General features: G+C 53.3%; 52 protein-coding genes and 1 tRNA gene (1 of these 53 only partly in view). 24 read left to right on the top strand and 29 right to left on the bottom strand.

The window, feature by feature from the left end; translation table 11 throughout:
• Positions 1–182, top strand: partial view of a glycoside hydrolase family protein gene (locus BXP70_RS20045; protein ID WP_086595905.1) — the final stretch only. It extends 859 nt beyond the left edge of the window; the window shows 182 of its 1,041 coding nt (coding positions 860–1,041); its start codon lies beyond the left edge, outside the window; its stop codon occupies positions 180–182.
• A gap of 84 nt (positions 183–266) precedes the next feature.
• Here the strand turns inward: BXP70_RS20045 and BXP70_RS20040 are convergent, their stop codons facing one another.
• Complete coding sequence (locus tag BXP70_RS20040) at positions 267–983, bottom strand: 3-ketoacyl-ACP reductase (protein WP_086595904.1); 717 nt, start codon at positions 981–983, stop codon at positions 267–269.
• Between the two features lie 75 nt (positions 984–1,058).
• Entirely contained in the window at positions 1,059–2,828 is a 1,770-nt protein-coding gene (locus BXP70_RS20035; RefSeq protein WP_086595903.1) for a thiamine pyrophosphate-requiring protein, read from the bottom strand.
• A 230-nt stretch (positions 2,829–3,058) separates the two neighbouring features.
• On the opposite strand from BXP70_RS20035, the gene BXP70_RS20030 reads away from it, so the two are divergent.
• Positions 3,059–3,745 (top strand): HAD family hydrolase, encoded by a 687-nt coding sequence (locus BXP70_RS20030; RefSeq protein ID WP_179197762.1) that lies wholly within the window; start codon positions 3,059–3,061, stop codon positions 3,743–3,745.
• Positions 3,746–3,750: 5 nt separating this feature from the next.
• Positions 3,751–4,629 (top strand): urease accessory protein UreD, encoded by an 879-nt coding sequence (locus BXP70_RS20025; protein ID WP_086595901.1) that lies wholly within the window; start codon positions 3,751–3,753, stop codon positions 4,627–4,629.
• Positions 4,630–4,689: 60 nt separating this feature from the next.
• Here the strand turns inward: BXP70_RS20025 and BXP70_RS20020 are convergent, their stop codons facing one another.
• The 8 genes from BXP70_RS20020 to BXP70_RS19990 all read right to left on the bottom strand — a co-directional run bounded on the left by BXP70_RS20020 (position 4,690) and on the right by BXP70_RS19990 (position 11,889).
• Positions 4,690–5,442 (bottom strand): GAF domain-containing protein, encoded by a 753-nt coding sequence (locus BXP70_RS20020; protein ID WP_086595900.1) that lies wholly within the window; start codon positions 5,440–5,442, stop codon positions 4,690–4,692.
• A gap of 241 nt (positions 5,443–5,683) precedes the next feature.
• Entirely contained in the window at positions 5,684–6,436 is a 753-nt protein-coding gene (ureG, locus tag BXP70_RS20015) for an urease accessory protein UreG (RefSeq protein WP_086595899.1), read from the bottom strand.
• A gap of 153 nt (positions 6,437–6,589) precedes the next feature.
• Positions 6,590–7,270, bottom strand: coding sequence for an urease accessory protein UreF (locus BXP70_RS20010; RefSeq protein ID WP_086595898.1), 681 nt, complete (start codon positions 7,268–7,270; stop codon positions 6,590–6,592).
• 123 nt (positions 7,271–7,393) lie between these two features.
• Positions 7,394–9,109, bottom strand: a complete 1,716-nt coding sequence (gene ureC / locus BXP70_RS20005; protein ID WP_086595897.1) for an urease subunit alpha — start codon at positions 9,107–9,109, stop codon at positions 7,394–7,396.
• A gap of 40 nt (positions 9,110–9,149) precedes the next feature.
• Positions 9,150–9,662 (bottom strand): hypothetical protein, encoded by a 513-nt coding sequence (locus tag BXP70_RS29540; protein WP_143436592.1) that lies wholly within the window; start codon positions 9,660–9,662, stop codon positions 9,150–9,152.
• Positions 9,663–9,762: 100 nt separating this feature from the next.
• Positions 9,763–10,314: a hypothetical protein gene (locus BXP70_RS20000; RefSeq protein WP_086595896.1), complete on the bottom strand. Its 552-nt coding sequence runs from the start codon at positions 10,312–10,314 to the stop codon at positions 9,763–9,765.
• A gap of 21 nt (positions 10,315–10,335) precedes the next feature.
• Complete coding sequence (locus BXP70_RS19995) at positions 10,336–11,064, bottom strand: urease subunit beta (RefSeq protein ID WP_086595895.1); 729 nt, start codon at positions 11,062–11,064, stop codon at positions 10,336–10,338.
• Between the two features lie 219 nt (positions 11,065–11,283).
• The gene (locus BXP70_RS19990) at positions 11,284–11,889 is read right to left on the bottom strand and encodes a hypothetical protein (RefSeq protein ID WP_086595894.1); all 606 of its coding nucleotides are present in this window, start codon (positions 11,887–11,889) and stop codon (positions 11,284–11,286) included.
• A 993-nt stretch (positions 11,890–12,882) separates the two neighbouring features.
• Here BXP70_RS19990 and ilvD point away from each other — a divergent pair.
• The 9 genes from ilvD (at position 12,883) to BXP70_RS19940 (ending at position 24,550) form a co-directional block, all read left to right on the top strand.
• Positions 12,883–14,604, top strand: coding sequence for a dihydroxy-acid dehydratase (gene ilvD, locus BXP70_RS19980; RefSeq protein ID WP_086595892.1), 1,722 nt, complete (start codon positions 12,883–12,885; stop codon positions 14,602–14,604).
• A complete protein-coding gene (gene ilvB, locus BXP70_RS19975) occupies positions 14,567–16,303 on the top strand; it encodes a biosynthetic-type acetolactate synthase large subunit (protein WP_086595891.1) in 1,737 nt (578 codons plus the stop codon). The genes ilvD and ilvB overlap by 38 nt, the downstream gene beginning before the upstream one ends.
• Before the next feature lie 135 nt (positions 16,304–16,438).
• Entirely contained in the window at positions 16,439–17,044 is a 606-nt protein-coding gene (gene ilvN / locus BXP70_RS19970; RefSeq protein ID WP_086595890.1) for an acetolactate synthase small subunit, read from the top strand.
• A 136-nt stretch (positions 17,045–17,180) separates the two neighbouring features.
• A complete protein-coding gene (gene ilvC / locus BXP70_RS19965; RefSeq protein ID WP_086595889.1) occupies positions 17,181–18,239 on the top strand; it encodes a ketol-acid reductoisomerase in 1,059 nt (352 codons plus the stop codon).
• Between the two features lie 63 nt (positions 18,240–18,302).
• Positions 18,303–19,574 carry a threonine ammonia-lyase IlvA gene (ilvA, locus tag BXP70_RS19960; protein WP_086595888.1) on the top strand — a complete coding sequence of 424 codons (1,272 nt, stop codon included), beginning with the start codon at positions 18,303–18,305 and terminating at the stop codon, positions 19,572–19,574.
• A gap of 266 nt (positions 19,575–19,840) precedes the next feature.
• Positions 19,841–21,673, top strand: coding sequence for a DUF885 domain-containing protein (locus tag BXP70_RS19955; protein WP_086595887.1), 1,833 nt, complete (start codon positions 19,841–19,843; stop codon positions 21,671–21,673).
• Positions 21,674–21,804: 131 nt separating this feature from the next.
• On the top strand, positions 21,805–23,391 hold the full coding sequence (locus tag BXP70_RS19950) for a serine hydrolase (protein WP_086595886.1): 1,587 nt from the start codon (positions 21,805–21,807) through the stop codon (positions 23,389–23,391).
• A gap of 178 nt (positions 23,392–23,569) precedes the next feature.
• Positions 23,570–24,127: a DUF4126 domain-containing protein gene (locus BXP70_RS19945; protein ID WP_179197761.1), complete on the top strand. Its 558-nt coding sequence runs from the start codon at positions 23,570–23,572 to the stop codon at positions 24,125–24,127.
• A 15-nt stretch (positions 24,128–24,142) separates the two neighbouring features.
• Entirely contained in the window at positions 24,143–24,550 is a 408-nt protein-coding gene (locus tag BXP70_RS19940) for a DoxX family protein (protein ID WP_086595885.1), read from the top strand.
• Between the two features lie 83 nt (positions 24,551–24,633).
• On the opposite strand, the gene BXP70_RS19935 is transcribed toward BXP70_RS19940, so the two are convergent.
• Positions 24,634–25,017: a hypothetical protein gene (locus tag BXP70_RS19935; protein ID WP_143436591.1), complete on the bottom strand. Its 384-nt coding sequence runs from the start codon at positions 25,015–25,017 to the stop codon at positions 24,634–24,636.
• Positions 25,018–25,256: 239 nt separating this feature from the next.
• Between BXP70_RS19935 and BXP70_RS19930 the strand changes: the two genes are divergently transcribed.
• Positions 25,257–26,726 (top strand): sulfatase family protein, encoded by a 1,470-nt coding sequence (locus BXP70_RS19930; protein ID WP_245849695.1) that lies wholly within the window; start codon positions 25,257–25,259, stop codon positions 26,724–26,726.
• A gap of 37 nt (positions 26,727–26,763) precedes the next feature.
• Here the strand turns inward: BXP70_RS19930 and BXP70_RS19925 are convergent, their stop codons facing one another.
• The 10 genes from BXP70_RS19925 to BXP70_RS30340 all read right to left on the bottom strand — a co-directional run bounded on the left by BXP70_RS19925 (position 26,764) and on the right by BXP70_RS30340 (position 37,591).
• The gene (locus tag BXP70_RS19925) at positions 26,764–27,630 is read right to left on the bottom strand and encodes a phosphatase PAP2 family protein (protein WP_245849694.1); all 867 of its coding nucleotides are present in this window, start codon (positions 27,628–27,630) and stop codon (positions 26,764–26,766) included.
• A 77-nt stretch (positions 27,631–27,707) separates the two neighbouring features.
• A complete protein-coding gene (locus tag BXP70_RS19920) occupies positions 27,708–28,967 on the bottom strand; it encodes a sensor histidine kinase (protein WP_179197760.1) in 1,260 nt (419 codons plus the stop codon).
• A 117-nt stretch (positions 28,968–29,084) separates the two neighbouring features.
• The gene (locus tag BXP70_RS19915) at positions 29,085–29,762 is read right to left on the bottom strand and encodes a response regulator transcription factor (protein ID WP_086595882.1); all 678 of its coding nucleotides are present in this window, start codon (positions 29,760–29,762) and stop codon (positions 29,085–29,087) included.
• 93 nt (positions 29,763–29,855) lie between these two features.
• Entirely contained in the window at positions 29,856–30,275 is a 420-nt protein-coding gene (locus BXP70_RS19910) for an EamA family transporter (protein WP_086595881.1), read from the bottom strand.
• A gap of 95 nt (positions 30,276–30,370) precedes the next feature.
• Positions 30,371–31,186: a phosphatase PAP2 family protein gene (locus tag BXP70_RS19905; protein WP_086595880.1), complete on the bottom strand. Its 816-nt coding sequence runs from the start codon at positions 31,184–31,186 to the stop codon at positions 30,371–30,373.
• Between the two features lie 252 nt (positions 31,187–31,438).
• The gene (locus BXP70_RS19900) at positions 31,439–33,625 is read right to left on the bottom strand and encodes a TonB-dependent receptor (protein ID WP_086595879.1); all 2,187 of its coding nucleotides are present in this window, start codon (positions 33,623–33,625) and stop codon (positions 31,439–31,441) included.
• A 156-nt stretch (positions 33,626–33,781) separates the two neighbouring features.
• Positions 33,782–34,759: an MBL fold metallo-hydrolase gene (locus tag BXP70_RS19895; RefSeq protein WP_086595878.1), complete on the bottom strand. Its 978-nt coding sequence runs from the start codon at positions 34,757–34,759 to the stop codon at positions 33,782–33,784.
• Positions 34,760–34,912: 153 nt separating this feature from the next.
• Positions 34,913–36,448, bottom strand: a complete 1,536-nt coding sequence (locus BXP70_RS19890) for a hypothetical protein (RefSeq protein WP_086595877.1) — start codon at positions 36,446–36,448, stop codon at positions 34,913–34,915.
• Positions 36,449–36,570: 122 nt separating this feature from the next.
• Positions 36,571–37,098, bottom strand: coding sequence for a hypothetical protein (locus tag BXP70_RS29975; protein WP_179197759.1), 528 nt, complete (start codon positions 37,096–37,098; stop codon positions 36,571–36,573).
• 235 nt (positions 37,099–37,333) lie between these two features.
• Positions 37,334–37,591 (bottom strand): hypothetical protein, encoded by a 258-nt coding sequence (locus BXP70_RS30340; RefSeq protein WP_218779830.1) that lies wholly within the window; start codon positions 37,589–37,591, stop codon positions 37,334–37,336.
• On the opposite strand from BXP70_RS30340, the gene BXP70_RS30335 reads away from it, so the two are divergent.
• Entirely contained in the window at positions 37,590–37,772 is a 183-nt protein-coding gene (locus BXP70_RS30335; RefSeq protein ID WP_218779829.1) for a hypothetical protein, read from the top strand. The two genes, BXP70_RS30340 and BXP70_RS30335, sit on opposite strands and share 2 nt — an antisense overlap.
• A gap of 196 nt (positions 37,773–37,968) precedes the next feature.
• On the opposite strand, the gene BXP70_RS19875 is transcribed toward BXP70_RS30335, so the two are convergent.
• Positions 37,969–38,556, bottom strand: a complete 588-nt coding sequence (locus BXP70_RS19875; protein WP_179197757.1) for a hypothetical protein — start codon at positions 38,554–38,556, stop codon at positions 37,969–37,971.
• A 358-nt stretch (positions 38,557–38,914) separates the two neighbouring features.
• Here BXP70_RS19875 and BXP70_RS19870 point away from each other — a divergent pair, with 358 nt between their 5' ends.
• Positions 38,915–39,322, top strand: coding sequence for a thiol-disulfide oxidoreductase DCC family protein (locus tag BXP70_RS19870; RefSeq protein ID WP_086595875.1), 408 nt, complete (start codon positions 38,915–38,917; stop codon positions 39,320–39,322).
• Between the two features lie 45 nt (positions 39,323–39,367).
• Here BXP70_RS19870 and BXP70_RS19865 read toward each other — a convergent pair whose 3' ends face one another.
• Complete coding sequence (locus tag BXP70_RS19865; RefSeq protein ID WP_086595874.1) at positions 39,368–39,850, bottom strand: MarR family winged helix-turn-helix transcriptional regulator; 483 nt, start codon at positions 39,848–39,850, stop codon at positions 39,368–39,370.
• A 297-nt stretch (positions 39,851–40,147) separates the two neighbouring features.
• Between BXP70_RS19865 and BXP70_RS19860 the strand changes: the two genes are divergently transcribed.
• Together BXP70_RS19860 and BXP70_RS19855 are read left to right on the top strand one after the other, a co-directional pair.
• Positions 40,148–41,152, top strand: coding sequence for a zinc-binding dehydrogenase (locus BXP70_RS19860; RefSeq protein ID WP_086595873.1), 1,005 nt, complete (start codon positions 40,148–40,150; stop codon positions 41,150–41,152).
• A gap of 105 nt (positions 41,153–41,257) precedes the next feature.
• Positions 41,258–41,509, top strand: a complete 252-nt coding sequence (locus BXP70_RS19855) for a hypothetical protein (protein WP_086595872.1) — start codon at positions 41,258–41,260, stop codon at positions 41,507–41,509.
• A gap of 120 nt (positions 41,510–41,629) precedes the next feature.
• On the opposite strand, the gene BXP70_RS19850 is transcribed toward BXP70_RS19855, so the two are convergent.
• Positions 41,630–43,345, bottom strand: coding sequence for a CotH kinase family protein (locus BXP70_RS19850; protein ID WP_086595871.1), 1,716 nt, complete (start codon positions 43,343–43,345; stop codon positions 41,630–41,632).
• 424 nt (positions 43,346–43,769) lie between these two features.
• Between BXP70_RS19850 and BXP70_RS19845 the strand changes: the two genes are divergently transcribed.
• Entirely contained in the window at positions 43,770–44,849 is a 1,080-nt protein-coding gene (locus tag BXP70_RS19845) for a metallophosphoesterase (RefSeq protein WP_179197756.1), read from the top strand.
• Positions 44,850–44,971: 122 nt separating this feature from the next.
• Here BXP70_RS19845 and rfaD read toward each other — a convergent pair whose 3' ends face one another.
• Complete coding sequence (rfaD, locus tag BXP70_RS19840; RefSeq protein WP_086595869.1) at positions 44,972–45,937, bottom strand: ADP-glyceromanno-heptose 6-epimerase; 966 nt, start codon at positions 45,935–45,937, stop codon at positions 44,972–44,974.
• A gap of 245 nt (positions 45,938–46,182) precedes the next feature.
• Here rfaD and BXP70_RS19835 point away from each other — a divergent pair, with 245 nt between their 5' ends.
• Positions 46,183–46,599 (top strand): 6-pyruvoyl trahydropterin synthase family protein, encoded by a 417-nt coding sequence (locus BXP70_RS19835; protein WP_086595868.1) that lies wholly within the window; start codon positions 46,183–46,185, stop codon positions 46,597–46,599.
• Between the two features lie 108 nt (positions 46,600–46,707).
• Entirely contained in the window at positions 46,708–47,817 is a 1,110-nt protein-coding gene (lpxB, locus tag BXP70_RS19830; protein WP_086595867.1) for a lipid-A-disaccharide synthase, read from the top strand.
• A gap of 71 nt (positions 47,818–47,888) precedes the next feature.
• Here lpxB and clpX read toward each other — a convergent pair whose 3' ends face one another.
• From clpX to BXP70_RS19810, 4 genes are all read right to left on the bottom strand, one after another.
• Positions 47,889–49,112, bottom strand: a complete 1,224-nt coding sequence (clpX, locus tag BXP70_RS19825) for an ATP-dependent Clp protease ATP-binding subunit ClpX (protein ID WP_086595866.1) — start codon at positions 49,110–49,112, stop codon at positions 47,889–47,891.
• A gap of 219 nt (positions 49,113–49,331) precedes the next feature.
• On the bottom strand, positions 49,332–50,042 hold the full coding sequence (locus BXP70_RS19820) for a ClpP family protease (protein ID WP_086595865.1): 711 nt from the start codon (positions 50,040–50,042) through the stop codon (positions 49,332–49,334).
• A gap of 107 nt (positions 50,043–50,149) precedes the next feature.
• Positions 50,150–51,478: a trigger factor gene (tig, locus tag BXP70_RS19815; RefSeq protein ID WP_086595864.1), complete on the bottom strand. Its 1,329-nt coding sequence runs from the start codon at positions 51,476–51,478 to the stop codon at positions 50,150–50,152.
• 156 nt (positions 51,479–51,634) lie between these two features.
• Positions 51,635–51,716 (bottom strand) — tRNA-Leu (locus tag BXP70_RS19810).
• A gap of 302 nt (positions 51,717–52,018) precedes the next feature.
• Here BXP70_RS19810 and BXP70_RS19805 point away from each other — a divergent pair.
• From BXP70_RS19805 to BXP70_RS19790, 4 genes are all read left to right on the top strand, one after another.
• Positions 52,019–54,226, top strand: a complete 2,208-nt coding sequence (locus BXP70_RS19805; RefSeq protein WP_086595972.1) for a RelA/SpoT family protein — start codon at positions 52,019–52,021, stop codon at positions 54,224–54,226.
• Between the two features lie 106 nt (positions 54,227–54,332).
• Positions 54,333–54,809 (top strand): Fur family transcriptional regulator, encoded by a 477-nt coding sequence (locus BXP70_RS19800; RefSeq protein ID WP_086595863.1) that lies wholly within the window; start codon positions 54,333–54,335, stop codon positions 54,807–54,809.
• Positions 54,799–55,146 carry an STAS domain-containing protein gene (locus tag BXP70_RS19795; protein ID WP_086595862.1) on the top strand — a complete coding sequence of 116 codons (348 nt, stop codon included), beginning with the start codon at positions 54,799–54,801 and terminating at the stop codon, positions 55,144–55,146. The genes BXP70_RS19800 and BXP70_RS19795 overlap by 11 nt, the downstream gene beginning before the upstream one ends.
• Positions 55,146–56,417 carry an adenylosuccinate synthase gene (locus BXP70_RS19790; RefSeq protein ID WP_086595861.1) on the top strand — a complete coding sequence of 424 codons (1,272 nt, stop codon included), beginning with the start codon at positions 55,146–55,148 and terminating at the stop codon, positions 56,415–56,417. Before BXP70_RS19795 ends, BXP70_RS19790 begins: the two co-directional genes overlap by 1 nt.
• The last annotated feature ends 166 nt before the right edge of the window (positions 56,418–56,583 follow it).

Genomic DNA, 56,583 nt, shown 5'->3' with positions numbered 1-56,583 from the left:
ACTACTTCACGCACCCTGGTCGCGCCAAAGCCGCCCCCGCGCCGGAGAATAGCACGGCCGCCAAACGAAGCGTGATTCAGGTGGTAGAGTTACGCTACCAGCGGGGCAAAATCTACTGCGACCGAAACGCGCCCACCTACGTGAAGCTGAAACGCCCCGGAGAGCAGGTCAGCAATTATTAGCAGCACAAATCAAAAAAGCTAGGTCCGTTCTCCCTCGAGAACGGACCTAGCTTTTTTAATGAACTAGTGAGCAAAGCGCAACGGCTACGGGTTCGTCGACCACATGCCGGCTTCTTTGATGAAGATGCGACGGTTGAGCTTGAGTTGGGCAATAATGAACTCGGCGAGGTCTTCTGGTTGCATCACCTTGTCGGGGTTGCCGTCGGTGAGCTTGTTGCTGATAGCTAGCTCCGTGGCTACGGTGCTCGGCGTGAGGGCACTCACGCGGATGTTGTGCTTGCGCACCTCCTGCATCAGCGACTCCGTTAGGCCCATTACACCGAACTTAGATGCGCTGTAGGCACTCGTGACGGCGGCGCCGCGCTGGCCAGCGGTGGAAGAGATATTGATAATATCGCCGGTTTGGCGCTCAATCATCTCGGGCAACACGGCACGCGTGGTGTAGTACACGCCCATGAGGTTCACCTGAATAATCTGCTCCCATTCTGCTGGCTCCATCTCCAGGAACTTACCGAAGGTGCCAATACCAGCGTTGTTGATCAGGATATCAATGGGGCCTAGCTCCTGTTTTACCTGCTCAACGGCTTGATTGACGGCAGCCATATTCGCTACGTCGGCTGTGGCGGTAGCGGCTTTCACGCCTAGCTTGCGCACTTCGTCGGCTACTTCAGTCAGCTGGCTTTCGGTGCGGGCCAGCAGGGCCACGTTGGCGCCTTCCGCGGCTAACGCGAGGGCGACTGCCCGGCCAATGCCTTTACCAGCACCAGTTACTAGTGCATTCTTGCCTTTCAGGGATTCCATATACTCGTTTGGGTAAGTCTTAAAACAGGCTCTAGAACCTGATTTGCGAACGAAAGTTTTTCAACAAAGTACACTCTACAGCCCGACGGCGGCGCGCAGGGTGTCACCTAGGTGTTCGGCCGCGCCCGTGTCGCCGTGCACAATGGCAGAGGCCAAGTTAGGCGCGTACTTCATGGCTACTTTAGCATTGAATACCAGCACTTCGGGGTCGGTAATAGCTTCTATCACCACGGGGCGCTTAGCTTCCAGTGCTTTTTTCCAAGCGTCCTCCACTTGGTCAGGGCTGTCGATGGTAATGCCAATCAGGCCCAAGGACTCGGCGTACTCGGCGTATTTGAAATCGGGCAAGTCTTGCGACTCATGAAACTTGGGTTCGCCCTGCATCAGGCGCTGTTCCCAGCTCACAAAGTTCAAGTCTTTGTTGTTGAGCACCAGCACAATCAGGCGCGGATCGGCCCAAGTGCGCCAGTAGCGCTGAATCGTAATCAGTTCTTCGTTGCCGTTCATTTGCATAGCTCCATCTCCGGCGAAGGCAATAGCTAGCTTGTCGGGGTGCGCAAACTTGGCTGCAATGGCGTACGGCACCGCGCAGCCCATCGTCGCGAGCGTACCCGATACCGAAAATTGCATCCCTTCCCGAATGCGGATGTGCTGAGCCATCCAACTAGAGCTAGAGCCGGAGTCGGCCGCCATAATGACGTTGTCGGGCAACAAAGGCGAAAGCTTCTCAAACACCAACCTAGGGTTGAGCGGGTCGGCTTCTTCGTGGGCTGCTTCCCCAACCTGCTGCCACCACGCCTTCACATTCTCCTCAATTTTCTCCCGCCACGAGCGGTCCTCCTTGCGCTGAAGCAGCGGGAGTAAGGCCCGCAGGGTTTCGGCGCTGTCGCCGGTGAGGGGCACCTCCATAGGGTAGCGAATACTCAGCATCCGGCCGTCGAGGTCAATTTGCACGCCACGCGCTTGGCCTTCTTTCGGCAAAAACTCAGCATATGGAAAGCCCGAGCCGATCATAAACAGCGTATCGCAGTGCTGCATCATTTCGTGCGAGGCATTGGTGCCGAATAAGCCAATGGCGCCCGTCACGAAGGGTAACTCATCGGGCAACACCGCTTTACCTAGGTAAGCCTTTGCCACACCAGCCCCGAGCACATCGGCTAGTTGTATCACTTCCTGCGCAGCATTTTTGGCGCCCACCCCGATCAGGATGGCTACTTTCTTGCCCGCATTCAACACCTCAGCCGCCCGGTGCAAGTCAGCGTCTTGAGGTAGCACGCGGGGCGTGAGGTAGCCGATACCGGAGTGAATGGTTTGGTGTTCGTGCTTCGGCTCTTGGTAATCAAGCTCCTGCAAATCATTGGGTACGATAACGCACGTCACGGTGCGCTCGGCCTGGGCAATGCGCACGGCCCGGTCGACGAGGTGGCGCACTTGGCTAGGTTCCGTGGCCATCTGAATGTACTCACTGGCTACGTCTTTAAACAGCGACATCAGGTCCACTTCCTGCTGGTCGTTGCCGCCGAGTGAGGTACGGGCTTTTTGGCCTACAATGGCAACTACGGGTTGGTGGTCAAGCTTAGCATCATAAAGGCCGTTGAGCAGGTGAATGGCGCCGGGCCCCGACGTAGCCATGCACACGCCCACTTCCCCCGTAAATTTGGCGTGGGCGCAAGCCATGAGCGAGGCCATTTCCTCGTGCCGTACCTGGATAAACTCCATATGGTCTTTGGCTTTGCGCAAAGCCCCCATCAGCCCGTTGATTCCGTCGCCCGGATAGCCAAAAATTCGTTTTATACCCCAGGCTGACAACCGTTGGATTAGGAACTCGCTTACCGTTTGTGACATGAGAAAGATTTCTTAGAAGGTGACGCTAGGTCGGGCGCTTGCCCGCAAGACCAGCTGTGCTGACCGTGGCAAACAGCCGCAGGGAAGTCGTACGCACTTGGTCGTCAAGGGTTAGTAAATAACCTTCTGCGCCTGCAAGCGCCCGCCCAGAAAGCTAGCTCGGGTGCAGGGCACTCGCCCGGATGGCAGCGAAGCTGCGGCAGATTACCACGGCTGCCTTACCTTCGCTTATGGCTTATTCTCTTTTGCTGTTTGATTACGATGGTACGCTGTGCGACTCGCGCCAAGCCATTCGATACAGTTTGCAACAATTTTTTCAAACGTATAACCTCCCCGCACCACCCGAAGCAGATGTGCAGCGCACCATCGAATTGGGCTTATCGGCGCCCGTAACGCTGCAAGTGCTTCAGCCAACGGCCACGCCCGAACAGATTACGGAGTGGGTGCCGCTCTATCGCGGCATCTACGCCGAGCAGGGGGAGCCGTTGGTGCAGCCGTTTCCCGGCGCCTACGAAGTGGTAGCGCAAGCGGCCGCGCAGGGCCTCATGCCGGTGGTTATTAGCAACAAGGGAAGTCGCGTGCTAGAAGCGTCGCTGGCGCGGTTTGAGCTGTTGCCGTTCTTTTCACTACTCATCGGCGACGGGAGCTTTCCCGACAAACAGTTGGCGCTGAAACCTAGCCCCATGATCTTTCAACAGATAATTCAACCGCATTTCCCGGCCGTGCCGCTGGAAGAAATCCTAATGATCGGGGATACGGAAGCGGACTTGCTGTTTGCGCGCAACTGCGGTATTGATGCGTGCTGGGCAAGCTACGGCATGGGCGATGCGGAAGCGTGCCGGGCGCTAGAGCCGCGCTACGAACTTGGCGCCTTGGCTGATTTGGCCACCGTGCTGCAAAGTAAGTCAGTGGTCTAGCGCTAATGAACAACCAAGAGTCGGCCACGCTGCCTGTGCCGGAGTGGAGCGAGATAGAGGTAGCTAGCGTACGCGAAAAATCGGCGCTGATTACCTGCAAAAACATCCAGCCGCTGAAGATTCTGAATCCTGGGTCGCCGGCCGTGGGGTGCCACGTGGTACTTTCTAGCTACGGTGGAGGCATGGTGGCCGGCGACCAGATCTGGCTGCGGGTGCGTTGCCACGCGGGTACCCGGCTCTTGCTGAGCACGCAAGCCAACACCAAGATCTTCCGGTCGGTCGATGGGGCCGTAGCCGAGCAGGTAATAGAAGGCGAATTAGCCGAAGGCGGCCTAGCTGTTGTATTTCCTGATCCGGTGGTGTTGCAGGAAAAAAGCCGTTACCGACAACTACAACACTGGAACCTAGCTCCCGGCGCGCTGCTGCTCGTGGCCGACTGGCTCCACTCGGGGCGCATGGATAGCGGGGAAAAGTTCTTATTCGACTCTTTCTACTCAGAGTTGAAAGTATGCCGCGCAGGGCGCCCCGTGGTGCTTGACCGCTTTGTGTTCAACCCTGCTGAACATATTGCTACGTCGCCGGCTAATTTTGAGCAGTACCAGACGGTACTTTCGCTGTACTTGGTAGGCGACCCCGCTGATGCGCGCTTTGGCTTATTAAGTCAGGCGCTGATGGCGCTCAAGATGCCCGAAAGCACCGAGCTGCACTTTCAGATGACCGCTAAAGACTATTTGGTAACTGTGTCGAAAGTGAAAGAGGGCGTGTACCTAGCTCGCGCTTTGGCAAAGAGTCGGTTGGAGCTGCAACCGCTCATCAATGAGGTAATGCAGGCACTAGCTGCCCCCGCTTTTTTTGGGTATAACCCTCTGAAGAGAAAGTATTAAACGCTACAGCTAGCTTACCTAGGTGTGCTACCACGCAGCAAGGCTAATTAGGTGGGCTTTTTAGGCTACTCCTTTCCGCACGTCGCCGGTTGAAAGGCGGGCAAAAGCGATGCTTATTTCCCGATCAATTTCTTGCATTATGAGCAGGCGCTCTTCGTGCATGGACGTGCGGTAGGAGCGAGCTGCCGGAGTATCCGACGACGTTTCCCACTGCGCCAGGGCCGTTAGGGTGCCGATGCGCTGGATAGATAAGGCAATTCGGTGATTAATGGCTTTCCAAACGGCGGGCCCTTGCTCTGGGTCGTGCTCCAGAGCCAACTGCAGATCTAGTATGCGCATGGCCACTGCCGCAATTCGTTGAAGCTCTAGTTGATCTTCCGCCGAAAAGGCCCTTGAGTTCTGATCAATCAGGCACAACATACCAATAGGCTGACCCGCAATCGTTTTGATCGGATGCCCTGCGTACGCCCGAACGCCCCGCTCCGTCAGCAATTTGGGCTGTACCCAAGTGCAGGGAAAAAGCTGTAAATCTGGGAAAACAGTAGTGCCGGGCTGGTACACAGCGGTGGCGCAGATGCATTCCTCACGTGGCAGGGACGCAGCTAGGTTAGGCAACCCAAACGCGCCCGCGTGCAAGACCTGATTTTCATCCACTAGCGAGAGCAGTACGGTTGGCGTCAGGAAGATCTTGGCCGTTAGGTGGGTAATTTCCTGGTACACCTGCTGGCAGCTATGGATCATGATCTGGTAAGGCCGTAGTGCGCCCAGGCGTTGCTTCTCGTCGCTTGGTAGGGGAGATCCTTGCAATAGCATATGCAGTATATAGTGCAGATTTGTTATTAAAAGGTGAAAACCTTTAAACAGCTAAGCTCGTATACCATGCCGCCATTTCAGGACTTGTAGCTCACAAACTTCGGGCCTGCTATACTTGTATGGAAGAGGTAAGTGCCTAGTATAGTGGCAGGTGTATATTTTTTTGGCCTAAAATAATTCTACCAGGGCCCTTAATAGGGCCACTTTTATGGCCCGTTTTGGGACAAGTAATTCGGATTACCTACCGCCGGTCTTCACGTACTGATTGCAAAGCCAGCTCTTTCGCCGCTTTGATATGGTCGATAATGACGTCAAGATTGAAGCCGTGCAGGGCACGTGCGAATACAAAAGGCCCATCACCACGCATCTTTTTTGAGTCTCGTTCCATCACACCTAGGTCGGCGTGAACCATCTCAGCTAGGTCTATTTTATTGATAACCAGTAAATCAGATTGCGTGATGCCGGGTCCGCCCTTGCGTGGTACCTTGTCGCCACCCGACACATCGATGACGTAGATAGAGTAGTCGACCAACTCGCGGCTAAAGTGGGCCGCGAGGTTGTCGCCGCCACTTTCCACAAATAGGAAATCAATTCTATAATTGAACCGCTGCATCAAGCCTTCCAGCGCATCCATATTCAAAGAAATATCTTCGCGAATGGCTGCGTGCGGGCAGCCGCCCGTCTCCACACCCACGATGCGGTCTTCACTCAGGGCGCTGTTTCGAATTAAAAACTCGGCGTCTTCGCGAGTAAAGATGTCGTTGGTGACAACCCCTAGCTCGTAGTCATTCCGCAGCCGTTCGCATAATGCTTTGAGCAAAGCTGTCTTGCCCGTGCCCACCGGCCCGCCGATGCCCACGGTGAAAGCCCGCTTGCGAAAGTTGCGGTAGGAGGGAAGCCGGCGCGTTTCGCGCTGGTTGTAGTCGCCGGGCGACTCTAGGACTTCGTGGGAGTGGCCGTGCAGGAGCAACGCTAGCTTGTCAACAAAAGCCATCGATTTGAATTTTTGAGTGTTGAGTTTTGAATGTTGAATTAGGCTCGTGTTCTATTGGGCAACCCCTAGGTACTTAGTAGAACATTGCGCCTTCTACGCCTCTTCTGCGGTTTCCTGGGAAATCCTCGCTAACGCGCCAGGATACACTAGGCGTTAGTTTTGAAAGAGCTTGGAGTAAATGTCTTCGTGGAAAACCTGCGCCGTGTCCAGCAAAAAAGCCGAACGCGAAGCTTCTTGATATTCCTTCGCGGCGTGGCTGGCCAGCAACTCTTCAAAAATAGCGTAGAAATCGTGCTGCAACTGGTGCCCCGCCATCGGCCCGACAAACCCCAGGCGGATGGCTGCGCTGAGCTGGTCGCGCAGGGCCATATGCAAGTACATCGTTTGTAGATCAGCCACGGCAAAGCCGGCGCGGGTGAGCGCCAGGGCAAACACCAGCGTAAAATGCAGCGGCAGCTCCTCGGCCGCAAACCAGGCACCTAGGTCTTGCATTCGGGCCGCCGGGTAAAACGATTCGAGCAGCTTCAGCCAATTCTTGCCTTGCACCAGGCTCGCCCGGTGGATGGTCGGCACGAGCAGCATGGCGTCGTACGCTTCCACAATGTCGCGCAACTCGGGGCCTGGGCCGGTTGAGGCTAGCTTGCCACAGGAGTTGATGAACGGCAGTTCCATGCTGGCTACCTGTTGTAGGTAGGAGTACAGGTAGTTGCGCAGCCCAAACGGCGTCTTGAGCAGGCCAAAAGTAATGCTACTCTCCAGCCCGTACGAATACGCGAACGAACCCGTCGGAATGGCCGAGTCAACGAGGTGTAAGAGGCGGGCAAATTGAGTCATGAACGGGTTTCAGAATCGTTGTCATGCTGAGCTTGCCGAAGCATCTCTCTCGCTTCGTCCTCACGTTAGGAGTTAGTAGTGCGGTAGAGATGCTTCGACAAGCTCAGCATGACGGCCAACTGTTTAAAACAGATTATACAGCTGCCCGAGCGGCAGCTTGGTGGCCGGCTCGCAGGTTAGGTGCACGCCGTCGACGGTTACTTTGTAGGTTTCTGGGTCGACTTGAATGTTGGGCAAATAGTCATTCAAGGCCATATCCTTCTTCGACACGCTACGGCAGTTTTTTACCCCTACCACCTGCTTCTGCAAGCCGTAGTGCTGCTGCACGTGTGCCACCGATGCCTGCGACACAAAGATCATCGAGGTCTTGCCAATAGCTGGCCCGAACGAGCCGAACATGGGCCGCGAGAAGTACGGTTGGGGCGTCGGGATGGAGGCGTTGGCGTCGCCCATTTGCGACTGCACGATGATGCCGCCCTTGATAATCATCTCGGGGCGCGAGCCGAAAAAATGCGGTTTCCACAGCACCAAATCGGCTAGCTTACCTAGCTCTACGGAGCCGATTTCGTCGGCGAAACCGTGGGCGCGGGCCGGGTTGATGGTATACTTCGCCACGTAGCGTTTCACCCGGAAGTTGTCGGCTTGGCCGTGGGCGTCTTCGGGGAGCAGGCCGCGCTGCTGGCGCATTTTGTGGGCCGTCTGCCAAGTGCGCGTCAGCACTTCGCCAACGCGGCCCATGGCCTGCGAATCGGAGGAAATGATGCTGAGAGCACCTAGGTCGTGCAGAATATCTTCGGCGGCAATCGTCTCGCCCCGGATGCGACTTTCGGCGAAGGCCACGTCTTCGGGGATGTTGTTGTCGAGGTGGTGACACACCATGAGCATGTCGAGGTGCTCGTCGATGGTGTTCACCGTGAAGGGCCGCGTCGGGTTCGTGGACGATGGAATAACGTTCGGCTCCCCGCAGATTTTGATAATGTCGGGGGCGTGGCCGCCGCCCGCGCCTTCGGTATGGTAGGCGTGAATCGTGCGACCTTTGAACGCGGCGGTAGACGTTTCCACGAAACCGCTTTCGTTCAACGTGTCGGTGTGGATGCACACCTGCACGTCGTACTGGTCGGCGATGGTGAGGCACTGGTCGATGGCCGCGGGCGTGGTGCCCCAGTCTTCGTGCAACTTGAACCCTAGAGCGCCGGCTTCTACCTGCTCAATTAGGCCTTCGGGCTTCGAGGAGTTGCCTTTGCCCAGGAAACCAAAGTTCAGCGGGTAGGCTTCCGTGGCCTTCATCATCATCTCGATGTAGAACGCCCCCGGCGTGCACGTGGTGGCTGTGGTGCCCGCCGCCGGCCCAGTGCCGCCGCCCACCATCGTCGTGACGCCGGAAGCTAGGGCCTCGTTGATCTGCTGCGGACTAATGAAGTGGATGTGGCAGTCGATGCCGCCGGCCGTCAGGATCTGGCCTTCGCCGGCTACCACTTCGGTCGTCACGCCCACCACCATGCCGGGCGTCACGCCGGGCATAATGTGTGGGTTACCGCCTTTCCCAATCCCGCTGATACGGCCGTTTTTGATGCCAATATCGGCTTTGTAAATACCAGTGTAGTCAATTACCAACGCATTCGTGATGAGCATATCCAGCGCATCGGCCTGCGATACCCCGGCCGCCTGGCCCATGCCGTCGCGCAGGGTTTTGCCACCCCCAAACTTGCACTCCTCCCCGTAGATGCAGTAGTCTTTTTCGACTTCCACGATCAGGTCGGTGTCGCCGAGGCGCACTTTGTCGCCCACCGTGGGGCCGTACATATCGGCGTAAGCGCGCCGGTCAAGGGGGAGAGACATAGGCTATTTAGTTTCGGTATTAGACCTGCTATGAGGAAAGTCAGAAGTCGAAAGTCAAAAAATAATCTTTGTTGCGTTTTTCATCACGCCATAAATACCAGCGTAGAGCACCTTGGCTTCTGCTATAAGGTTTAACCTGCTCTGTTAGCTTCTTGTCCCACCAGGCATAATTAGTTGAGAAACCACCCGAGCTAAATGCTACAATAGCAGTGTCGGGCTGCAATTGTAGCTGCTGAATTATAGCTTGGTGGGTGGATGGACTGCATTCAAATGTAAAAGTGAAAGAAGCATCAATGCCTAGCCGATCAGAAGCACAGTAAATATTTTTAACGTCAGGTGTTGGAGTAATTCCTAAGAAATCTCTAAAGCGCCGACGGTTACTCTCTGTATCAGCTTGTGTAGCATCAAAGCCTGGGAATATTCTGTCCTTTTTATTGAAAACGAATTGGCGTACACGCTGTGTTAGCCGGTGTTTGCGATTTCTAAGTCTATCGCAACCGCTATTGCTACCGATTGCGAAGACTAAAAAGATTAAGATAACTATTCTGTTCATCAACGTCGAGCTTTGTATATCGGCATAAGTGCGCCGGTCGATGTTGAAGCTTATAATAATTAAGTACCGGTGCTAAGTACCGGTGCGACGTGTGAGCTTATTAAAAATTTTGCATTAAGTCTGCAATAAGCTTTGCAGAATCGGCACTCAGACGTCGGTAGTGGCCTTGTAGAGGTATAGCGGATATTTTACCGTCGGTACCAATAGCAAGAGCTTTTTCTTGCCCGATTTTAGGACCAAGTCGAAGCTGGCTCACAGTTTCTGCTGAAAGATTGCAGTCAAACCGGATACGGGTGCCGCTGCCGGTAGCAGCATGGTCAACGCAGGTGCGAGGAACTTGATGTCCAAGCATCGGCTGCTGCTTAAGCAGCTTCGGTGCAGATGTGTCCCACATAGTATCCACCGTGTTGATGTTGTGCACTTGTAAATAAGCCTCTGCTTCAGTGATATGCGTCACTTGTAGGCATCCGAGGATGTATAATTGGCCTTCTTTCACCATTACGGGATAAATCAAGTCATCTGCCGCAACTTTACCGAGGGACGGAACGGAAGTGTGAGGACCGCCATAGAGGACTTGCAAGGGCCCATTGTCCCCGGCTTGTAGCAGTCGTTTGCACCAGTCATTTGGCCAAAGGACGAAGTATGCATTCATGGTTAGATAGCAGTATGGCGACTACAACTTGCTAAGGGCCTGTTGCTTATTCTCCTCATCTAACTTCCCATCAATCAACCCATTCCCTCCATACACAATCCTTTCCCCAGCTAGCGCCACCAGCGTCACGCGCTTTCGTTCGCCGGGCTCGAAGCGCACGGCCGTGCCCGCCGGAATATTGAGCCGGAAGCCATACGCCTTTTCGCGGTCGAATTGCAGGGCTAGGTTCGTTTCGAAGAAGGGATAGTGCGAACCGACTTGCACTGGCCGGTCGCCCATGTTGACGACTTCTAGCTCCACGGTGGCCCGGCCTTCGTTCAGGATGATATCGTCGGCAGCGAGCAGGTACTCGCCGGGGGCGGCGTTGATGAAGTTGTCGGGGGAAGGGGTTTGCGGCTTTTTGGTAAGCCCCGAGCCATAGAGAGCTAGCTCGGGCGAGCCTTCTTCGCGGCAGATTGGGTGGTGCACGGTCACGAGCTTGGTGCCGTCAGGGAAGGTGCCTTCCACCTGCACTTCCACCAGCATATCGGCCACGCCCTCCAGTACATCCTGCCGACCTAGGATCTTCTTGCCTTTATCCATGAGCACTGCCACCCGTTCCCCGTCGCGGATGAACTCTAGCAGCTGCGTCGCGAGCAGGGCTACGGCTTCGGGATAGTTGAGCCGCAAGCCACGGGCATAGCGCTTCTGGGCCACGAAGCCGGCTTGGTGCAGCACGAGTTTGTCGAGGTCTTTGGGCGAGAGGTGCATGTGAGAGCTATTTAAGGATTAGCGTTTAATGATAAGGATTGAACCGTTAAAATCAATTACCTAGGTCGTCATGCTGAGCCTGTCGAAGCATCTCTGCCGCTTCGTTGTGCTAGTGTTCGACCATTGCGCGTGAGATGCTTTCTTTACTAGCAGGATATAATATACCATTGCCGTAGAGATGCTTCGCCAGGCTCAGCATGACACGTTCTTTACGAGTATTCAAAACTTGACATTCGCATAGACCATCCAACTGCCGTAACCGATGCTCAGCAGGGAGGAAATGACGATGACGGTGCTGGTGAGCACCCGGCTGATGCGCATGCGGGGCGTGAAGGGAATATTCATGAGGGCCGCCGCGCCAAACATACCCACAATCGAACCTAGGCCAAACACCAAGATATAGGTTAGGCTTTGCAGCGGGTCGCGCAACTCACTCATTACCAACAGTACCAAGGCGCCGCTACCAGCTAGCCCGTGCAGCAAGCCAATGGCGTAGGCGAAGCTGTGCTGGTACTTCACCTGCTGACCTAGGTTGAAGTTGGCTTTATTGGTGAGGCGCCCAATGCCCATCGTAATCAAGAGCAGTCCTACCGCTGCTTCAAAATAGCCGCTTTGCAGAAAGGTGACTTTGCCCAGCATGATAATGCCCCCAAAAATCACCAGCGTGGTGGTGTGACCTAGGCCCCAGTACAGGCCGTCTTTCACCGCCAGTAGCATAGTGTCGCGCTTAGCGACGAGCTGGCTTACGGCTAGCAAATGATCGGGCTCGAAGGCGTGGCCCATGCCGACTACGAACGCAAATAGAATAGGTAATAAAGCCTGCATGCAACGGAAAAAGCGAAAGTCAGTGCGGCTAAATATAGGAGATGTTCGGGCAGGATGGCACCTAATGGAACGATGTAGAGACGCGACACTTCGCGTCTCGGTGTTGCTGATGTTGTTTACCTAGGTCATCATTTTCAATGGTTCAACGGGGAGACGCGAAGTGTCGCGTCTCTACATCGTTCAGCGTAGCGGGTTCATAATGAGCAGGTAAGCTCAAAGAAAAATTATCAAAAAATTCTTGTGCTTTCAAAAAAGTTAGTATGTTTGCCAGCATCGTATGAAAAAGCAAGCCGTCATCGTCGCAACTATTATTACCAACCTGATGGTGATTCCACTGGGCCTGGAGATGGTTTGCTGACCGGTGTACGTACCCCCAAGTAGCTAGCAGCCATCTCCGCCCGAGGTGGCTTTTTTGTTGTCCAAGCGTTTCCCTTTTAGCTTCTCACTTACCATGTTTCAGCAGTTCATTTCAGTCGTGGTCATTCGAATTCCTCTGCCGATGGGTTGAAAGGACTAGCTGCTTATTTGCCAATAAAAAGCCCTTCTCAGCCCGCCGCTCAGAAGGGCTTTTTGCTTACAGCTAACTCAAGATACTGGAACGGTCATGCTGAGCTTGTCGAAGCATCTCTACTGCTTCGTTTGGTTATCATCAGGTTTACCATTGCGGTAGAGATGCTTCGACAAGCTCAGCATGACGGACTATAGAGGGTTGGAAAAACAATAAAACAACCTTCAAAAACACGTTAGAGACTGTAGTTGTGTTTCTGGTAAATGTCTTAAAAACAAATACTTGCTTAAATAAAAATCCACTTTTGAAATAGTAGCAATAAACAGAAATGATTTTCGACTCCAACGCAAACGTGGGTAGTTGCAGCATGAAATTCTGCCTCGTGTATGCTGAGGCGCTCAAGAATTCAAGCGAAACCCACTGCTCTAGTACAACCGCCCCGATGCTCAGCACCGCTTCAGCTTCGGACCACAGTAACAACCTTCATGATCCTAAATAAATACAGCCGCATCTACACGCAGGACGACAGCCTGCCGGCTTCACAGGCCATGCTCATCGGCTCGGGCCTGTCGGATGACGATCTGCGCAAGCCATTCGTGGGCATCTGCTCCACGGGCTTCGAGGGTAACACCTGCAACATGCACCTCAATGGCTTGGCCGATGATGTGAAAATAGGGGTGGCCGCGCAGGGTTTGGTCGGGCTGCGGTTTAACACGATTGGTGTGAGCGACGGTATTACCAACGGTAATGCGGGCATGCGCTTCTCGTTGGTTTCCAGAGAAATCATTGCGGATTCGATTGAGGCCATGGCCGGCGCACACTACTACGACGCGCTAGCTTGCGTGGTAGGCTGCGACAAGAACATGCCCGGCGCCCTCATCGCTATGGCCCGCCTCAACCGGCCTTCGCTGATGGTATATGGTGGCTCTATCCGGGGCGGTGAGTTTAAAGGGCAGAAGCTCAACATTGTATCGTGCTTCGAGGCCTACGGTAAGAAAGTAAACGGCCAGATTTCGGACGAAGATTATAAAGGCATCATCCACAACGCTTGCCCCGGTCCGGGCGCGTGCGGGGGCATGTACACGGCCAACACCATGGCCGCTGCCATCGAGACCCTAGGTCTGAGCGTGCCCGCTTCGTCGTCGTTGCCCGCCGATAGCCCAGCCAAAGTGCAGGAGTGCCTCGATGCCGGCGTGTACCTGCGCCGCTTGTTGGAGCTAGACCTGAAGCCCCGCGACATCCTGACGCGCGAAGCTTTTGAGAATGCCATGGTGATCATCACCGTACTCGGCGGCTCGACCAACGCCGTGCTGCACCTCATCGCTATTGCCCACGCGGCCGGCGTGAAGCTGACGATGGAGGACTTCCAAGCCGTGAGCAACCGCGTGCCGGTGCTGGCTGACCTCAAGCCCAGCGGCAAGTACCTGATGGAGGATCTGTCGAAGATAGGTGGTGTACCGGCCGTGCAGCGCACGTTGCTCGACTACGGTCTGCTCAACGGCGACCTAATGACGGTAACGGGCCGCACGCTCGCCGAGAACCTAGCCGACGTGAAGCCCCTTGGTGCTGAGCAAGATCTACTGCGTCCGCTGGATAACCCGATCAAAGCAGATGGTCACATCCAGATGCTGTATGGCAACCTCGCCACCAAGGGCGGTGTGGCCAAAATCACGGGTAAAGAAGGCTTGCGGTTTGAAGGCCCTGCTATTGTGTTCAACTCGGAAGAAGAACTGAACCAAGGCATTACCGACCACAAGATTCGACCCGGTCAGGTCGTCGTGATTCGCTACGTGGGGCCGAAAGCGGGTCCGGGCATGCCGGAAATGCTGAAGCCAACCTCCGCTATTATGGGCGCTGGCCTAGGTGACAAGGTCGCGCTGATTACCGATGGTCGCTTTTCGGGCGGCACGCATGGCTTCGTGATTGGTCACGTTTGCCCCGAAGCCTACGACGGCGGCGGCCTAGCCCTGGTGCAGGACGGCGACTGGATTATTCTCGACGCGACCGAGAACACCATTAATGTGCAACTCTCCGACGATGAGCTAGCTGAGCGCCGCGCCGCTTGGCAACGTCCGCCGCTGCCGGTGCGGCAGGGCGTGCTGCTCAAGTACATCCGCACCGTGAGCGACGCCAGCCACGGCTGCATTACCGATTTACTCGAAGAAGACTATGTTAACGAAAGAGCAGCCATCCCCAACCTTGCTTGAGCAAGCCCCCAAAACCATTTCCGGCGCCGAAGCAACCTTGCTCGCGCTGCTGGAAGAAGGGGTGGATACGATCTTTGGGTATCCGGGTGGGGCCATCATCCCCATCTACGATGCGCTATACGACTTCAAAGAGCAGCTAAACCACGTGCTGGTGCGGCACGAGCAGGGCGGTATTCACGCGGCCCAAGGCTACGCACGCTCATCGGGTCGGGTAGGGGTAGTATTTGCTACGAGCGGCCCCGGCGCTACGAACTTGGTTACGGGCCTAGCTGATGCTCAGATTGATAGCACGCCGCTGGTGTGCATCACAGGGCAGGTGTTTGCGCACCTGCTTGGCACCGATGCGTTTCAGGAAACTGACATCATCAACATCACGACGCCCGTTACGAAGTGGAACTACCAAGTGACGGATGCGAGCGAAATCCCCGAGGCGCTGGCTAAGGCGTTTTACATCGCCCGCAGTGGCCGCCCCGGTCCGGTGCTCATTGACATTACCAAGAACGCGCAGCAGCAGAAGTTCGAGTTTCCGGGCTACACACCTTGCTCGCACATCCGCAGCTACCGGCCCAAGCCCATCGTGCGGCCCGAGTACATCACGCAGGCGGCGGCGCTCATCAACCAAGCCCAGCGGCCGTTTGTGCTATGGGGCCAAGGCGTTATCCTAGGTGCGGCGGAGAAGGAATTTCAGGCGTTTATCGAAAAGAGCGGTATTCCATCGGCTTGGACTATCCTAGGTGACAGCGCCATTCCGAACGACCACCCGCTGAACGTGGGCATGCTCGGCATGCACGGCAACTACGGCCCCAACGTGCTAACCAACGAGTGCGACGTGCTGATTGCCATCGGCATGCGCTTCGATGACCGCGTGACCGGCCGCCTCGACAAGTACGCCAAGCAAGCTCAGATCATCCACCTCGACATCGACCCGACCGAAATCGGGAAGAACGTGGCCGTGACGGTGCCGGTGTGGGGCGACTGCAAGGAAACCCTGCCGCTGCTCACGGAACTAGTAGAAGCCAAAACGCACGACGAATGGCTAGGTCGCTTCCGCGACTACCTAGCGCAGGAAGTGGAAGCTGTCATCCAAGAAGAGCTGTTCCCGACTTCGGAAGAGCTGACCATGGGTGAAATCGTGCAGCAACTCAACGAGTTGACGGGCGGCGAAGCCATCATCGTGACCGATGTAGGCCAGCACCAGATGGTGGCCTGCCGCTACGCCAACTTCAAAAAGACGCGCAGCAACATCACGAGCGGTGGCCTAGGTACCATGGGCTTTGCCCTGCCTGCTGCCATCGGCGCCAAGTTTGGTGCACCCGAGCGCCCAGTAGTTGCCATCATTGGCGACGGTGGTTTCCAGATGACGATTCAGGAGCTAGGTACCATCATGCAAACGGGCGTTGATGTCAAGATCATGATTTTCAACAACCAGTTCCTCGGTATGGTACGCCAGTGGCAGGAGTTGTTCAACGACCGGCGCTACTCCTTCGTGAACATCGCCAGCCCCGACTACGTGATGGTGGCCAGCGGCTACGGCATCGCCGGCCAGCGCGTCTCGGAGCGGGTCGACTTGCGCCCTGCTATTCAGCGCATGCTCGAACACCCCGGCTCTTTCCTACTGGAAGTGATGGTAACCAAGGAGAACAACATCTTTCCGATGGTACCGCAAGGATGCAGCGTAGCGGAAATCAGACTGCGGTAAATCTGGTGAAAACACAAGCACGTCATGCTGAGCTTGCCGAAGCATCTCTACCGCAATGGTAACACTGATGCCTGCAACGAAGCAGTAGAGATGCTTCGGCAAGTTCAGCATGACAGTCATAAGTAAATAGCAGCCATGAGTCAGCAACCCATTGACCGGCAAGAATATAACATCACAGCCTACACCGAAAACCAGGTGGGTCTGCTGAACCGTATTGCCATCATTTTCTCCCGCCGCAAGATCAATATTGAAAGCCTGAACGTCTCGCCTTCCGAAATCGAAGGGATTCACCGCTTCAATATTGTGATTCACGAAACGGAGGAGGTCGTCGCGAAGCTAGCCGGGCAGATCGAGAAGCAGGTAGAAGTGCTGAAGGTGTACTACAACACCAACGACGATGTGATCTGGCAGGAAATGGCGCTCTACAAAGTGCCTACCGATATCATCGCCGAAAAAGCCTTGGTAGAACGCCTGCTGCGCGAGAATGGCGCACGGGCGGTAGTGATTCGCAAGGACTACACGGTGTTCGAAACCACCGGCCACCGCGAGGAAACCGACAACCTAATTAAGGTGCTTCAGCCTTTCGGGCTGATTGAATTCGTGCGCAGCGCCCGCATTGCCATCATCAAAGGCAGCGAAGGCTTCAACCGCAAGCTTCGCGAGTTTGAGCGGACGGAACCTAGCCCCGAAGTGGCGGAGAACGAGTACCTCAACAGCCGCGACAAAGTATTCACGATGTAACCCTTTAGCGCGGACTTTAGCTACGCTGACTTTCAGTTGTAGTCCGCGCTGGTGAAATAACAATCGTACGGCGCGGACTACAAAGTCCGCGCTACACCAAAATCAACATTCAACCTTTACCATTTAACCTTTCCCAATGGCAACCATCAATTTTGGCGGCGTAGAAGAAAACGTAGTTACCCGCGACGAATTCCCATTAGCAAAAGCGCATGAAGTTCTGAAAGACGAAACGATTGCTGTCATCGGGTACGGTGTACAAGGCCCCGGCCAGGCCCTGAACATGCGCGACAACGGGTTCAATGTGATTGTGGGTCAGCGCAAAGACTCGGCTTCTTGGGAGAAAGCCGTGAGCGACGGTTGGGTAGAAGGCGAAACACTCTTCTCGATCGAAGAAGCCGCCGACCGTGGTACTATCATCTGCAACCTGCTGTCGGATGCCGGCCAGATTGCCCTGTGGCCCACGCTGAAAGAGCGCCTAACGGCTGGCAAGACGCTGTACTTCTCGCACGGCTTCGGCATCACCTTCAGCGACCAAACCAACATCATCCCACCCGCCGACGTGGACGTGATTCTGGTGGCTCCCAAGGGTAGCGGCACGAGCCTGCGCCGCCTGTTCCTGGCCGGTGGTGGTCTGAACTCGTCGTTCGCCATCTTCCAAGATGCTACGGGCAAAGCCTACGAGAAGGCCGTGGCCATGGGCATCGGTGTCGGCTCGGGCTACCTGTTCCAAACCGACTTCAAGAAAGAAGTTTATTCTGACCTCACCGGCGAGCGTGGCGTGCTGATGGGCGCCCTCGCCGGCATCATCGAAGCCCAATACCAAGTGTTGCGCCAGCGCGGCCACTCGCCTTCGGAAGCCTTTAACGAGACCGTAGAAGAGCTGACCCAGAGCCTCGTGCCGCTGGTGGGCGAAAACGGTATGGACTGGATGTTCAGCAACTGCTCGGTAACGGCCCAGCGCGGCGCCCTCGACTGGAAAGGTCGTTTCCGTGACGCTACCCTGCCTGTGCTGAATGAGCTGTACGACAGCGTAGCCTCCGGCGAAGAAGCCCGCCGCACCATCGAGCGTGGCTCGACCCCTGGCTACCGCAAAGAGCTGGAAGCTGAACTAAAAGAAGTACGCGACTCGGAGTTGTGGCAGACCGGCGCCACCGTGCGCCAGCTCCGCTCGAAAACGGAGAACGTAGAAGCGTAACGAAAAAGCTAGGAGTCAGGAGCCATCTTCTGACTCCTAGCTTTTTAAGATGATAGTAACCCCATGGAAAATGAAGTAGCCCCGGCAACAGCTGCCGTTAGTTTGGAGCAAGTAGAGACGGCAGCGCGGCTGCTAAAAGGCGTCATTTACAAGACGCCTTTGCTGCAAAACCTAGGTCTGTCGCGCACCTACGAGGCCAATGTGTACTTGAAGCGGGAAGACCTGCAAGTGGTGCGTTCCTACAAGATTCGGGGCGCCTACAACAAGATGGCCACGCTGCCGCCGATTACCGGCGCCCGCGAAATTGTGTGCGCCAGCGCCGGCAACCATGCCCAGGGTGTCGCCTATGCCTGCCACTCGCTTCAGCTGCCAGGGTATATTTTCATGCCGGCCAACACACCGGCGCAGAAAGTTGACAAAGTTCGGCTGTTCGGCAAAGACCAAGTGGAAGTGGTGCTCACCGGCAACACCTTCGATGAGGCTTTCCAAGCGGCTAAAAAGTTCTGCGACAGCCGCGGCAGCACCTTCATCCATCCCTTCGACGACCCCGCCGTGGTGGCTGGGCAGGCTACGGTAGGGCTGGAGATTTTGAAAATCGCTACCGCGCCAATCGACTACTGCTTCATGCCCATCGGGGGCGGCGGCCTAGCTTCGGGCGTGGCCAGCGTGTTCAAGCAGATGAGCCCGCACACCAAGCTCATCGGGGTGCAGCCGGAAGGCGCGCCTTCCATGCATAAGGCCTACTACGACAGGCAACACGGCGCCCTCACCCAGATCGACAGCTTCGTAGACGGCGCGGCCGTGAAGTGCCCCGGCGTACTGACTTATGAAATCTGCCGCGAGTTGCTGGATGAAATCGTGCTGGTGCCGGAGGGCCTTGTTTGCCAAGATCTGCTGAAGCTTTACAACGAAGAAGGCATCGTAGTGGAGCCAGCGGGCGTGCTGAGCATCTCGGCTTTGAGTCAATACAAAGACGAAATCAAGGGCAAGAACGTGGTGTGCGTGGTCAGCGGCTCCAACAACGATATCACCCGCATGGAGGATATCAAGGAGCGGGCGATGAAGTACCAGGGCCTGAAGCACTACTTCATGGTGACCTTCAACCAGCGTCCCGGTGCCCTGCGCAACTTCGTGAACAACGTGCTGCAGCCCGACGACGACATCATCCACTTCCAATACATCAAGAAGAATAATAAGGAGAAAGGTCCTGTCTTCGTGGGTGTTGAAGTGAAGCACCCGGGCGACCAAGAAGGCATCAAGGCGCGCATGCTGGAGGAAGGTTTCTCGTTTGAGTACCTAAACGGCAAGCCTGACTTTCTGGCGCTGCTGGTGTAGCTAGCTGTGTAAAACTGAGAACAAAGCCCGTCCGGAGTAGTACCTAGGTATTACTCCGGATGGGCTTTGTTCTGTTAATGTTTGGGTGTAGAGACACCTACTTGTGTCTCCCCGTTGAATGATTTGGGTAAGAGCGATTCGACTTTAAGCACAACTGGGTAAGCAACATCAGCAACGACGAGACACAAGTAAGTGTCTCTACCTCGTTCTGAAAAAGCTAGGTCAAACTGCTTAGCTTTAACGCTCCACAACCTATTCTGGCATACATGAAAAAACTGATACTCGCTGGAGCACTTGCCAGTTCCTTACTGGTGGCTTGCAATCAGCAAAAAAAAGGGGGAAATGGCGTCGCCAAAGCGCAAAAGCTAGGTCAGCTGTTTGATTCTTATTGGGAGAAGCACAACCAACTTTTTCCCTTCGATGCGACAGCGCAGGGCGATAACCGCTACAACAATCTGCTTCCCAACGACCAGACGCACGCCTTCCGCGATACGCTGCGGGCGTATTACCAAGGCTACTTGGATAAGCTGAATGCCTTCGACCGGAATACCTTGTCGGAAAACGATAAGACCAGCTACGACATCTTTCAGTATGAGATGCAGAGCCAGCTGGCCGGCCTAAAGCTGAACACCTGGATGATGCCGTTTCAGCAGTTCTGGGGCTTGCCAATTACCATGGGGCAGTTTGGTTCGGGAGCGGGCATTCAGCCCTTCAAAACCACGAAGGACTACGAAGACTGGCTAGGTCGGGTGAAAAGCTTTCCGGTGTGGGCTGACTCGGCCATTGCCAACTTTCGCAAAGGCATGGCGACGGGTGTGGTACTACCCAGAACGCTGGTTGTGAAAATGCTACCGCAGATGCAGTCGTTCGTCGTGACCGACCCAACTAAGAGCCTGTTCTATGACCCCGTGCGAAACTTCCCGGCAGGCATTTCGGCGGACGACCAGAAGCGCTTAACGGACGCGTACAAACAGGCCATTGTAACCCAGCTGGTGCCTACGTACAAGAAGCTAGGTGCCTTCCTGAAAAACGAATATCTGCCTAAGAGCCGCACGAGCACCGGCATTTCGGCCATTCCGGGCGGTAAAGAAGACTACACGTATTACGTGAAGTACTATACTACCACCGATAAGACGCCGGAGGAAATCTACGAGACGGGCCAGAAGGAAGTGGCACGTATTCGGGGCGAGATGGAGCGTGTGAAGGAGCAAGTAGGCTTCAAAGGCGATATGAAAGCCTTCTTCGAATTTATGAAGAACGACAAGCGCTTCATGCCCTACAAAACGCCGCAGGAGGTACTTAATGCGTTTGAGGACATTCACAAGCGCATGGAGCCCAACCTGAAGAAGATGTTCGGGCGGGTGCCGAAGACGCCCTTCGAGATTCGGCAAACCGAAGCGTTCCGCGCGGCGTCGGCCTCGGCTGAGTACAACCAAGGTGCCCCCGACGGCTCGCGCCCTGGCGTTTTCTACGTGCCGATTCTGGATGCCAAGACCTTTAACACCACCTCGGGCATGGAGTCGCTGTTTTTGCACGAAGCCATTCCGGGGCACCACTACCAGATTTCGCTCCAACAGGAAAGCACCGACCTACCGAAGTTCCGTCGCTTTGCAGGCTACGGCGCCATGGTCGAAGGCTGGGCCTTGTACTGCGAATCGCTGGGCAAAGAGCTGGGTCTGTACACCGACCCCTACCAGTACATGGGCGCGCTCGGCGACGAGATGCACCGCGCCATTCGCTTGGTCGTCGACGTGGGCATGCACACCAAGGGCCTTACGCGTGAGCAAGCCATCAAGTACATGATGGACAACGAAGCCATCAGCGAGCAAGGCGCCACGGCCGAGATTGAGCGCTACATGGCTATTCCGGGGCAGGCACTTTCTTATAAGGTTGGCGCGCTGAAAATTCGGGAATTGCGCAGTAAGTATGAGAAGCAGCTAGCTGCCAATAACAACGTGCGCCTGCGTGAGGAGTACCGCAATCAGTCGGGTAATCACTTTAATATAAGTGCTTTTCATGATGAGCTGCTGAAAGACGGTGCCATGCCGCTGTCGGTGCTGGAGCGCAAGATGGATGCTTGGGCCACAGGAGAGAGGTAGCTCCTTGGTACCAAGTAGCTTCGGGGTTTCTGCAGAGGACGCTGAGTCGTTCTGGAATAGGCGCTGCATCTTCTGTGTGCACAAGGCGGCCTCTGCAAGAATCCGGAACTACCTTTCAAACTTCACTCATTATGTTCAAACGGACTTTACTAAGCCTAGGCCTAGCGTTGCTGACAATGCTGCCAACCCTAGCCCAAATGGCAACCCCGGTCACTACGCCCCTCGACGTAGCCGCCGTGGATGCGGTAGTGGCACGCACGCTCAAGGCGTTTGACGTGCCAGGCATTGCGGTGGGCGTGGTGAAAGACGGACAAGTAGTGCTGGCCAAAGGCTACGGCGTGCGTTCCTTAAATACCAAAGCGCCGGTAGATGCCAATACGCTGTTTGGCATTGCCTCGAACACCAAGGCCTTTACCACGGCGGCGCTCGGCTTGCTAGTCGATGAAGGCAAGCTGCGCTGGGACGATAAGGTGACGGATTATATCCCCGAATTTCGGCTTTACGACCCCTACGTGACGGCCGAGTTCACCATTCGCGACTTGCTCACGCACCGCAGCGGCCTAGGTTTGGGCGTGGGCGACTTGATGTTTTTCCCCGACTCGACCGACTTTACTACCAAAGACGTCATTCATAACCTGCGCTACTTCCGGCCGGTGTCGTCGTTTCGCAGCCAGTACGCCTACGACAACAACCTCTACATCGTGGCGGGCGAAATTGTGACGCGCGTAGCCGGGCAACCCTGGGCTGAGTTTGTGGAAGCGCGCCTGCTAAAGCCCTTGGGCATGAGTCACAGCGCTACCAGCTTTTCCCGCCTGCCCGATGCCAGCAACGTCATTGACGCCCACGCCGTCGTGGATGGGAAGGCACAAGTGGTGCGCCGCGACCTAGGTACGTTGTGGGCGCCCGCCGCGTGCATGTATTCCAGCGTGGCCGACTTGAGCTTGTGGGCCAAAATGCTGCTTGGTGGACCGGGCGCGCCGCCTTCGTTGCTCAGCGCCAAAGTGCAGCAAGAAATGTGGACGCCGCAGACCATTCTGCCCTTAAGCCCAGCCCCGACGCCCTATAACACGCACTTCTCTGCGTATGGCCTAGGTTTCTTCCTGCGCGATGTGCGCGGCTACAAAGAGGTGTCGCACACGGGCGGGGAAATCGGGATGGTGACGAAGATGACGCTGCTGCCGGAGCTGCACCTCGGCATTATCGTGCTGACCAACCAGGAAAACGGCGCGGCGTTTACGGCTGTGACGAATGCCATTGAGGACCACTACCTAGGCCTGACCGGTCTCGACCGGGTGCAGGAAATGATAGACCGCCGCAAGAGCAGCGAATCGGACGCCGACCAAGTGTTGGCTGCCGTGTGGAAGCAAGTAGCCGCCACGCAGAAGGCAGTGAAGAAGCCCAACTACGCGCCATATGTGGGCCGTTACCGCGACCCGTGGCTAGGAGAGGTGATTATCTATACACAAGGCAAATACTTGTGGCTGAAGTCGCTACGCTCGCCGCGCCTGACAGGCCAGCTGTTGCCCTATCGCGGCAGTACCTACGTGGTGCGCTGGCGCGAGCGAAGCTTCAACGCCGATGCATACGCCGCCTTTACCCTGGACGAACAGGGCAACGTGGCAAGTATCAAACTAAAGCCCATTTCACCGCTCACCGATTTCAGCTACGATTTTCAAGATCTAGACTTGCAGCGCGTAGCAGCCGATTTGGCGCGCTAGTGCGTCGGAGCGGTGGTGCAATCTTTAAGGCGTGAAGCTTAGACGGTGTTGAGGGATTACTCATGGTTTGGGCCTAGGCCAAGCAGAAGGCAGCGTAACAGCGCACCAAATTCTAGCCGTAGGTTGAGTTTATGCGTTAAGAGGCTTACTCATTTAACCTGAACCCAACACCACTCATATGGCAACCAAATTCTGGCAAACCGTCGGGCTAGGAGTGCTGGCTGGCATGCGCAGCATGACGGCCCCAGCCCTGCTCAGTCATTCGCTCGCAAATAATCCTTCCAAGAAGCTAGGTAAGTCGCGCCTGCGCTTTCTACAGTCGCCTACCACCGCCACGGTGCTGAAGGTGATGGCCGGCGGCGAAATGGTGGGTGACAAGCTCCCGAACGCCCCCGACCGGACGGTGCCGCCCGTGCTCGGCGGACGCATTGTGTCGGGCGCGCTGGTAGGGGCGGCCACCTACAGAGCCGCAGGCGGCAAAGCGCTGCAAGGAGCTTTGCTTGGTAGCGCGGCAGCTGTAGCAGCGACTTACGGCGCATTGGCGCTCCGCAAATACCTAGGCAAAGCCACCGGCCTGCCCGATACCGTGTGGGGCCTAACCGAGGATGCTACCACCGTTGCGAGTGGCTTAGCTCTATTGAAAAACCCGAACTACAGCAAGAAAAACGCCCGCGAAGCCAAGCGCAAAGACGTGAAGGTGCCAAAGGCAAAACGCCCCCGGCTTCCGCACGCATAATTCCCGGCACCGCTCATGATGAAATTGACCAACGCTGAGCTAGCTTTTGTGCTGGGAAGGCTGCTGCTCGGCATCAACTTTTTGGGCCACGGCCTCGTGCGCATTCCGAAGCTAGGTGCCTTTCGGGCCGGGCTAGTGAAGCAGTTTGCCAGTACCTGGCTGCCTTCGGCCCTAGTGGAGCTGTTCGCCACGGTGCTGCCGTTCGTGGAGTTCGGTATTGGGGCGCTACTCATCCTAGGGCTATTCACGCGGCCAGCGCTGGCACTCGGTATGTTCGTGCTGATGGCTTTGGTGTTTGGCAGCAGTCAGCAGGAAAACTGGGACGCGGTAGGGACTCAAATGATTTACGGCATCTTCTTCCTCTTGCTACTGCGCCACGTGGAGCACAACCGCTATTGCCTTGATGCACGAACTGGAAGCTAGCCTTGCTGAATAAACGAAAAGCCTGCGAAACACTGTGTTTCGCAGGCTTTTTTGCAAGAAAGCGGCACACAACAAGCTCTTTCTTACTGGGTGGGCTGTTGAGAACCAGGCTTTACTTCGTTGGAATTGGTACCGTTGCCGTTAGTTGATTTGCTTACGTCGTTAGGCTCACCGCTGGGCGCCTGGGGCGAAGTAGCGCTTTTGCCGGCCGGAGCCGATTCAAGCTGCGCGTCAACCGAGGTGTTTTGGTCGGCGGCAGAGCCTTTGCCCGCTGGCGGCTGCACGTTCTGGCGGTAGTTGATGCTATCGGCGTAGATTTCCATTTTGCGGGCGGGTGGCGCGCTGCTTATGTCAAAATCATTCACGCGCTGCGGATCAACGCCGGGGGCGTAGCGCGAGTCGCAAGCTGAAAGCGTGGCCGCAGTGCCGAGTAGTAAGCCCAATAGTAGATGAGATGGCTGTTTCATGGATGAGAGCATAGTGTATGAGGAGAGAGCACAATGCGGTTGTACGGAAAACTGAGCAAAAAGAGGCACTACCGTAAATTTTTCGCTCAGTAGGGTAGTATCGCGCTTTCTGAAAAAGAGATAAGTACCTTTCGCCAACCTAGCTTTTTCGCGTTTTTCGCGCCCAAACAAAGCTAGGCTGACCACTATTCAGTACGCTGAGCCGAGGCAAACTGACCCGGCGCTCAGTACGCTCATTCATGATGTACGCCTTTTTACGAAGCCTGCTAGGGGGCTGCTCACTAGCACTACTCTGTTTTGCCGCACAAGCACAGCGCAGCACCGCCAAGCAACCTAGCCGCCCGAATATCATCCTCATCAACATGGATGACATGGGCTACGGCGACATCGAGCCGTACGGCATGACGAGCATCCCGACGCCCAACTTCAACTTGGTTGCCAAACAAGGCATGCGCTTCACGCATTTTAATGCGGGCCAGCCCATCTGCACGGCCTCGCGGGCGGCTTTGCTCACGGGCTGTTATCCCAATCGGGTGGGCATGCAAGGCGTGCTGCTCCCGCAAGATCATCGGGCCCTAAACCCGCAGGAGGCAACGATGGCGTTGCTGCTGAAAAAGGCCGGCTACAAAACGGCCATGCTGGGCAAGTGGCACCTAGGCAACCAAGCGCCGTATCTGCCCCTGCACTACGGCTTCGACAGCTTCTTCGGCTTGCCATATTCAAACGATATCTGGCCCATCGACCGCGACGGTTTTTCGGTGGTACAAGACCCGAAAGACCTGCGCAGCACCTTTCCCATCCTGACGCTATTGCAAGGCGATACGCCCGTGGATACCGTCAAGAACATCATTGACCAGGGCAAGCTGACTACCACGTACACCGAAAAAGCGGTGGCCTACATCAAAGCCAATAAGAAGGCGCCGTTTTTCTTGTACCTAGCCCACGCCATGCCGCACGTGCCGCTGGCCGTGTCCGATAAGTTCAAGGGCAAGAGTGAGCTAGGGCTGTTCGGCGACGTGATTATGGAGCTGGATTGGTCGCTGGGGGAGATCATGAAAACGCTGGAGCAGGAGAAGCTAGCCGACAACACCATCCTGATCGTGACGAGCGACAATGGCCCGTGGCTGACCTTCGGCGACCATGCCGGTTCGGCCGGCGGCTTCCGCGAAGGCAAGCAGAATACCTTTGAGGGCGGCACCCGGGTGCCATGCATCATCCGATGGCCGGGCGTGGTGGAAGCGGGCGGCATCAGCAGCGAGCTGCTAACGAATATCGACTTGCTGCCCACGCTGCTGGCCGTGACGGGCGCCCCACAGCCGACGAACAAGATTGATGGCTTGAATTTTCTCCCCGTTCTGACGGGGCAGACCAGGAAAGGACCGCGGGAAGTATTCTATTACTATTTCGATGGCAACTGCTTGGAAGCCATTCGCTACAAGCATTGGAAGCTGGTGTTGCCTCACAAGGCCGGTTCGTACGCCCTGAACGTGCACGGCAAAAACGGCGTGCCCAGCCAGAAAACCGAGGTGAATGTGCCCCCGGCTCTCTACGACCTAGCCCACGACCCTAGCGAAGCTTACGACGTGCAAACGCTCTACCCCGAAATCGTGCAGCAAATACAAAAGCTAGCCGAGCAAGCCCGCCAAGACCTAGGCGACGACCTAACCAAAACGCAGGGCAAGAACGTGCGGCCAGCTGCCCGGTATTAAGGTGCCGCTACCATTCCGGGTGCCGGAAAAATGATGGCTAGGGAAACGACAGGGCGAAACTGGCGCCCACGGCGCCATTCACGTACAGCGGCATCACCATCACGCGGTTGCCTAGGTCGGGGCGCTTGATGAGTTTCAGGGCTGTGCGCCGGAGCAAGGGGTATGCCCAGTAAGCCGCTTCCGTGGACAGGATGCCCACGCCGGCCCCGGCCACTACGTCGGAGAGCCAGTGCCGCTCTTTCAGGATGCGCAAAGCGCCGGTCGCTGTTGCGACGGAGTAGCCGCCGATGCTGTACCAGATGCTACGGCCGCCGTACTCTTTGTGCAAAAAGGTGGCGGAAGCAAATGCCGCGCTGGTGTGCTGGCTCGGAAATGAATCGAAGCTGCTGCCATCGGGGCGCTGCACGTGGGTAAGGCGTTTGAGGTTGCTAGTCAGGCCGTCGTTGAGGGTTTTGGCCAGGAAAAAGATGATGCCTTGTTCCAGCGTGTTGTGCTGGCCATGTACCCCAACGACGCTCAGCCCTAGGCTAGCATAAGCGGGTACGTAGCGCAGTTGGTCCTCAATATTCGTGTGCACTAGTGGCACGTGCGCCCGTACTTCATCGTGAACAGCTTCGTCCGTTTCGAGCATGTCGACCCGCTCGGTGGTGAGGGCGCCCGCCCCGATGAGCAAGCCCGGCACCAACAAGAACCGCACAGCAGGTTGATGCTCCCCACGCTTAAGCTGCTGCCCAAAACGCAGATTGGCCGCTGAAGGAAACGAATCGACTGCTGCACGCAACGGCGAGCTAGTGGGCGCACTCGGGTGCGCCAGCGTCTGGGCAGCGGCTTCCAAGCCAACCAACAGCAGAAATACTAAGCTGAAAAAACGAGCCGGCGCGCAGGCCTTACACAAGAACGTCACTTGATAATACTCTTCAGATTCTAGGTGCTTGTCTGCCAGTTTACAAGCGAATTCTGGAGGAAATCTGGACAAGCTGCTCAGAAGCGCACACGCACTACGTGGCGAACGGGTTCGGATGTAACCTGGTAGGAAAGGCCGAAGCTGTAGTACGCGCAAATCTGCTGCACAATGGACAAACCTAGCCCCGGTGAATCGGAGGTGTTGCGCAGCTTGCGGAATCGCTCAAAGAATTGTTCGGGATGGTTGCCGCTGGGCAGCGCCGGCCCACTATTCAGCACTTCCAACGCTTCCGCGGTGAGCGTCACGCGCAGCTCGCCGCCGCGCAGGTTGTGCCGCACCGCGTTTTGGAGCAGGTTACCCACCAGCGAATCGGCGAGAGCAGGGTGAAGGTGCAGCGTGGGCACGCTCGGTAAGGCTAGCGTCACCTGTAGCTCTTTAGCTTCAGTGAAGTCGCGCAGGTGGTGGAGCTTTTCGGTGAGCAGCTGGTCGAGGCGGATGGGCACGGCGCCGGGAAACTGCCGGTTCTCGATTTTGCTGAGCAGCGTAAGCCCTTGGTGCAGCCGCGAAAGGCGGAGCGTGGCCCCGTATAGGTCGCCGAGGAGCGGCGCGGCGGCTGGGTCGGCGGAGGCCGGCAGTTGCATGAGCTGCTCCAGCTTGGCCTGCATGATCGCCAGCGGCGTCTGGGTTTCGTGGGCGGCGTTTTCGGTAAATTCCTTCAGCGTCTGGTAGTCGGCTTCGAGGCGGGCGCTCATCTGGGTGAGAGCTTGGTTGAGCTCGGCAAACTCAGCAATACTGGAGTTGGGTAAGCGCAAGGGTTGGTGCTGGGCTAGGTCGTAGTGGCGCAGCGCCACGAGCGTATGGCGGAAGGGCGCCCACAGGCGGCCCGCCAGCCAGCGGTTGAGGCCCACCACGCCCAGCAGCAGCAAGGCTAGCATCAGCCCCAGCACGGCCACTACCAGCTCCAGAATATCCTCCGTTTCCAGTAGCGACTTCCGCAGCGTCACCCAGCGCGTGCCGGTGGGTTCGGGCACGGCAAACGCAAGCTGCCGGTGCGGCACCAGCGCCTGGTCCAGCACATCTAGCAGCAGTGTGTCGCTGAAACCTAGCTTGGGCGGGCGGGTGCGGTAAATCCTGGGTGGCTCGGCAAAGGGCAGAACCGAAGCGGTGCCGCTCAGCTTTGCTTTGCGCAGAATAAACGCCTGCTGATTAAGCAACTGCTCATCGACCTCGTGGCGCAAGGCACGTTGCAAGCCCTCGTAAAACAGCAACCCGCACAACACAAAAAGCCCCACGCTCAGCCCTAGGTAATAGCGGTTGGTAGCGGTTAGCAATTTCATTGCGGGTGAGTTGGTTGTAGAGACGCACACTCGTGTCTCCTCGTTGAACCTCAGATGTGAACGATTCATAGCCACATCGTTCAACGATCGAGGCGAAATAGGTTGATTATCTGCGATCTAGCTTACGTTGAGCTTGTAGCCTAGCCCGTAGATCGTCTGGATGTAGTTGTCGGCGCCCTTCTCTTGAAGCTTCTTGCGCAAGTTTTTCAGGTGCGAATAAATGAAATCGAAAGAGTCGGCGGTGTCAGCTACGTCGCCCCACAGGTGCTCGGCAATCGATTCTTTGGTGAGCACCCGGCCGGGGTTGGCCAGCAAGTACAGCAGTAGCTCGTACTCTTTGCGGGTGAGCGTGAGCGGCTGGTTGTGCACTAGCACCAAAGCCTGATCAGGGAAAATCGTTAGGTCGCGGAACAGCAATTGGCGCTGGCCTTGAAACTGGCGCCGCCGGATGATGGCCTTCACGCGCGCATTTAGCTCGGAGAGGTGAAAAGGTTTGGCCAAGTAGTCGTCGGCACCTAGCTCCAAGCCGAGGATTTTGTCATCTAGGGCGTCGCGGGCGGAGAGGATGAGCACACCCGCCGCGGAGCCGTCGGCTTTCAGCGTGCGTACAATATCGAGGCCATTGCCGTCGGGCAAGGTTAGGTCGAGTAGCACGCAGTCGTACTGATAAAGCTTTACTTTCTCAAAAGCCTGCTCGTACGTAGCGCCCGTGTCGCACACGTAGCCATCTTGGCGCAGGTAGTCAACTAGCGCAGTGCGCAGCGGCGCTTCGTCTTCAACGATGAGCAATTTCACGGGAGCGTAACGGAGTAACTGAGTAATTAATCAGGTGGGGGCGTGCAGAAGCGTGCTACAGCCCATTCTTGTACCTGCACCTAGGTGCTGAGGCTATTTCCAGAGTACTAACACCAACGTGCCCGCCAAGATAAGGCCCGCCCCGACGGCTGTCTGGATGGTCAGCTTTTCTCCCAAGAACACGACCGCCAGCCCGATAGCCAGCGCCACACTCAGCTTATCGACGGGCGCCACCTGCGCCACTTCTCCGAGCTGCAACGCCCGAAAGTAGCACACCCACGACAGCCCCGTGGCAATGCCCGACAAACCCAGAAACAGCAGATTCGTTCGCGACAACGTCGGGAGGTGCTGGGTGCTGCCCCGGAAATACGCGATGCCCCAAGCTAGCACCAATATCACGGAAGTACGCACGGCCGTAGCTAGGTCTGAGTCGACGCCTTTCACCCCGACTTTAGCCAGGATGGCCGTGAGCGCGGCAAAGAAGGCGGAGAGGAGCGCATAGATCCACCACATGGCAGGGGCTGATTAGCTAGGTAGAGAAAAAAGAACGTCAGGCTTTCGGTAGTGGCCTGACGTTCTGGGGTAATTAACCAATAAAAGCGAAGACGTTACAGTTTCCACGTCATGCCCAGACCGGGGGCGCCTTGTTGCCACGTCGGCATAATGTTCATGCCGGTGGGAATGATGGGCTTGCGGCCCCAGCGGTTGCGGTGCGTTAGGTAGCCTAGGTGAGCCGATAGAATACCGAAGCCCGCGCCGGCTACTACGTCGCTTTGCCAGTGCTTGCTATTGATCATGCGCAGGGCGGCCACGCTAGTGGCAATGGCGTAGGCCCCGACGCCGTACCACTGGCTTTTGTGGCGGAACTCGTTGTGCACGATACTAGCTGCCAAGAAAGCCTGTGCTGTGTGCCCCGACGGAAACGAGAGCATATCGGAATTGTCGGGGCGGCGGATTTTGGTCAACGACTTCACGATGAAAGTACTGGAGAGCATGATTAGCTCACTTTTCAGCACCACCAAGCCGATGTTAAGGTTATCGTCGCGCGACTCCACGCCAGCTAGCAGTACGCCACCTAGCTCCAGGTAGGGCGCAATAATCAGGATGTCGTCGAGGCGCGTGCGGAAAGTAGGGAACAGTTTGTGAATGTCGCGGTTGGCCTGGTAGCTACTGTATAAGCCGTTGCCGTTGATGCACGTAGCCCCGTACGTAATCATCAGCGCCGGTACGATGGTGGCCTTCACAAGCTTGCCCTTGTACCACGGCACCGGCGTTTTGGGTAGCGCGATGCCCGCCGGGTTTTCGTACTTGTGCGTGGTGTCGGAGGCGGCGGGAGTGGTTGGGAGTATCTGGGCGAGTGTCGGCGTGAACGTAGCTAGCCACAGGGCCGCCCCGACGATACTACGAGATAAAAACGTGCGCATGGGTAATCGTTTTTCTTCAGCGAATAAGGAAGGCCTCTTTGCCACAACGGTGTGGCAGGGAAAGGAGCTAGCAAGCTTAAACGGGAATTCTGAAGAAAATCTGCACTGGTTGAGCTTCGTGTTATGTAATTGTTACGTTGTGCTTACAGGTAAGTCATTGAATTATTGTAGGTTAATAGAAAGAAAAAGAAGGCAAAATCATCTAAAAAATAGTTTTAATCGTGGGCAAAGAAGCCTTGAGTGTAGTTAGTTCTACTTTTTCAAGAAGCGCCAATTTACAGAGAGGTTGACGACCCGCCCTTCCACTGGCGCCCATAGCGGCCGAAACTCCGGATTGTTGAACGGTGCCAGTACCACGGCTTCGTGGCGCGTTTGGCGATAGTCGAGTACGTTTTCGGCGTTGAGCACCACCGTCCAGGGGCCCGTGACGTAGCGCGCCAGCAGCGCCACAATGGGGTAGCCCGGCGTGGTAGAGCCATCGGGCAAGTACTGCTGCCCCGTGTACGAGGCTTCGATGCCGGCGCCCCAATGCTCGCTGAATTCTTGCACCGCCACCGCTGCTAGCTTATGCCGGGCGGCTAGCTCCACGTGCGGATGCACCGGGTCGTAATGGCGCCGCGCATCGGTGAACACGTACCCTAGGTACAGTTCGGTGCCGTGCGCTTGCAGGCGCACGTAGGTTTCCAAGCCTTGGCTTACCACCGGGCGGTGTTCGCTCTGCCAAGCCAGTGGCGTCGTGACGGGCGCCTCTTCAGGGCGGAGCACCATGGGATGGTTCAGGCGGGTGTAGAAGAAGCCTTGATTGATGTTCAGGCGCACTTCGGGCGAGAAGCTACGCGTCCAGTTTACGTCGCCATTCAGCCCAAGCGAGCGTTCGGCTTGCACATTCGTGAGTAGTTGCACCTGCGGGTACTGGCGCTCATCCAGCTCGTTCACGTAGGGCACTGGTACGCGGTACCCTAGGCCGCCGTTGAGGCGAGCTGTGAGGTGTTCGTTGGCGCGAAAAAGCAGCGCCACCCGTGGCAGCACAAAGTTGCCGTATTGGTTTTGGTGGTCTACGCGCAAGCCTAGCTGCACCGTGAGCGGCCGCACCACCTGCCAATCGTCCTGGGCAAAAGCACCTACGGTGGAATACGTGTAGCGGTTGAGTAGTGGCGTTAGGCTAGCTAGGTCAGGGCGCAAGGCCTCCCCGTTGAAGTTTAGGCCCCCAACTACCGTGTGCCGTCCGAGCCGGTGCAGGTAGCTTGCTTCAGAGTAGTACGACAGCTGGCGCGCCGCAAACGCAACCGTGTTCGTTGTTACCTCGCGGTTGAAGCTACTCACGGTGCCTTTCAGCGTGAGGTTGCCGCCGGCTACGCTGTCCTGGGTGTAAATGGCATCGAAGGTGTGGCGCTGCAAAAGGTTCGTAACGAAGTATTCGTGCCCAGGTACGTCGCGGCCGTCGCGCAAGCGGCGCTGGTCGCCGCCCCGCCGCGACTCGAAGGTGCCAGTGTAGCCAACAGCTAGTTGGCCGTGCACGTTCGGGTACCAAAACAAGCGTGGGTGTACCGTCAGGTTGCGCAACCTAGGCACATCTACAAAGTTGTCGCCGTCTACGTCCACGTCTTGCTGGCGCGTGAGGCCGCCATAAAGCGTGTACCCTAGCTTTTGGTTGCGGCCGCTCGCGAAGCCATTGAGGTTGCTCTCGCGCAACGTGCTCTGATTGAGGGTGACGGTGTACTGCGGGTCGCCAAGTCTTGGGGTTTTGCTCACCAAGTTCACCAGGCCCGCAATAGCCCCGCCGCCGTACAGCGTACTCGATGAGCCTTTAATCAGCTCAATCTGCCGTAGGTCGAGAGGTGGAATCTGCAGAATGCCAAAGCCGCCAGCATACCCCCCGAGCAGGGGCAGGCCATCGCGCAGAATTTGCGAGTAGCGGCCCTGCAAGCCCTGAATGCGCAAGTCGGCGTTGCCGGTGGTAGGGGAGGTGGGCTGAATTTGAGTGCCGGCGATGTCGCCTAGTAGCGAGGCAATGTTGCCGGGCTTGATGCCATTTTCCTCCTGTACCTCTTCCTCGCCTAGCACTTCCACGCGCGTGGGCAGGTCTTCGAGGCGGGAGTTGGTGCGCGTGCTGGTCACGATTACCTCGCCTAGCTGTTCGGCATCAGGGGGCAGCAGCAGCGTCAGCGGAGCGGTTTGGGGAAGCGTCACCCGCACGCTGCGGGGTTGGTAGCCTAGGTAGGAAAAGTCAATTTGGGCCGTTTCACCATTGAGATTAGGTAACGCTAAGCGGCCCCGGTTGTCAGTGGCTCCGCCGTTGGTGGTGCCGTGCACGACGGCACTCACCCCAATCAGCGGCTCACGCGTTGTGCTATCGAGCACCACGGCGCGGAAGATATTTTGGGCAAAACCGGCAGTACTTACCAGCAACCCAAACAGCAGTAAGGAAAAGAAGCGCATCAGCAGCAAGCTATGTATTGCCCAAAGCTGCACACTACATTCTGGAGAAAATCTGATGCGGTCAGGCCATTAGTGCTATAACTAGAGAGCTAGAACGAAAAAGCTCCCCTCCTTTTTCAAAGAGGGGAGCTTTTTCGTTCTAGCTGTTCTACATGCCTACTTCTGGCGTTGCGGCGCGGGTTTGTCTTGGGAGGCTAGTACATAGGCGGCAATGCCTACCAACCCAATACCTAGGAGTAGGTTGGGGAGCGGGTTAGGTACGGGCGGTGGCACAGCAATTACCCCCGTTTCGTCGGCGAGGGCAGGCTGGGGTACGTAGCGGCCTTGCGCTGGCTTCGCTGCCTGATCGAAGTGCTGGGCGAGTTGCGTAAGCTGGTCGCGTAGCTCCTGGCCGCGCATCGCAATGCCATGACCGGTAGCAGCTACTTCTGGCTGCAGCGCAACGAGGGCTTGCACAGAAGCGCGGGCTTGTTCCCAATCACAAGTGAAATACGCGGGCGGACCGTGTACTTCCTGCTTTTGCTGCCACACGGCCATAGCTGATTCCTGCTTCGTCGTCACGAAAGCATCGCCGGCCAGCAAGGTACGGTCCGACTCGCGGAAGAACGACACGTGCCCCGGCGAGTGCCCCGGCGTCGCGAGCCAACGCCAGCCTGGCAGGCCGGGAACGGTGCCATCTTCGGGCAAGGGCTTCACCCGGTCACCTAGGTCGATGGGTTTTTTGGGATACAGAAACGATAAGGACGCCATGGCCCCACCTCCCACGCTTGGGTCGGGCGGCGGATACGACGAGCGGCCCGTTAGGTACGGCAGCTCCAACGGGTGTGCGTACACGGGCACATCGGGCCACCGCTCCACTAACGTGTGCAAAGCCCCAATGTGGTCGAAGTGGCCGTGCGTGAGCAGAATAGCCGCCGGTGGGTTGTCTTCGCCAAACAAAAACTCGGCTTTATCGAGCACCTTCGGGGCGGAGCCGGGCAGCCCCGCATCAACCAGCGCCCATGGGCCAGCGGGTGCCTCGGGGTCGCGCACGTAGAATAGGTTTACAAACACATTGCGCAGCGCCCATACGCCGGGCACGACATGTTGCAAAGCGGGAGTGGTGCCGCGCGTAGCGTGGTTTTGCTCAGCCATAATGAAGAAGATTATGAGAAGTTGATGTCTGTTATCGTCGTGCTAGGTGTTCCTCTAAGGGAGCCTGCCGACGAAAATCTCTGCTACTTGTACTGAAGCCCGCCGAAAAAGGTATTGTCGAGCTTTTGGTTTGCAAGACGGTGAGTAGTCACTTTAGGGCTGCTCGGCCGGTTGCACAGGCTCCGTTTCGCAGCTGCACAGCACCTCGCGGGTGGGTGTCGACGCCTTGTAGTTAGGCAAGGACACTTCCTTCATATAGATCACATCGAGGCGACGGATGGGTTGGCTCGGGTGCTGCTCGTGCCAGATGCGCAACCAATAGTTGCAGTAGTAAGGCCGCATGTAGGCATTGGAGACAAACAGATAATTCTCCGAGTATTTGCGCCACCGGTCGTTTTTGAAGAGTGCCATTACTGAGTACGGCTTATTGTACGTGAGTGGGCGCCCTTTGCGGTTCAGGTCAATGTGTTGGCCGTTTTTGGTAGTAGCATCCAAGATGTACCAGCCATCATCTTTGAACACGGCCGGTGCAAACATGCCCCAGTGCTGATCGGTGCGGAACAAGTACCCAAACCACCGCAATGGGTCTCGCATGTACCACTCAGGCCTAGCAATGCTGTCCATGTTCCACCAGCATACATACACGAGCAGGAGCGTCACAACCGTTTCGCGCATTGCACGCAAGAGGCGGTTAGTACCGCTTGAACGTTGCCAGCTAGCCTCCACCCGCAGCCGAAACGGTAGCCGACGCCATTGCTCCAAGCTAGGTTGCCACCGTGCTAGGTGTGGCCCCAGCCGCTGGGCCCGCGTTCGGATGTGCCGGTCCAGCCAGTTCATCGTCCAGGGCGGGAGCAGACCAATCACCGACGCCATATTGATGAGGTAAAACAGCCCTACAAACAGCGTGAGGCTGATACCTAGGTGGAAGGAGTAGAGCACGCCCACGAACAACAGCCGCCACCACGTTACCCCAAACGGGATAAATAGCATGAAAGGCAGTAGCATCTCGGTGTAATACGTGGCGAAGGTAAGCCAGCGCATCAGGTCATAATGCTGATAAAGCAAGCGCCCGCCCGGCATCAGCAGCTGATCGAGGCTAAGCGCGTAGTAAATGGCTGTGCCATCTTTCGACCATTCTGGTGCATTCTTGAGCAGCGCTGTGCACCAATACACTAGGGCTAACTGCACAATGTAAGCTACTGTCGCGGCGCTGAAATACGTGTAAGTGGTGGGAGCTACTTTGCTGCGGGCGTCGAGGGAATATAGGCGCCCCCAAGGCAAGAAAATGCCCCAGAAAAGAAGCATGCGCAACAAATCGTCGCCGCCCTGCCCAATGAGTGGGTTACGGTTTTGCAGGGAGACTAGCAGCAGCCATGAAATAACGGTCATGAGCCGGGTTTTGTAACCTACCAGCAACGCTATTGCGGCCGCTGCGGCCAGCAAGAACAGCAGTGCTTCGCCTTGCCAGAGCCCCGTAATGGCGTGCAAGGAAAACTGGTACGGGTTCCAGTTATACTGGTACAGCACATTGAGCGGCAATACACCTAGGTTGGCATAGTGCGCTTCTAGATCAGTGCTGCGGATAATTAAATCGGTGAGAATAACAGCGGCTACTGCGATACGCATTAAAGCCATTGCTCGTAAATCGAGCACAAATGGTCGACGCAGAAAAGCTAAAATTCGGGGCATACACGCCGCGGTAGAAGTTCGTGAACAAAGAAAAAGGCGGAAAAACAAGTCACCCCGTAGGAATGACCGGCCTTTCCGCCCTCAGACAGATGCGTTGGTAAGAAACGTTAGCCGGACGAGGCTTAGCGGGTTGTACCACCACTGGTGCTACCCGAGGTAGTAGAACCCGTGCGGCTGCCGCTAGTCGTTGTGGTACGCGTAGAGCGGGTTGTACGAGTGCTGCGGGTTGCGCCGGTGGTAGTGCCCATGCCGCCCGCAGTAGTACCTACTGTTGTGCCGGCCGTAGTACCTACGGTTGTGCCAGTCGTTGCGCCAGCAGTCGTGCCTATGGTGGTACCAGCCGTAGTGCCTACGGTAGTGCCCGCAGTCGTTCCTACGGTTGTTCCAGCCGTGGTAGTGCCCGCTGTCGAACCTAGGCCTGTGGTGCTGCCTACGGTAGTACCAGAGGTTACAGCGCCTGCTGTCGTACCAGCCGTGGTGCCAACTGTTGTGCCGTAGCCAGTCGTCGAGCCGACCGTAGTAGTACCCGATGTGGTGCCGCCTACGGTGCTACCTGTGGTGCCCGAAGTGGTTTGAGCAACGCTCGAACCAGCACTAAACAAGAAGGCAGTTAAAGCAAATGATCCTATTACAAGACGTGTCTTTTTCATAACAATTGAGGTTGGTGAAAACTCAGACCGCGCAGTACGCGCAAGGTGCTTGTACGACAGATTCAAGATTTGGTAGTAAAAATGGCCCTGAAAGCAAGAGGTATGCTTTTGTTTTAGAACCTAGCAACATACACTTACGCTACACGTTGCGCCCGCCAAAACGGCCTAAACAGCACATAGAAAAGTGCAGTTCAGGCCGTTTTAAGCACAGGATTACTCCTTGTTCGGGAGGGTATTAGGTAGTGCTGCCGCCCGTGGTCGAGCCAGCCGTAGAACCGGTTGTGGCGCCGCCTGTTGTGCCACCAGCCGTAGAGCCGCCAGCCGTAGAACCACCGCCAGTGGTGCTTCCCGTAGTAGCGCCTGAAGTAGCGCCCGAGCCCACGCTGCCCGTTGTCGAGGCATCGGCAGCTGTGGTGCCGCTCATGCTGCCGCCACCTGCGGTTGTGCCCTCGGTGCTACCACCCGTGGAAGACATATCAGAAGAGCCAGACATGCTCGAAGAATCAGATGACATCGTGCTGCTAGCATCAGATGATTCGCTAGTGGTGCCACTAGTAGTGCCACTTTCTGCGCCACTATTGCTACCGCCGCAGCTGCTCAAAGTAAGTGAAGTAGCCAGCATTGAAGCAGCTAGCATCATGAATGGAATCTTTTTCATAAAAGAAGTAAAGTGAAAGAACTTGGTGGATTGGGTAAGAGAAGAAATAGAAACTTCACAGCCTTACGTAACTATGTTACTGCGAGTTAAGGTTGAGCTACAAATACCGAAGAGCTTGGTCAACTAAAACTGCCCGGCAGTGCCCTAATAGGAGAGCATACTGCCGGGCAGGTCTTATGATTTTAACTTAGTGCATAAGCTATGCGCACAACCTAGGTAGTGCTGCCGCCGGTGCTGCCACCACCAGTAGTACCGCCGCCAGTAGTACCACCACTGGTGGTGCTACCGCTAGTAGTACCACCGCCAGTAGTGGTACCACCGCTAGTAGTACCACCGCTAGTGGTGCTGCCGCTGGTAGTACCACTTGTTGTACTGCCGCCTGTCGTTGTCCCAGAAGTGGTGCTGCCGCCTGTTGTAGTACTACTTGTCGTGCTACCGCTTGTTGTGTTTCCGGTAGTACTACCGCTGGTTGTTGAGCCTGAAGTAGTCGTTCCCGAAGTTGTCGATCCTGAAGTGGTGCCTGCGGTCGTGCTGGTTGTTGAGCCGCTTGTAGTGCCAGAGGTCGTACCAGAAGTAGTGCCGCTTGTAGTGGTACCGGAGGTTGTTCCACTCGTTGTACCAGAGGTGGTCGTGCCGGTAGTGCCGCTGGTTGTGCCAGAGGTAGTTCCGCTTGTGGTACCAGAAGTAGTACCGCTGGTAGTACTTGGGGTGTTGTTGTCGTCATCGTCGTCACAGGATGTCACGCCAATTGACAAGCACAACAAAGTAGCCGGTATGGCCAAGAGCCATTTCTTTTTCATAGCAAGGAAAGGTTAGGTAGTGGTTATTGTCCTTGCCTATACGACTCTGTGCAATCTGTGAACTGCTAGGTATTTATTGGATTAATTCTGTTTTAATACGGATTTAATCCGTAATTTTACTTAGAGTGTATATTGCAAGTAATTGGTAGATAGTACAGTTAAGAGAAGAATTATATCTGTTCATATAAATATGGTATGAACATAATTATATTGAGCGGCACAGAGATATGCCAATATTTTGTTAACCGTAAAGAAGCCAACAGCTTTAGGTTCAATTGCGTATGCAGATGAACTCAGCCGTTTAGCAGATCGATCAGGATCCGCATCCGCTTGAAGGCTATTATTGTCACCTGCTGCTATGTCGTATTTGCCTGCTACTATTCTTTTTGATGGTGTATGTAATCTTTGCAATGGATTCGTGCAGTTCATCATTAAACATGATTCAGCCGGGCGATTTCGATTTGCTTCGTTACAGTCGGAGGTGGCACAGCAACTGCTCGCAGCACGCGGTATATCCATCGTCACGACCGACCCCGAAAGCGTGTTGTTAATAGTCAACGATAAAGTGTACTCACACTCCGCGGCTGTGCTGCACATTTTGCGGAGGCTAGGTGGCGTTTGGAGGCTGTTGTACGCCGGCATCTTGTTGCCGCGCTTCCTGCGTGATGCCGCCTATCGGTTTGTGGCGCGCAACCGCTATCGTTGGTTTGGTCGCGAAGAGGCCTGTATGATGCCTACTCCAGAGCTAGCTCAACGGTTCTTGTAAGGTTAGGGTCTTACTAACGGAGGAAGTTGTGAGCGGCTAAGTAAGCTAGCTTTTCGAGCTTTCACTAGGCGTGTGGTACGCACCGAGTAAGGCACGTAGCGGTCGGATCAAGCTCTCTTGCTGAGTGCCTAATACGCCAAAGAAGCCATTATCAAATTCTTCTACCGCCCAGGCGGCTTGCACCAGGGTTTTGGTACCAATAGGAGTAAGAGCTACAGCTTTAGCGCGGGTATCCTGCTTGTGTTCGGCGCGCACCAGCAAACCCTTCTCCTCCAGCGTGCGCAATAATTTGCTAGCCATCATTTTATCAATCCGCGCATGTTCGGCTAGCGCAATCTGCGTCACTGGCGTAGCATGCTGGCCTAGTTGGTGAGCCGATGCTAACACGACAAATTGAGCGTGGGTGAGGTCGAAGCGTTCCAGCGCTTTTTTGAGTTCACGTTGCCAAAGATTTGTTACTTGCCACAACAGAAAGCCAGGATTATCATCCGGGCTTTCGAAGGCAAAGAGGGAGTTCGTAGGCGGCATAGAGCAAAGCGACAGGTGATAACAGGCTCCTCAATAAATAACGTTTTGTTTACGAAGTGCCGCCCGAATATTTACTTTCGAGACGCAGAAAAACGAAGTAGCACAGTGCGACAAGTTTGAAAAGTAAGACAAAGGCTAGAATGGCATCGGAGTCAGCCAATAAGAACTGATAGATCTTACTGAAAGTTAGTATCCATGGTTATAGTAATCATATTTATAGTAAGTATGATTACTAAATGCAAAGCCTGTTTAACTATTTGACCCTGAGTGTATATTGGCTTATTTTACCCTTAATTCATGAAAGCTCTCCGTTTAGATGGCATTCAACAGCCTCTGGTTTTACAAGAGGTTCCTACACCCATTCCGGGTCCTAGCCAAGTCTTAGTTCAACTCAAAGCTGCTGCTCTTAATCATCGTGATGTCTGGATTCAGAAGGGACAATATGCTGGCCTGCGCTTTCCGTGCATCCTAGGCTCCGACGGGGCCGGTACAATTACCAAAGTGGGGGAGGGCGTTGACGCAGCGCTCCTGCAGCAGGCAGTGCTCATCAACCCAGGACAGAACTGGGGCAATAATCCGTATGCACAAAGCAAGGACTTTACTATCCTAGGTCTGCCTGAACAAGGAACTTTCGCTGAGTACGTAGCTGTGCCTGTCGCTCAAGTTTGCCCGCTGCCAGCTCACCTTACCTTCGAGCAGGCTGCGGCTTTGCCCCTAGGTGGAGTAACGGCATACCGTGCAATTTTTACACGCGCTAGACTGCAAGCTGGCGAGCGAGTGCTCATTACAGGCATCGGCGGCGGAGTAGCACTGCTCGGCTTGCAAATGGCGGTAGCTTCGGGTGCAGAGGTGTGGGTTACTTCCAGCTCGTCCGACAAGCTAGCTCGTGCTCAGCAGTTAGGTGCTCGTGGTGGCATAAACTACATGGCAGAAAATTGGGCCACTGACCTGCTAAAACAAGCAGGTGGACCCTTCGACGTAATTGTAGACAGTGCCGCTGGGGCAGGGTTTTCTATGCTATTGGATGTAGCTGCACCTGGTGGGCGCCTTGTGTTCTACGGGGCTACGCAAGGTAATATTCCGGATGTAGTAGCGCGCAAAATTTTCTGGAAACAGCTTTCGGTGCTAGGCTCTTCCATGGGTACCACACAAGATTTTGCCGACATGGTAACCTTTGTGAAAGCTAAGCAACTCATTCCCGTCATTGATGAAGTATTCCCCTTCGCTGACGGTGAGGTAGCGATGCGCCGGATGGATAATAGCGAGCAATTCGGTAAGCTCGTGCTACGTGTCAATGTGTAAATGAGTTAGATTATATAATAGGCAGCTAAAAATGAATCTAAAAGCTATATCATCTGTTTCTATAACAGATAAGTTTATAACTACACAATTCATCTCTGCCAACCGATGAAAAACCCAGTTGAATACTTAGAAGGGCAAGTTTTTGAAGCTCGACGCCCGCGGCGCGACCTGCAGCCAGTAGTAACATATGCTGATGCAGTGAAAGCAATAGAAACAGCCTTGGCTGACGCAGAAAAATACAAATACTTGCTGATGCGAGCACTGCGTCGTCATACTGACGAAACAACCGTTGTTCCTATGCAAACAACTCTTTCTGAGGCGACGGTCCGGCCGCTTTATCCGGACCTAGCTGCTTAATTCATGGTGCCTAAACTTTACTGTTGCGAAGGCTATTTGCCGAACAATATCATAGCTTGCTAAACACAAATGGCCCACTACAGTAGTGGGCCATTTGTGTTTAGCAAGCTAGCTGGTAGATTAGTTAATGATAAGTTTCTCCGTTTTAAGGGTTCTGCTGTTTTTCACAGTCACTACGTATAGCCCTCTTGCTAAGCTGTTAAGGGCAACTTTATTGAGCGTACCATTTAATGTAGTTTTCAAGAGCATTCTGCCGTTCATGTCCTGGATAAGTACTTCGTATGGTAGCCCTTCAGTTTCAATGAACAGAAAGTCGTTTGCCGGATTAGGATAAATGCTTACCGTAGCGCTTTGCTTGCCAACACTACTCTTTAGTACCGTGGAAGTTTTGCTAAAAGCACCATCAAGGTAGGCTAGTCTGCTCCTAAGCCACGTAGCTGTATACTCTGCGTATGTATCGTCATACGTGAAGCTGTCCCAGACAAGGTGCTCTCGTTGATAGATATTATTATTTAAAAGGTAGTCTTGTTGTTCTTTGAACTTATCTAATATATACTTTTCAGTGATAACCGTGGCTCTCAGTTCCTCCCATCTTTTATACAGTGTTTCGTTGAATCCTGAAGGTGAGTTGTCTTTGGTTAAACGTTTGTAAAATTCGTTAGTTCGGATATCATTCGTGATATTATCCTTAGATCCGAACCAATTATTGCCAAATGTGCCATCCAAATCCCACGGAATATAATAATACGGTTCGTTGGTTTTGTACTTAGCTATGTAAAGGTTCTTCTCTGTGTTATCTACTGCTCTGATTAGATTTAAAAATATATAATAGTCGACAGCATTTTTAAGGTTGAATTTTGCTTTGTATTGACTATAAAAAAATTGATCAGAACTATTTTCAACAAAATCTATAAAGTTGTATAAATTAGTCCAGTCTATTTTCTCCTCTGGGTGTTTGTATTCAAAACCTCCCCAAGTTAGGCTACTATTATCGAAAGCAGGGAGCCCGGTGAAAAGAATAGCTGGGCCCCAGTTACTTGCTTTATAGAGTTCTCCAACTATGCCGTTATTATATTTTTTTAATTTCAGCTGCTTACGATCAATCCTTTCGCTAAGTGCATAAAGTCCTTTATACTCATTATTTAAGAATAATTCCACATAGGCCATATCAATTCCGTTCTTAGCCTCTGGTTCTTTATCCTTATAATATATCTGATGAATATTTTGCCACAATGTATTAGCTACCTTGCTGTTGACACGAAGTGGCTCGTTGTAAAGCGCTTGTAAATTCCACTTATTGTCAGTGCGCATATTCAACAAGCGTACATCTCTGCTGTCGTCCCCTTTCGTGTCAGTCCAGAAGCTTAGCTCATATGATTTTTTAGGTAGGGTTTGCGAATAACTGCCTCGTATTTCTATACCTAGGTTAGATTCTGTTATTGTTCCACTTGCCTCTGACATTAAAAACTTAGCAAGCACGCTAGGAGAATCTACTATCTCGTTGTCTGTATCAACGTGAACGATAGGAAGCTGGGTGAAATAGGTTGTATAAGTTATATTTTGGAACTTCACTTGATACGATGAAGCCGTATTTACTAGTAGAGGTGGTTCAACAAATATATAATCTTTGTCGAGGACAAGATGAGTTCTTAATTCATCGGCGTCTGCATTAACATCCTCAACCTTTTTATTGATTACGATGATGTGCTGCTTGTTGTCGATATGGTAGAAGTTAGGAGAAATGGTGATTGTATTTCCCGCGAATGCCTGCGTGGCTACGCAAAAAAAAGTAGTCGCTAGAGCTGTTAAACGAGTAGTAAAAAAGTGAGCAAACATAATTACTTATTTGTAGTATTTTTATTGTGTTAGGTAATTGCTTATGTAAAAGGAAATAGTAGGCGCGCTCTAAATATGTTGGATAATATATGCTTATAACACAGCATATATTTCGTGACGGACTATGCTAGCTAGCCTTCTTCAACGATGAGCTGTCGGCGCGTGAAAAATGGCCGCAAAGTTGTTTGTTGTTGGGCCTACTAATCGCAGACACATCTATAATTGATGATGTGTCGGTAGGATTTAGTCGTGATAGTATGATTGTTAAATAGGACTAATCTTGTAAATCGGTTGCAAATAACGTGTCTAAAATCTTATGTTTATTAACATTTTATAATATTCTTAAATACTTATAATTAATCGTAAGGATAATCTAATGAGGCTTGCCTTTCTACTTGCTTTCCGCTGTCTGCTTCTTATAAGCTTGCTATGCACCTTACCTTCTGTAAACTATGCACAGCGTTTTGCTGCTATTGGTGATTACGGCTACGCCGGGCAGCCTGAGAAGGACGTGGCAGACATGGTAAAGGCTTGGGAACCAGACTTCATAATTACGCTCGGTGACAACAACTATAACCTAGGCGACTCCACGACTATTGATCAGAATATTGGTCAGTACTACCACAAGTATATCTATAAGTACCGCGGGCGCTATGGTCCTAGTGCCTCGTCGAACCGCTTCTTTCCTTCGCTTGGCAATCATGATTACTACACACGTAATGGGGAGCCGTACCGGGATTATTTCACGCTGCCAGGCAATGGCCGTTACTATGATTTTGTGCGAGGCGATATTCACTTCTTTGCACTCGACAGCGACCCTGCTGAGCCGGATGGCGTTGATGTCAAGTCGGTGCAAGCCCAGTGGCTCCGGACAAAGCTAGCGGCATCTACTGCGCGTTGGAAAGTAGTATACCTACATCATGCTCCGTATTCGTCTGGTGCGCATGGCAATACTGAAGAGCTTCAATGGCCTTTCCGAGAGTGGGGAGCTTCTGTAGTATTAGCCGGCCACGATCACCACTATGAACGCCTAATGGCTGATGGGTTGCCTTATTTTGTTAATGGGCTAGGTGGGCGTAGCATTTATAGAGTTCAGCCGCAGCCTATACCAGAAAGCAGAACTACCTTCAATGGTGATTATGGTGCTATGCTTATCAATGCTAATCCCGACAGCTTGGCGTTGCAATTCTACACCCGTAAGCATGTATTGATCGACACGTATGTGTTGCATCGCCCGCTCAGCACAACACCGAAGCTATATCCAGTCGGCCCCAATCCTTTCCAGGAGGAGGCTATGATCGAGTTTTCGGTACCCACTCAAATGGCGGTGCAATTACGGATTTTAAATACCCTAGGGCAGGAAGTAGCCGCGTTGCACCAGGGAACAGTTAAAGTTGGCTGGCACCGGTTCACGTGGCAGCGAAACTCACTGCCAGCGGGCATCTACTACGTGCAGCTAGTTGGAAATGGCTTCTCACAAGTAATGCGCGTTGTAGCGCTTTGATGGCGACTCCCTTGCTTAGCTCGCTGCAAGCATAAATAACTGTCTGAACGTAACAGCCCGTCCAACTACATCGAAAGAGTAGTTGGACGGGCTGTTACGTTCAGACAGTTATAAGGAGGTGCTTACATATAAGCGCCTGGCACTAAGTAATTTTGTACGTAATCTTGAATACCGTCTTCTAATCGAGTAAAGGGCCGATCGTAGCCAATACTGCGCAGCTTGCTCATATCGGCTTGTGTGAAGTATTGGTAAGTGTCACGAATATCCTCTGGGGTGTCTTTGAAATGGATATCCGCCGTGCGGCCTAGAGCATCGAATGTATTCAAGGTCAAATCTAAGAATGTGCGTGCTTCGCCGGTACCTAGGTTGTAAATGCCAGAATGCTGGCGATGATGCATCAGGAAGTAGCATACTTCCACTACATCTTTCACGTACACAAAGTCCCGTTTCTGCTCGCCATCTGCATAGTCAGGATTGTGGGAGCGAAACAGGGTCATGGAACTCGTATTGCGAATTTGCTCGAAAGCGTGAAAAATAACCGAGGCCATACGTCCCTTGTGGTATTCGTTCGGGCCATAGACATTGAAAAACTTGAGGCCAGCCCAAAAGAAAGGCTTCTCGGCTTGGGTAACAGCCCAGTTGTCGAAGTCGTTTTTTGACTCGCCATATGGGTTGAGGGGGCGTAGCAGAGGCAGTAAGACATCATCGTCGGAATACCCGAGCGTGCCTGAGCCATACGTAGCTGCGGAAGAAGCGTACACCAGTGGTAGTTGGTACTGGCAGCACGCTTGCCACATTTGCTTCGAATAATTCAGGTTAAGCAAATCAAATACTTCGCGGCTTTGCTCGGTCGTGTCCGTACGGGCACCTAGGTGGAAGATAAATTCAACTTCCTCGTGATGCTCCGCTAACCAATCGAAAAACTCGTTGCGGTCAACGTAAGCACGCAAACGCTTGCCTTTCAAGTTAACGAGCTTGCGCTCTACGGCGAAATTATCCACCACAACGATATCGTTGAAGTTGGCGGCATTGAGGCGGGTAACGAGGCAGCTAGCAATAAAGCCGGCTGCTCCAGTGACAACGATCATAGGGCAACGCTAGTTTTTGTTCAAAGGTACTTCAACGGAGGCAATGCGTCTCTACGTTAAGACTTGCCCATGAACCGGTGCGGCGCACGCTTCTTCGTATATTTGCGGCGAAAAAAGAACGGATAGGTTTGTGCCTTGTTGGAAGTAAGCAACTAGATGATTGATGTGCCAGCGCTTGCTAGGTACCAATCAGCCTACCCTCGCTAACCAACGCATCTACAAGTCCACCAATCAACACCTCAGCAATGATCTACGTTAGTCGGCAGGAGCACTTCAATGCCGCTCACAAGCTATACAACCCTACCTGGTCTGATGAACGCAACCGCGAAGTTTTCGGACCTTGTGCTAATGTGAACTGGCACGGACACAATTACGAACTAATTGTGACCGTAAAAGGCCAGCCCGATCCGGATACCGGCTTTGTTGTTGATCTGAAACAACTCAGTCAAATTATTCGGAAGCACATCATTGAGCAGGTTGACCACAAAAATCTCAATCTGGATGTGCCGTTTATGCAAGACAAACTTGCTAGCACCGAGAACCTAGCCGTTGCCTTCTGGCAGATTCTACAACGTGAGCTACCGAGCATCTCTGCGGCGGAGCTTCACTGCATTAAACTTTACGAGACGCCCCGCAACTTCGTAGAATATTATGGTGAGTAAATCATTGATCATTTATCAATTAACATCCACTAGCTTCTCAACTCACCATGTAGGAATGCTGTTGAAAGTGATCTGATAAATGATAAGTGTTAATTGATAAGTGATAAAATGAAGTATTACTTGATTGCGGGAGAGCGTTCCGGCGACTTCCATGCGTCGCACTTGATGCGCGCATTGCGCCACCAGGACGCTGCCGCTGAATTTCGGTGCTGGGGCGGCGATATGATGGCTGCCGAAGGAGGAGAGTTGGTGCACCATTATCAGGAAATGGCCATCATGGGCTTTTTAGAAGCCGCAACGAGTATTCTGAAGTTTCGGCGTTACCTGAAAGAGTGTCAGCACGATCTGCTCGCGTATCGGCCTGATGTACTTATCTTGGTTGATTACGCAGGTTTCAACCTACGCGTGGCAAAATTTGCCAAGCAACATGGCATTAAGGTTTTTTACTACATCTCGCCCAAAATATGGGCTTGGAATCAAGGGCGGGTACACAAGGTAAAAGCTTTGGTGGATCGTATGTTCGTGATTCTGCCGTTTGAGTCGGAGTTTTATCAGCGCTTTGGTTACGAGGTCGATTACATCGGTAACCCAACCGCCGATGCTGTAGCTGAACACCCGGCTAGTTCCGATTTCTATGCTCGCAATAAGCTAGCTACCGATAAGCCTATTATCGCTGTGTTGCCTGGCAGCCGTAAGCAGGAAATCGAAGCCATGCTTTACGTGATGTTGTCCATTCTACCGCCGTTTCTAGACTATCAGTTTGTGGTGGCCGGCGTCGATAATCTCGACCCTAATTATTACGCGCACTTCGAGCGCAATAACGTCCGGATTATTTTTGGGCAGACGTTTGACCTACTTCAGCACGCCAAGGCTGCTCTCGTTACAAGTGGTACTGCAACGTTAGAAACGGCCCTGTTTGGCGTGCCGCAAGTTGTGTGTTACCGCACCAGTGCCATCACGTACGCCATCGGAAAGGCTGTTATCAAAGTGCCCTACATTTCATTGGTCAATCTTATTGTAGGGCGAGAAGTGGTAAAAGAGTTGATTCAAGGCGAGTTCAACTCCCGCAACTTGGTGAAGGAATTGAAGAAAGTAACAACTGATGAAGAGTTCATTGCTCAGCAAAAAGCTGGCTACGTTGAACTGCGTGAGAAGTTAGGTCGGCACAACGCCGCTGAGAAAGCTGCGAAGTTGATGGTCGAATACCTGAACGCTTAGCTGAGTTTCCTAAAAAGCAACGGGCTGGTAGAATGATCTACCAGCCCGTTGCTTTTATAGTTGCGGTATGCTTACGCTGCGCGTAATTGCTTCAATGGGGACTTCTCGAATTTGCTCTGAGCATAAGCTAGGTCTATTGCAAACTCTTTAACGCCAGCTTCCGAGGGCATCTCAAACATGGCATCTGTCATGATGCTTTCGCAGATAGAGCGTAAGCCACGGGCGCCCAATCGATACTCATCAGCCTTAAGAACGATGTATTCCAGAGCCGATTCTGTGAAGGAAAGATCGATGCCTTCCATCTCAAACAGCCGCTGATATTGCTTCACGATAGAGTTTTTGGGTTCCGTCAGAATCTTGCGCAATGTAGCATGGTCTAGCGGGTTCAGATGCGTTAAGACAGGCAAACGACCAATGAGCTCCGGAATCAAGCCAAACGCTTTCATGTCCTGAGCCGTAACGTAGCGCAAGAAGTTCTTAGTGTCAATCTGATCCTCAAGCATCGTCTTGGCAAAGCCCATAGGCTTCGTGTTCAAACGGCTCTTAATAATCCGGTCGATGCCGACAAAAGCGCCGCCGCAGATAAATAGGATGTTTTCGGTGTTTACCGCAATCATCTTTTGCTCGGGGTGCTTGCGCCCACCATTTGGTGGTACGTTCACCACGGTGCCTTCTAGTAGCTTCAGCATGGCTTGCTGCACACCTTCGCCACTCACGTCGCGCGTGATGCTGGGGTTATCGCTCTTGCGGGCTATCTTATCAATCTCGTCGATATACACGATGCCGCGCTCTGCTGCTTCCACGTTATAGTCAGCCGCTTGTAGCAGACGAGCTAGGATGCTTTCTACGTCCTCGCCTACATAGCCGGCTTCGGTAAGCACCGTAGCATCTGCAATGCAGAAAGGAACTTGCAGAATATTGGCTAGCATACGGGTCAGAAAGGTTTTGCCAGTGCCTGTTTCGCCTACCATAATGATGTTCGATTTCTCGATTACTACATCATCCTTTGTAGGTTTTTGCATCAGGCGCTTGTAGTGGTTATAAACCGCCACCGACATTACCTTTTTGGCTTCGTCTTGCCCTACCACATATTGGTCGAGATACTCCTTCATCTCGCGGGGCTTCACGAGGTTGAACTTGGGCGCCTTGGTGTTCGAGCGAATCTTGTTCTCCTCGTTTAATATTTGCTGGGCCTGACCGACGCAACGCTCACAAATGTGCGCGTTGATGCCGGAAATCATGACCGAGACGTCTTTTTTGCTCTTGCCGCAGAAGGAGCACGTGATATCTGCCATTGCTAGGTATCTCTCTGGATAGGGTAGGGGAGCCGCTCTCAATAAGTTAAGCAGCCTCAAAGGTACGAAAACGCAAACGCCTTAGGTAGGCAAAAAGGTTGCCAGCCAAGGTAGCTTCTACTTAAAAGCGAAAAAGCTCCTCGTTGGTTACCAAAACCAACGAGGAGCTTTTCACTACGAAGTTCTAAATGAACCTAGGGCCTTACTTTTTAATTCAACCTAGCTTACAATCTTACGCTCCAGGACTTCATCGATCAGGCCATATTCTTTCGCTTCGTCGGCGCGCATCCAGTAGTCACGCTCCGAGTTATCGTAGATTTCCTGATAGGTCTTGCCCGAGTGCTTGGCCAAGATGTCGTACAGTTCTTTCTTTAATTTTAAGATCTCACGAGCGGTGATTTCAATGTCCGTCGATTGACCTTGTGCGCCACCCGAAGGCTGGTGAATCATCACACGGGCGTGGGGAAGTGCCGAGCGCTTGTCTTTGGCACCGCCAGCGAGCAATACAGCACCCATCGAAGCAGCCAGACCCGTGCAGATTGTCGCTACGTCTGGGTTCACATACTGCATGGTATCATAGATACCTAGGCCAGCGTACACCGAGCCACCGGGCGAGTTGATGTACAACAGGATATCTTTCTTAGCATCAGCTGACTCAAGGAAGAGCAACTGGGCTGTAATGATGTTCGCAATGTAGTCGTCAACGGCCGTACCTAGGAATACAATACGGTCCATGATTAGGCGAGAGAATACGTCAATCTCAGCAAAACGCGTAGGGCGCTCCTCAATTACCGAACGCGTCATCCCCGTTGGCAACATCATACCCGAACGAACTTGGCCTTCAACGTGGTTCAAATACTGGTCCACGCCCAGTCCGCTAAGACCCTGGCCTTTGACGGCAAACTTGCGGAATTCTTGTTTATTCAGCATGACAGAAAAGATGGGAGAATTGTTAAGAGCAAAACCTCCGGGCAACAAAAAAGCCCTTGCGGCAAGTAAGGGCTTTTTTGTGGGTTACAAAACCAAGCGATCAGCGATTAGCTGGCAGCCTGACTCCGGAAATCCTCAGCCGAAACTGGCTTATCATTAACAACAACTTTGCCGCGCAGGTTTTCGATTACCTTTTCTGCCAGAATGGCTTCATACTCGTTTACGTAGTTCTTGCCGTTCTCCTGACGCAGATAATTGTCAGCAAAGCTCCGCATTGACTCGCGCAGTTCATCGGTCATTTCCATGTTGAACTGACCTAAAATCTTCTGCATCGTACGATCTACGATTTCGTCGTTCGATACTTTTAGGCCTTGCTCCTCAACTACTTTATTGCGGATCATTGACCACTTCAACTCGCGCTCGTAATCATCGTAGTGCTCATCTACTTGCTCCGCAGTTAGTTTACCTTCGTTGGCACGTACCAACCACTTCTTGAAAAACTCTTTCGGAACCGTGATGGTCGTGTTATTCACCATCTGATCCACGATCTGACGGTTCATCAGGCCTTCTGCCTCACGATCGTAGTTCTCCTGAATCGTGGTGCGAACCTTCTCATCAAAGTCTTCTTTTGACGTCACAACGTCTTTTCCGAACACTTTGTCGAACAGCTCTTGGTTGACTTCAGGCGTAGTTGTACGGTTGATTTTCTCAACAGCCAGCACATAATCGCCCTCTGCACTTGCTGCCTCTTCCTTCGATAAGCCCGAGAAGTTGGCGATATCCGAAGCATCACCAGCGAAAGCATCTTTTAGGTCGAACGTAATCTCGTCGCCAGGCTTCACACCGATGAACTTATCGGCGCCATTCTTTACCTTATTGGTAGGTAGCAACACAACACGGCCTTCCCCTTCTTCGCCTACCTTCTTGAGCTTACCATAGAGGTAATCGCCAGTTTCCGATTCGTCAGGGTTAGTGCTTTCACCAAACTGACGTGTAATTTGGTCGTGCGTTTCTTCTAAAGTCTTTTCATCTACCGTTACTTGTTGACGGTCAACAGTAATCGACTGATCAGCGGGAAGTTCAAAGTCGGGCAATAGACCTAGCTCAAACTTAAAATCGAAGTCTTTCTGGGTATCAAAATCGACTTGCGTTTCCAGCGGCAGTGGTTCACCTAGGATCTTAATATTATTCTCCTTGATATACCCGTCCACAGCCTTGCCAAGTAAGCTGTTAATTTCGTCCGCCAGAATCCCCTTGCCGTACATTTTGCGCACCAACGTTACAGGCACTTTGCCAGGCCGAAATCCTTTGATTTGAGCCTTTTTGCTGTACTCCTTCAACTTGCCCTCAACAGCAGCTGAATAGTCAGCTTCCGTCAGGTGTACTGTCAGGATGGCATTAAGTTGATCTTCGTTTTTATCGAGAGTAATGTCCAAAACGAGTGGTCGGTTAAGGGTAGATGGAAGAAGTGTGCAATTGACCTAGGGCGGGTCGCTACGCCAAAAGCAGACTATGGGCTAAAAAGAAACCCCCAACGGTTGGGTTGAGGGCTAATTCATTTTTTAGTACTAAGTACCAGAGAAAATAATAAGTGCGGATGGAGGGACTCGAACCCACACGCCTTGCGGCACCAGATCCTAAGTCTGGCACGTCTACCAATTTCGCCACATCCGCGTACGAAGCCAACTGCCTCGGGGCCGCAAAACTACAAAACGACTTTTAAATTCCAAACGTGCTGGTAGGTATACCTACATTATTAAGTGTAAATAATTTGCAAAGTATTGATGTTGAGTAAATTGTATAAGAAGATTTAGTTTGAGAATACTTTCTATTGCAAGGCAGAAGGTAAAAAGAAGACAAACCTTTTGTTGCTAGCTAGGTGTTATAACGTGATTACTGCCTGCAAAAGCTCTCCACGCTTTGTACTTTAGCGAATAGATGCTGTTTGTGATGTGCTGGCTTTGCTCCGTCTGTTTATGCCTACCCTAATTGATCCTGAAGTAGAACGCAACGAGATTTTGCGGCAGTACCGTCGCTTACTCCGTACGGCTAAGCCTTACCTATCTGGTAATGACGCCAAACTGATTAAAAAAGCGTTTAATACCTCGCTAGAAGCGCACAAAGAAATGCGCCGAAAATCGGGAGAACCTTATATCCTGCATCCCCTGGCTGTTGCTCAGATAGCGGTGGAAGAGATAGGCCTAGGTACTACCAGCATTGTGTCTGCTCTTTTGCACGATGTAGTAGAGGATACCACATGGGAAATTGCAGATGTAGAACGTGAATTTGGCCCTAAGGTCGCCCGCATCATTGATGGGCTCACCAAAATCTCGGGAGTATTCGAATATGGCACTTCCGAACAGGCAGAAAACTTTCGCAAGATGCTGCTTACGCTCTCGGAAGATGTGCGTGTTATTTTAATTAAGCTAGCTGACCGCTTGCACAACATGCGCACGCTCGACTCGATGCCGCGTCATAAGCAGCTTAAAATTGCTTCAGAGACCATTTACCTATACGCCCCGCTAGCACACCGCTTAGGTCTTTATGCTATCAAAACGGAGCTAGAAGATCTTTACTTGAAGTACACGGATACCGAAGTGTACCAAGAGCTGGTAAATAAAGTACGCCAGAGCCGTAGTGCTCGAAATCGCTTTATCAAGGATTTTGTGACTCCAATAGATGAGGAGTTACAGGTTCAAGGATTTCATTACGAAATAAAAGGTCGACCCAAGTCGATTTATTCCATTCTGCGCAAAATGCGCAAGCAGAATGTGACTTTCGATGAAGTTTACGACCTGTTTGCTATTCGGGTCATTTTAGATGTGCCACCAGAGCAAGAGAAAGCAGCTTGTTGGCAAGTGTACTCCATCGTCACAGACTTCTATCAGCCCAATCCCGACCGTTTGCGCGATTGGGTAAGCACGCCCAAAGCCAACGGGTACGAGAGTTTGCACACCACCGTCATGTCACGCACCGGGCAATGGGTAGAAGTGCAAATTCGTTCGCGCCGTATGGATGACATTGCCGAAAAAGGCTACGCCGCCCATTGGAAGTACAAAGATACCGGCGTGCCACAGCCAGAATCGGGGCTAGAGGCTTGGATTGCGAAGGTGCGTGAGATGCTCGAAACCAATAATTCCAGTGCGTTGGAATTTATGGACGAGTTCCGACAAAACTTGTTTGTTAAAGAGGTTTACGTCTTCACGCCAAAAGGCAAACTCATTATTCTACCCGAGCGCTCCACAGCGTTAGACTTTGCCTTCGAAATTCATACGCATATAGGTTTACAATGCCTAGGTGCAAAAGTGAATCAGAAATTAGAGCCGCTGAGTTACCAGCTTCGAAACGGCGACCAAGTGGAGATCATTACTTCTCAACGGCAACGTCCAACTGAGGAGTGGTTGAACTATGTTATCAGTTCAAAGGCACGTTCCAAGATCAAAGAGTTCTTGCGCGATGATAAGCGCAGCAAAGCAGAAGACGGCCGCTTCTTGGTAGAGAAACGCTTGCAGCTTCTCGGTGTCGAGTATAATCAGGATAACCTGAACCGGTTGCTTGCGCACTTCAATATCTACAACTTGCAAGATTTCTTTTACCGGTTGGCTATCGGGCAGATCGACGGACGTGAAATTAGAGAACATCTATTTGACCCTGCTACGCCTGCGCCGCGCTTGCCTTCGCCGTTAGAGCCAAAAAGCTTCGATCATGAAGTGCAAAAGATTCGCGGAATCAATTCGAACATGTTGCTGGTAGGGGAGAAGACAGACAAGTTTGACTATACTATTGCGCCTTGTTGTAACCCCATTCCTGGTGATGATGTGTTTGGCTTCGAAACCGATGAAGGTATTGTAATTCATCGCACATCTTGTCCGAAAGCAGTCGAACTGATGTCGAACTACGGCAATCGTATTGTGCGTGCAAAATGGACCGATCAGCTAGAGCTAGCTTTCTTAGCTGGTATTCGCATCAAAGGTTCTGACCGTGTTGGTCTTGTCAACGACGTAACGCGCATTATCTCCAATAGCCTTAAAGTGAATATGCGCTCCATAACTGTTGATTCAAATGATGGTATGTTTGAAGGGCAGATTATGGTGTTTGTGCATGATACAGCTCACTTAAATAAGCTAATTCAGCGTCTTCTAAAAGTGAACGGAGTACTGTTGGTCGAGCGTTTTGATACGTAAAGTTCTTCGGAGTTTAATAGAGGCCTAGGTAGTACAAAAGTCTCACTTGTACTGCACCACAGCAATGTTACTTACCTTTGCCACTCCTTATAGTATAGGTCGCAAAATGCTTGATAAAGAAAAGTTTGAGGAAGTAAAGAAGATCTTTACTGCCTACCTTGAAAACAAAGGATTGCGTAAAACTTCGGAGCGGTATGCCATCCTGGAGGAGATTTACTCACGAGGTGGTCACTTCGACGTAGAGGAGCTGTACGCTGGTATGAAAGTTCAAGGGCTACAGGTAAGCCGCGCGACAGTCTATAATACACTGGACCTATTAGTCGAGCATGGTTTGGTAAGCAAACACCAGTTTGGCCGCAACCTAGCCCAATACGAAAAGTCATATGGCTATCGGCAACACGACCACGTGATCTGCACGGAATGCCATAAAGTAGTGGAGTTCTGTGACCCGCGCATTCATGGTATTCAAACAATGGTCGGCGACCTTTTGAATTTCCATATCTTGCACCACTCTTTAAACCTTTACGGCGTATGCGGCGACTGCCGCGCCAAGGCCATTGCCCATTCTTTGAATGAAAACTGATTCCACCGTCCAAGACGGTATTCTCTTCGTCCGCTTTTCCGGCGACCTACTAGGCAGCCCCGATTCCCAGCAAATTCTTGATACAGTCAATAGTCACCTAGGTGATTCAATTCTCAATTGCGCGATTGACTTATCGAATGTTCGTTACATCAACAGCACCGGAATAGGCGTCTTGGTGTCTTTACTCACTAAATATCGTAGCCGTGGTGGTGAGCTGATTCTAATCAGCCCTGCTGAACATCCACGCAAGATGCTAGCCATAACGAAGCTCAATGCCATCTTCACAATTGTGGATGACGACGCAGCTGCTGTTGAACAATTAAAAACCGTAAGCTAATGCCAGTTGACGTACTAGTTGGATTGCAATGGGGGGACGAGGGTAAAGGGAAAATTGTTGACGTGCTAGCTCCAACGTATGATGTAGTAGCGCGCTTTCAGGGCGGACCTAATGCAGGCCATACATTGACCTTTGGCGGCATGAAGCACGTGCTGCATCAAGTACCGTCAGGTATTTTTCATCCACATATTATTAATGTGGTTGGTAATGGGGTTGTGTTAGATCCTGTTATATTCCTAGGTGAGTTACAAAAACTTACTGACCGCGGCGTTGATTGGGCGCAGAATCTCTTTGTTTCTAAAAAAGCTCAATTAATTCTTCCTTCGCACCGTGCGCTAGATCGGATTTCAGAAGAATCCCGAGGTGGAGGCAAGATAGGCTCTACCCTAAAAGGTATTGGACCCACGTATCAAGATAAAATTGGGCGTAATGGCCTCCGAGTAGGAGATATATTACTGCCTAGTTTCTCGGAACGCTATGCGGAAGTGGTAGCACGCCACGCGAAGCTTGCTGCTTTTTATGAGCGCGAATTAGCAATAGAGTCAGCGGAGGAAGAGTTTTTCGCTGCCATTGAATCGCTACGCAGGCTTCAACTCACTGATACGGAATACCTGCTCAATGACATGTTGCAGCAGGGTAAGCGAATATTGGCAGAAGGGGCTCAAGGAGCTTTATTGGATATTGACTTCGGTACCTATCCATTTGTAACTTCTTCTAATACTATCGTCGCGGGTGCATGCACCGGCCTAGGTATAGCACCACGGCATATAGATAAGGTGTATGGAATCAGCAAAGCCTACTGTACACGCGTAGGAAGTGGGCCTTTCCCTACCGAGTTATCAGATGAAGTAGGAGAAAGGATTCGGCAAGCAGGACGCGAGTTCGGTTCTACCACAGGACGTCCTCGGCGCTGTGGGTGGATAGATCTTCCTTCCCTGCGGTACAGTATCATGTTGAATGGCGTTACTGAACTACATCTGATGAAGGCCGACGTACTCGATGAGTTCGATGAAATTAAAGTGTGTACACACTATGCCACCCCTGATGGGCAGCAAACAACTCATTTTTTAGATGGCGATGGCCTGCAGGGAGCTACTCCCGTCTACGTTACATTACCTGGATGGCGTAGCGAGCTGCAAAATCTTAATAATGCATCAGCCTTACCGATCGAGCTACAATCCTATATCAAATTTTTGGAGGAGCAACTCGAAGTACCAATCAGAATAGTGAGTGTGGGACCAGATCGGGCCAGTACGTTACACTTAAACTAGTTGGATCACTAAGAATGCCCGAGCCGGTGGGTCTACCTCACCGGCTCGGGCATTCTTACTTAATAGTTAAATAAGTTAACAAGCTCAAACGAGTAAAAAAACAAGCTGTAGTTTGCATCTGAATCTATAATCACTACTTTTGCACTCCCAAACCGGAACGCGGTAC

The organism is Hymenobacter crusticola (genome assembly GCF_002154225.1).
GTDB lineage: Bacteria > Bacteroidota > Bacteroidia > Cytophagales > Hymenobacteraceae > Hymenobacter > Hymenobacter crusticola.
Note: the sequence above shows the minus strand (reverse complement) of the source record. Positions and strands in the feature narration are given on the sequence as shown.

What these genes read in the sequence shown, in the direction of transcription:
- BXP70_RS19835 (WP_086595868.1), top strand. Translation starts at nt 46,183, where the DNA reads ATGATCTACGTTAGTCGGCAGGAGCACTTCAATGCCGCTCACAAGCTA.
- BXP70_RS19795 (WP_086595862.1), top strand. Translation starts at nt 54,799, where the DNA reads ATGAAAACTGATTCCACCGTCCAAGACGGTATTCTCTTCGTCCGCTTT.
- BXP70_RS19920 (WP_179197760.1), bottom strand. Translation starts at nt 28,967, where the DNA reads ATGAAATTGCTAACCGCTACCAACCGCTATTACCTAGGGCTGAGCGTG.
- BXP70_RS19870 (WP_086595875.1), top strand. Translation starts at nt 38,915, where the DNA reads ATGTCGTATTTGCCTGCTACTATTCTTTTTGATGGTGTATGTAATCTT.
- ureG (WP_086595899.1), bottom strand. Translation starts at nt 6,436, where the DNA reads ATGGCTTTTGTTGACAAGCTAGCGTTGCTCCTGCACGGCCACTCCCAC.
- BXP70_RS19935 (WP_143436591.1), bottom strand. Translation starts at nt 25,017, where the DNA reads ATGAAACAGCCATCTCATCTACTATTGGGCTTACTACTCGGCACTGCG.
- BXP70_RS19800 (WP_086595863.1), top strand. Translation starts at nt 54,333, where the DNA reads ATGCTTGATAAAGAAAAGTTTGAGGAAGTAAAGAAGATCTTTACTGCC.
- ilvD (WP_086595892.1), top strand. Translation starts at nt 12,883, where the DNA reads ATGATCCTAAATAAATACAGCCGCATCTACACGCAGGACGACAGCCTG.
- BXP70_RS20000 (WP_086595896.1), bottom strand. Translation starts at nt 10,314, where the DNA reads ATGAATGCATACTTCGTCCTTTGGCCAAATGACTGGTGCAAACGACTG.
- BXP70_RS19995 (WP_086595895.1), bottom strand. Translation starts at nt 11,064, where the DNA reads ATGCACCTCTCGCCCAAAGACCTCGACAAACTCGTGCTGCACCAAGCC.
- BXP70_RS20035 (WP_086595903.1), bottom strand. Translation starts at nt 2,828, where the DNA reads ATGTCACAAACGGTAAGCGAGTTCCTAATCCAACGGTTGTCAGCCTGG.
- BXP70_RS19945 (WP_179197761.1), top strand. Translation starts at nt 23,570, where the DNA reads ATGGCAACCAAATTCTGGCAAACCGTCGGGCTAGGAGTGCTGGCTGGC.
- BXP70_RS20010 (WP_086595898.1), bottom strand. Translation starts at nt 7,270, where the DNA reads ATGACTCAATTTGCCCGCCTCTTACACCTCGTTGACTCGGCCATTCCG.
- BXP70_RS19890 (WP_086595877.1), bottom strand. Translation starts at nt 36,448, where the DNA reads ATGCCCCGAATTTTAGCTTTTCTGCGTCGACCATTTGTGCTCGATTTA.
- BXP70_RS19820 (WP_086595865.1), bottom strand. Translation starts at nt 50,042, where the DNA reads ATGCTGAATAAACAAGAATTCCGCAAGTTTGCCGTCAAAGGCCAGGGT.
- ilvA (WP_086595888.1), top strand. Translation starts at nt 18,303, where the DNA reads ATGGAAAATGAAGTAGCCCCGGCAACAGCTGCCGTTAGTTTGGAGCAA.
- BXP70_RS20025 (WP_086595901.1), top strand. Translation starts at nt 3,751, where the DNA reads ATGAACAACCAAGAGTCGGCCACGCTGCCTGTGCCGGAGTGGAGCGAG.
- BXP70_RS19860 (WP_086595873.1), top strand. Translation starts at nt 40,148, where the DNA reads ATGAAAGCTCTCCGTTTAGATGGCATTCAACAGCCTCTGGTTTTACAA.
- rfaD (WP_086595869.1), bottom strand. Translation starts at nt 45,937, where the DNA reads ATGATCGTTGTCACTGGAGCAGCCGGCTTTATTGCTAGCTGCCTCGTT.
- BXP70_RS19875 (WP_179197757.1), bottom strand. Translation starts at nt 38,556, where the DNA reads ATGAAAAAGAAATGGCTCTTGGCCATACCGGCTACTTTGTTGTGCTTG.
- BXP70_RS19790 (WP_086595861.1), top strand. Translation starts at nt 55,146, where the DNA reads ATGCCAGTTGACGTACTAGTTGGATTGCAATGGGGGGACGAGGGTAAA.
- BXP70_RS19855 (WP_086595872.1), top strand. Translation starts at nt 41,258, where the DNA reads ATGAAAAACCCAGTTGAATACTTAGAAGGGCAAGTTTTTGAAGCTCGA.
- lpxB (WP_086595867.1), top strand. Translation starts at nt 46,708, where the DNA reads ATGAAGTATTACTTGATTGCGGGAGAGCGTTCCGGCGACTTCCATGCG.
- ilvB (WP_086595891.1), top strand. Translation starts at nt 14,567, where the DNA reads ATGTTAACGAAAGAGCAGCCATCCCCAACCTTGCTTGAGCAAGCCCCC.
- clpX (WP_086595866.1), bottom strand. Translation starts at nt 49,112, where the DNA reads ATGGCAGATATCACGTGCTCCTTCTGCGGCAAGAGCAAAAAAGACGTC.
- ureC (WP_086595897.1), bottom strand. Translation starts at nt 9,109, where the DNA reads ATGTCTCTCCCCCTTGACCGGCGCGCTTACGCCGATATGTACGGCCCC.
- BXP70_RS19955 (WP_086595887.1), top strand. Translation starts at nt 19,841, where the DNA reads ATGAAAAAACTGATACTCGCTGGAGCACTTGCCAGTTCCTTACTGGTG.
- ilvC (WP_086595889.1), top strand. Translation starts at nt 17,181, where the DNA reads ATGGCAACCATCAATTTTGGCGGCGTAGAAGAAAACGTAGTTACCCGC.
- BXP70_RS29540 (WP_143436592.1), bottom strand. Translation starts at nt 9,662, where the DNA reads ATGAACAGAATAGTTATCTTAATCTTTTTAGTCTTCGCAATCGGTAGC.
- BXP70_RS19930 (WP_245849695.1), top strand. Translation starts at nt 25,257, where the DNA reads ATGATGTACGCCTTTTTACGAAGCCTGCTAGGGGGCTGCTCACTAGCA.
- BXP70_RS20040 (WP_086595904.1), bottom strand. Translation starts at nt 983, where the DNA reads ATGGAATCCCTGAAAGGCAAGAATGCACTAGTAACTGGTGCTGGTAAA.
- BXP70_RS19905 (WP_086595880.1), bottom strand. Translation starts at nt 31,186, where the DNA reads ATGCGCACGTTTTTATCTCGTAGTATCGTCGGGGCGGCCCTGTGGCTA.
- ilvN (WP_086595890.1), top strand. Translation starts at nt 16,439, where the DNA reads ATGAGTCAGCAACCCATTGACCGGCAAGAATATAACATCACAGCCTAC.
- BXP70_RS30335 (WP_218779829.1), top strand. Translation starts at nt 37,590, where the DNA reads ATGCTCGAAGAATCAGATGACATCGTGCTGCTAGCATCAGATGATTCG.
- BXP70_RS19805 (WP_086595972.1), top strand. Translation starts at nt 52,019, where the DNA reads ATGCCTACCCTAATTGATCCTGAAGTAGAACGCAACGAGATTTTGCGG.
- BXP70_RS30340 (WP_218779830.1), bottom strand. Translation starts at nt 37,591, where the DNA reads ATGTCTGGCTCTTCTGATATGTCTTCCACGGGTGGTAGCACCGAGGGC.
- BXP70_RS19950 (WP_086595886.1), top strand. Translation starts at nt 21,805, where the DNA reads ATGTTCAAACGGACTTTACTAAGCCTAGGCCTAGCGTTGCTGACAATG.
- BXP70_RS19940 (WP_086595885.1), top strand. Translation starts at nt 24,143, where the DNA reads ATGATGAAATTGACCAACGCTGAGCTAGCTTTTGTGCTGGGAAGGCTG.
- BXP70_RS19910 (WP_086595881.1), bottom strand. Translation starts at nt 30,275, where the DNA reads ATGTGGTGGATCTATGCGCTCCTCTCCGCCTTCTTTGCCGCGCTCACG.
- BXP70_RS19895 (WP_086595878.1), bottom strand. Translation starts at nt 34,759, where the DNA reads ATGGCTGAGCAAAACCACGCTACGCGCGGCACCACTCCCGCTTTGCAA.
- BXP70_RS29975 (WP_179197759.1), bottom strand. Translation starts at nt 37,098, where the DNA reads ATGAAAAAGACACGTCTTGTAATAGGATCATTTGCTTTAACTGCCTTC.
- BXP70_RS19900 (WP_086595879.1), bottom strand. Translation starts at nt 33,625, where the DNA reads ATGCGCTTCTTTTCCTTACTGCTGTTTGGGTTGCTGGTAAGTACTGCC.
- BXP70_RS19990 (WP_086595894.1), bottom strand. Translation starts at nt 11,889, where the DNA reads ATGCAGGCTTTATTACCTATTCTATTTGCGTTCGTAGTCGGCATGGGC.
- BXP70_RS19865 (WP_086595874.1), bottom strand. Translation starts at nt 39,850, where the DNA reads ATGCCGCCTACGAACTCCCTCTTTGCCTTCGAAAGCCCGGATGATAAT.
- BXP70_RS20020 (WP_086595900.1), bottom strand. Translation starts at nt 5,442, where the DNA reads ATGCTATTGCAAGGATCTCCCCTACCAAGCGACGAGAAGCAACGCCTG.
- BXP70_RS20030 (WP_179197762.1), top strand. Translation starts at nt 3,059, where the DNA reads ATGGCTTATTCTCTTTTGCTGTTTGATTACGATGGTACGCTGTGCGAC.
- BXP70_RS19850 (WP_086595871.1), bottom strand. Translation starts at nt 43,345, where the DNA reads ATGTTTGCTCACTTTTTTACTACTCGTTTAACAGCTCTAGCGACTACT.